This is a genomic window from Pseudomonas berkeleyensis (assembly GCF_014109765.1).
Classification (GTDB): Bacteria; Pseudomonadota; Gammaproteobacteria; order Pseudomonadales; family Pseudomonadaceae; genus Aquipseudomonas; species Aquipseudomonas berkeleyensis.
The window spans coordinates 1,084,232-1,140,950 of sequence record NZ_CP059139.1 but is presented as its reverse complement, the minus strand read 5'-3'; the positions used below and the strand labels follow the sequence as shown (position 1 = coordinate 1,140,950).

Here is a 56,719-nt window from a genome sequence, read left to right as displayed (position 1 = left end):
GGCCTGCAGACGCCGCGTATCGCCATTGGCGACAACCTGCTGCAGCGTCCCTTCGTCAGCGACCTGATGCGCCTGAACAAGAGCTTCATCGTGCACCGCTCGATCAGCGGACGCCGGGAAAAACTCGCGGCGTATCAACTGCTCTCGGCCTATATCAGCCATTCGATCCGCGAAGATGGTGAATCGATCTGGATCGCCCAGGCCGAAGGCCGGGCCAAGGACGGCGACGACCGCACCGATTCGGCCATCCTCAAGATGTTCCACATGAGCCGCAAGGACGAGCCGTTCGCCGAGGTGATCGACTCGCTCAACCTGATCCCGGTCTCGATCAGCTACGAATACGACCCCTGCGACCAGGCCAAGGCCCGCGAACTGAGCGTGCGCGCCGCCACCGGCAGCTACACCAAGGCACCAGGCGAGGACGACGCCAGCATCGCCCTGGGCATCACCGGCTACAAAGGGCGCGTGCACCTGCATTTCGGCCCACCGGTGGCCGGCCTGGAAGACACCAAGCAGCTCGCCCTGGAGATGGATCGCCATATCCTCGGCCAGTATCGCCTGTTCCCGGTGCACTACCTGGCCTATGCCATGTGGGAAGGACGCGAAGACGATCTCGGCGTACCAGCAGCCTCCGAGCTGTTCGCCGCAGCCGAATTGAGCAAGGCCGAAGCCGAATGGCGCAAGCGTCTGGCCGCCTGCAGTGCCGAGCAGAAACCCTACCTGATCCTGCAGTACGCCAACCCGGTACGAAACCAGTATCGAATCAAGGCAGGCCTGCCGCTCTGAGGGCGGAGAAACAAACGAAAACGGCAGCCCAATGGCTGCCGTTTTCGTTTAGCGCATGACCGTTACAAACGGGTGCTGAACCAGGACAGCACCAGCGCCGCACTCAGGCAGATCGCACCAAAGCGATAAAAGAAACGGTTGATGCGCAGAGTGCGCTCGTCAAACAGAGGAACCTCGTCGAGGCCATCCAGCTCGCCCTGGGCCAGCACCCGAGCCTGCACACGCTGCTCACGCAGACGCGTCATCAACCACAACCAGCCACCGGCCACAGCGAAGAACAGCGCCAGAGCATTCACTGCCACGCCTGGATGGGCAAGCAGCAGCGACCACAACACCTGCAGCGACATGCAACACCTCGAGTTCAGCATGGTGCAGGGCTGACGACACCGCACCAGAATGGGGATTACGGCTGAAAAACCACCTTGTTCAGCCCTCCAAAGTCGCCGCGCAGTGTACTGAAATCCCACTTTTATAAGGTTCGTTTCCGACGAACGCGGTTCGCTATCCCGAAATCGTCTGAAAACTGTCATATGCCTGGCCTAGGGTTTGTATCTCTCAGAGTGACCAAACAGTCACGACTGTTACTGGAGCCTCAACCCTCATGTCCTAGGAGGACTTGCCATGCTTAACCCTCAACCGCTGGATCGCGATTACCTGATCGACTCGCTGGATGAAGTGGACGCCGTGGTCGACGAACTTTCCTTCAATGTGCAGGATCAGCACTGGCTGGTTTACTGCGCCCTGGGCGGGCATGAGCACTATGACCTGCCGGACATCGACAACCGTACCGGCATGAGCCTGCCGGAACTCTACGAGCAGGCCGCCTGACCCCTTCAGAAACGAAAACGCCCCGAATGATTCGGGGCGTTTTCGTTTCACCAAGGCTCGTCGAGCGCTGGCGATCAGCCGCGAGCGGCCTTGATCACGTCGATATAGGGCTCGGCGTTGCGTTGATCCTGAATCAGCGCAACGAAGTCGTTGCCCTGGGCGTCGACAGCCGACAGGTCATGACCGGCCGCGACGAAGAAGCCGACGAAGCGCTCGAAGTCATCCACACGCAGGCCACGATAGGCCTTGACTAGCTTGTGCAGCGAAGGCGGCGTGGCATCGGCCGGCTCCACCGTGAGAAACAGCTTGATCGAGTCGTCGCTGATTTCTTCGCCAATCACCTGCTTCTTGTCTTTACGCATCGCCCGCTCCCGCCAAGCATTACAGAGGGCCGGCAGTGTAGCGCCGTCACAAGCGCGGCTCAACGCGCAGCAGAGCACGCTACCACGCAGCGAAAGTGCACGACAGCCGACCTAGGTCAAACCGCGAGACGTGCAGCGCGCCCTATAATGCGCCGAGCCGCTAGGGTCTGTTGACGTCTCCGCACAAGCCGCGTTGCTGCGAGAAATGGCTCCCGGTTAGGCGCAGGACGCCGGTAATGTGCAACAACAGCGGGAGTCATTTCCCGAGCACCCCGAAGAGCCAGTTTTAGCGCGGAACGTCGTTACTCGACGGCTCATTTGGACGACCACAAAAACGCCAGGAGCGTTTTTGCGCGCAAGCCCCGAAGGGGTAAAGCACATAGATGTCCTGAAAAACTCGCGTCTCGTGCCTAGCCCCGCGTAAAACAGGCTCCGGCGCGGTCGCGGCGAAACGTCAACGGCCCCTAGGGAGCCAGCATGTCACGTCAATCGCTGCCGCTGTTCACTGCCTGGCGCCAGACCCTGCGCGCCGGATACTCCTGGAAAGCCCTGCGCGGCGACCTTAGTGCCGGGCTGACGGTCGGTATCATCGCCATCCCGCTGGCCATGGCACTGGCCATCGCCGTCGGCGTGGCGCCGCAACATGGCCTGTACACGGTGCTGATCGCCGCCCCACTGATCGCCCTGTGCGGTGGCTCGCGCTTCAACATCTCCGGCCCCACCGCCGCCTTCGTGGTGATCCTCCTGCCGATCACCCAGCAGTACGGCCTGGGTGGCCTGCTGTTGTGCACACTGATGGCCGGGGTGATTCTGATTGTCCTCGGCCTGTTGCGCGCCGGGCGGCTGATCGAGTTCGTCCCTTACCCGGTCACGCTGGGTTTTACCGCTGGCATCGGTATCGTCATCGCCATCCTGCAGATCAAGGATCTGCTCGGCCTGGAACTGGCCGCCACGCCACAGCATTTTCTCGACAAACTGGCCATGCTCTCCGATGCACTGCCAAGCCTGCAGCTCGGCGATACGCTGGTCGCGGCCTGCAGCCTCGCGACGCTGCTGATCTGGCCACGACTGGTGCCCAAGGTGCCCGCCCATCTGGTGGCACTGGCCGTAGGTGCACTGCTGGCGCTCGGGCTGGAGCGCCTTGGATTGCCCGTCGCAACGCTGGGCGAGCGCTTCAGCTACACCCTCGATGGCATCGAATACCCCGGTATTCCACCGTTCCTGCCGGATCTGGCGTTGCCCTGGGCATTGCCAGGCCCCGATGGCCAACCGCTTGTATTGTCGTTCGAACTGATCCGCCAGTTGCTCGCCCCCGCCTTCGCCATCGCCATGCTGGGCGCCATCGAGTCACTGCTCTGCGCCGTGGTCGCCGATGGCATGACCGGCAGCAAGCATGACCCGAACGCCGAACTGATCGGCCAGGGTCTGGGCAACCTCGCTGCGCCATTCTTCGGCGGCATTACCGCCACCGCGGCGATCGCGCGCAGCGCCGCCAACGTGCGCGCCGGCGCATTCTCGCCGCTGGCCGCGATCATTCACGCCGGTGTGGTGCTGGCCGCCATCCTGCTGCTGGCGCCGCTGTTCAGCTACCTGCCGATGGCCGCCCTCGCCGCCCTGCTACTGATGGTGGCGTGGAACATGAGCGAGGCACGCCACGTCGTGCACACCCTGCGCATCGCCCCACGCGGCGACGTGCTGGTATTGCTGACCTGCCTGGTACTGACGGTGCTGTTCGACATGGTGCTGGCCGTCGGCGTCGGCCTGCTACTGGCAGCCGGCCTGTTCATCAAGCGCATGAGTGAACTGACCGACACCGCAGCGCCAAGCCGGCGCCAGCGTCTGGTTCTGCAGGACTTGCCGGAGCAGGTGCTGGTCTACGTGATACGCGGGCCGCTGTTCTTCGGCGCTGCGGAGAAAGCATTGAGCGTGCTGCGCCGCTTCAGCCCGGAGGTGAAAGTGGTGATCGTCGACATCAGCGCCGTGCCGCTGCTGGACATGACCGCCATCGCGGCGCTGGACAACGTACTGCGCGACTACCACAAGCAAGGCGTAGCGTTGATCCTCAGCGGCCCAAGCGCCCAGGTACGCCTGCAACTGCGCCGCGCCGGCATTCACCGCCAGCCCGGGCAACTGGCCTACGTGCATGACCTGCCGCAGGCACGGGAGAAGGCGCTGCGCTGGCTGGATGACACGCCGAAAGAGGCGCTCCTCGAGTAGGGTGCGCCATGCGCACCGGGAGCAACGCTAGGAAAAGCCGGTGCGCGCGGCGCACCCTACTCTCCTCGCACCTGCCGGGGCTTACAGCCCCTTGACCGCGAAGATGCCAGCAGCGTTGCGCCAGTAGCCCTTGTAGTCCATGCCGTAGCCGAAGATGTAGCGGTCGATGCACTGCAGGCCGACGTAGTCCGCTTTCAGATCCGGACGCGCCTTGCGCTGGTGATCCTTGTCGATCAGCACCGCGGTGTGCACCGCACGCGCGCCGGCATGGCGGCAGAAGTCGATGATCGCGCCCAGGGTATGGCCTTCGTCGAGGATGTCATCGACGATCAGAACGTCGCGGTCGATGAAGGAGACTTCCGGCTTGGCCTTCCAGAACAGTTCTCCGCCACTGGTCTCGTTGCGATAGCGCGTCGCATGCAGGTAGGACGCCTCCAGTGGAAAATTCAGCTTGGTCAGGAGCTTGCCGGAGAAGATCAGACCGCCGTTCATCACGCAGAAGACCACGGGGTTGCGCTCGGCCAACTCGGCATTGATGCGGCTGGCGACCTGATCGATAGCGGCCTCGACCTCGGCTTCGGTGAACAGGCAGTCGGCTTCCGCCATGACTTGGCGAATGTGCGCGAGATCGACGGACATGGTGGCGTTCTCTCTTGATCGGGGCGTTTATGAGTGACGGCAACAGCAGAAAGCTGATCGACTCGTCAAATAAAAGCGGGCAAAGGTACAGACCCATGCAGCACTTGCCAAGTGGCGGCTGACCGGCGTTATGCAAGCGCTTCACCTCACCTCGTGACCGATTAGTCACTCACCACTTGGCATAAGCAATGCTTTACTCTAACGCGATTTTTACCAGAGCCTGTTGGAGACCCCAGCTTATGCCCATCCGTGAGATCCGCCACCCGCTGATCCGCCACAAAATCGGCCTGATGCGCCGCGCCGACATCAGCACCAAGAACTTCCGTGAGCTGGCCCAGGAAGTGGGCGCGCTGCTGACCTACGAAGCGACCAACGACCTGCCGCTGGAGTCCTACGAGATCGACGGTTGGGCTGGCCCGGTACAGGTAGAGAAGATTGCCGGCAAGAAGATCACCGTGGTGCCGATCCTGCGCGCCGGCATCGGCATGCTCGATGGCGTGCTCAGCCTGATTCCCGGCGCCAAGGTCAGCGCCGTCGGCGTCGCGCGCAACGAGGAAACGCTGGAGGCACACACCTATCTGGAGAAGTTGGCCCTGGGTATCGACGAGCGCCTGGCGCTGATCATCGACCCGATGCTGGCCACCGGTGGCTCCATGGTCGCCACCATCGACCTGCTGAAGAAGGCCGGCTGCAAGGAAATCCGCGCCATGGTGCTGGTCGCGGCGCCTGAAGGCATCGCCGTGGTGGAGAAAGCGCACCCCGACGTGACCATCTTCACCGCCTCCATCGATCAGCGTCTGAACGAACACGGCTACATCATTCCGGGCCTGGGCGATGCCGGTGACAAGATCTTCGGCACCAAGCAGAAGGACGCCTGAGCATGAGCCAGCAGGAATTCAACGATCCGCTGTGGCGCCAGGGCATCTCCGGCGCGCAGATGCTCTTCGTGGCCTTCGGCGCCCTGGTGCTGATGCCACTGATCACCGGGATGGATCCCAACGTCGCGCTGTTCACCGCGGGTATCGGCACCCTGCTGTTCCAACTTGCCACAGGCCGCCAAGTGCCGGTTTTCCTGGCATCGAGCTTCGCTTTCATCGCGCCGATCCTGGTCGCCAAGGAACAATTCGGCTTGCCAGCCGTGCTCGGCGGTATCGTCGCCTCGGGCTTCGTCTACATGATTCTGTCGGCCGTGGTGAAGTTGAAAGGCCCCAGCTTCATCGACCGCCTGCTGCCTCCTGTGGTGATCGCGCCCGTGATCATCTCCATCGGCCTGGCGCTCTCCCCGGTCGCGGTGAACATGGCCATGGGCAAGGCCGGTGACGGCAGCGTGCAACTGGTGCCCTACACCACAGCGATGATGATCTCCATGCCGGCACTGGTCACCACCTTGCTGGTCGCCGTGCTGGGCCGTGGCATCTTCCGCCTGGTTCCCATTCTCGCGGGTATCGCCGTGGGTTGTGGCCTGGCCGGGTTCTTCGGGGTGATCGACACCAGCGGCATCGCCAATGCACCCTGGCTGGCCATGCCGGCCTTCGTCGCGCCGGAGCTGCACTGGGGCGCGATTCTGTACATGGTTCCGGTCGCCCTGGCGCCAGCCATCGAGCACATCGGCGGTGTCGTGGCCATCGGCAGCGTGACGGGCAAGAACTACGTGAAGAAGCCTGGTCTGCACCGCACCCTGCTCGGTGACGGCCTGGCCAGCTCGGCGGCCGGTCTGTTTGGTGGCCCGCCCAACACCACCTATGCGGAAGTCACCGGCGCGGTGATGCTGACCAAGAGCTACAACCCGAAGATCATGACCTGGGCAGCCGTGTTCGCCATTGCCCTGGCCTTCGTCGGCAAGTTCGGCGTGGCCCTGCAGAGCATTCCGGTACCGGTGATGGGCGGTATCCTCTGCCTGCTGTTCGGTTCCATCGCCGTGGTCGGCCTGAATACCCTGATCCGTCATCAGGTGGATCTGTCCGAGGCACGCAACCTGATCATCGTATCGGTGACCCTGGTATTCGGTATCGGCGGCATGGTGATCGGCGGCGATGAATTCGCCTTGTCGGGCATTTCCCTGTGCGCCATCGCCGCACTGCTGCTCAACCTTCTGCTGCCAGGCGGCGCCGGCTGGAAGAACAAGGCGCTGGACGAGCAACAAGAATCCTGATGTAGAGCGCGATCCTGCGCTTCAAAAACAAACGCCCCGAACCAGTCGGGGCGTTTGTTTTTGCGTAGGGTGCGCCATGCGCACCGATTGCCGATGATGGTGCGCACGGCGCACCCTACGGACAAATTACCAACCTACGCCAAAGCCCAGGGTGTAGCGGGTCTCGTCGAGATCGCCTTCGGCGCCGCTGACGATATCCTTCTCCGCCTTCATGTTCAGCGAGGCCCAGTCGGTGACCTTGTAGCGCAGGCCCACTTCGGCATCCAGGCTGTAATCGGCGGCGCCACTGAGCGGACGACCGACCTCACCGACGCTGAACAGCTCGACGGTCTTGCCAATCAGATAGCGGTTGTAATCCCACTTCACGCTCAGCGCGTAGAAGCGATCCTGCTCGCCGTTGCTGTAGCGATAGTCGCTGCGGTTGGCCAGGGTGGCGATGGAGAAGGCGCCCAGTTCGTCGTCCCAGAACTGATAACCCGGGCCGGTACCGATGGTGCGCTGGCGCTCGACCTCTTCGATACGGTCACGCTTGTACTCGAAGCGCCCCTGCCAGAACCACTTCTCGGTGATGAAGCGGTCAAGCGCGTATTCAGCGCTCCAGTTGTCGGTGCTGACCACATCGTTCTTCAGTTCACGGTTGTAGTCGGCAATCGCGTTGTGTCGCCACTGGCCATGACGCGCCTGGGTCTTGATATCCACGTCATAGTCATCGGAATCGCGCTCGCCACGCTTGTAGTCCAGACCGAGGTCGATATTGCCCTTCCAGGTGAAATCCTCCACCAGCGGTTTGGGCTTCATGATCTGCTCGATCTGCGCCAGTTCGATGGTCTTCGGCGCCTCACCGTTGGCCAGGGTGACCTTGCCAGGTTCTGCAGCCAGCAGCGATTTGGCCCGCTCGCCGTCGACCGGACCGAGCTTGACCAGCAGTTCGTGGTCACTCTCCAGGGTGGCGACTTTTTTCCAGTCCAGCGGAATGGAGCCACCGTAGTCGGTTTCCAGCAGCAGTTTGCTGCCATCGAAGAAACGGATGGTACCGGTGAGACGGTCTCCATTTTTCAACCAGACGGTATCGGCGAAAGAAGCGGAACTGCACAGAGCGATGCTCAGACCAAGCAGGGACAGCGATGTAGAGCGCGGCATAAGAGTAGGCAATGGCGTTGGTGGGCGAAAGCCGGGCATTATCCGCAACCCCGGCGCCAGAGCAACAGGTGACCGGGGCAAATCCGCAGAGTTCAGCTTTTTCCGCCCAATGGCTGTGAAATCGACTGAAGATCGGCGCACCACGGCGTCCGCGCAGCGCCTCACCAGCCCACGCCCACACCGATCAGATAGTGCCGATCAGAAACGGTCTGGCCCTGCCCACGCAGTTGATCGAGCTCGTACAGAAGCGACAAGCGCGCCCACTGGTTGAGTCGATAACGCAGACCAAATTCGCTGTCGAGCACGTAGTCGATCTCATCGATGTGTGGAATCTGCAGTTCGGCATTGGCGTAGAACTCCAGGCGCGTGCCCCATAGCAAGCGTTTGTAATCCAGCTCCAGGGACGTGGTATTGAACGCCAGGTCGGCGACATCCGACTCCAGACGCACGCGATTGAATTGCCCGATCAGATCGAAGCGGCCCAGTTCGTCGTCCCAGAAGCGGTAGCCTGGGCCCGTACCCGCGATGCGCTGACGGTCGATGGCTTCGAACTCATCCTCGCTCTGCTGCAAGCCAACCCGCCAGAACCATTGCTCGGTGAAGAAGCGGTCGAGGTCGTACTCCAGCTCCCAGTTATCCTCGACCTTTCTGTCGTTCTTGGTTTCACGCTCCAGCTCGCCATTCAACACATGACGCCAGCGCCCATGTTCGACGCGGGTATTGCCCTTGAGCTTCCACTCGTCGACATCGTTCTGATTGCGCTTCATGTCCAGCTTGGCGTCGAGGTTGCCCTCCCACAGTCGGTCTTCCAGCAACGGTCGCGGCGGTATCAGGCGCTTGATCTCGGCCAATGGCAGCACGTATTCGCGCTCGCTCTGCACCCGCACCATGCCGCTGCCAGCGGCAGCCAACCTTTCGCTGCGCTCGTTGTCGAAACCGCTGCGCCTCACCAGCAGAGGCTTGTCTGAACTCAGGGTGTCGATATCCTTCCAATCGATCAGCACCTGGCCGGCGTACTTGGTCTTGAGCGCCAGCTTGCCGCCATCGAGCAGAATGATCTCGCCTGAAAGCCGATCGCCATTGTCGAGCCAGACGGTATCGGCCCACGACGGCGCAGCCAGGGTATAAAGGACGCAGACGAGCAATAGACGCAGCAACATAGAAGGACGACCCACATGGGCAAGATGAACCCGGCAGAGTCTGCATGGCCGGCTTCGCCACCGGCAAGCGCCGAGGCGCGCCGTGAGGCGCTGTATCTGGTGCTGGCGCAGATCCCGGAGGGCAAGGTAGTGAGCTATGGCGAACTGGCCGAGATGGCCGGCCTTGGCCGCGCCGCACGCTGGGTCGGGCGAACCCTCAGCCAACTGCCTGATGGTTCGCGCCTGCCCTGGCATCGAGTGATTGCCGCCGGTGGCCGCCTGAGCCTGGCCGCAGGAACAGCCTCTGGCGCCGAACAACGCGCGCGTCTGCGCGCCGAGGGCGTCAGCATCCTGAACGAACGTGTGGATATGCGCCGCCATGGCTGGCGTCCACTGGAGCACAGGTAGTAGGGTCTGTTGTCGTTTCAGCGCGACCGTGCCGGAGCCTGTTTTAGCGCGAGACAAGGCACGAGGTGCGAAGTTTGGTCGCCCAAATGAGCCACCGAGTAACGCCGTATCGCGCTAAAACAGGCCCGGCCCTTCGGGTTGCGCGAAAAATCTCGCCATGCGTTGTTGTGGAACTTGGCAAGGGGACACCATTACCTGCGTTCCACGCCTAGCCTGGCGAGATTTTACGCAGCAACACGGCTTGCGCTGAAACGACAACAGACCCTAGAGTGCGCCCTACGAACCACCCCCACCTTAGATTCGAGCCAATGCCACGCAAATCCTGGCGAGAAGCCCTCGCTGCCTACGCCAGCCCCGCAACGCTGGCGCTGCTCCTGCTCGGTTTCGCTGCCGGCCTGCCCTACATGCTGGTGTTCTCCACCCTCTCCGTATGGCTGCGCGAAGCCGGCGTAGCGCGGGAGACCATCGGCTTCGCCAGCCTGATCGGCCTGGCTTACGCCTTCAAATGGGTGTGGGCACCGATGCTCGACCAATGGCGTTTGCCGTTGCTGGGCAAACTGGGGCGGCGCCGCTCCTGGCTGGTTCTGTCGCAGTGCCTGATCGCCATCGGCCTGCTGGGTATGGCCAACTACGACCCGCAGACCCAGCTCAGCAGCCTGATCGGTCTGGCGGTATTGGTAGCCTTCGCCTCGGCCACCCAGGATATCGCGGTGGACGCCTATCGCCTGGAGATCGCCGAAGACAATCGCCAGGCCGCACTGGCAGCCGCCTACATGGCCGGCTACCGGGTTGCCGCACTGCTTGCGACGGCCGGTGCCCTGTACCTGGCAGAGGGCTTCGGCTCGACCGCCAAGGAATATCAGTTCAGCGCCTGGACCGGCACCTACTTGGTCTTCGCCCTGCTGATGTTGCCAGGGCTGATCACCACCCTGTGGATGCGCGAACCCACGGCGCCTGTTCCAACCCGAGCGGCACCGCCCAAGCACGGTTTCCTGCTGCAATCGCTCGCATTGCTGGCGGTGATCACCCTGGTGATCTCCGTGCCGACCATGTTCATCCAGTTCTACCAGAGCGACCTGATGCTCATGCTACGGGGCGATCTCACCCCACACGATCTGCTCTACAACGACCGCGCCTTCCTGCGCGCCATGCTCTACACGACCCTGACCTGCATCTCCGTTTCCGGCCTGGCCTGGGGCGGCCTGGCGCCCGTGCTGAAGACGGCGACAGAACGCTACGGCTTCTTCCACCAACTGCTCTCGGTACTGCTGCTGATCATTCTGTTGATCTCGGTGCCGGCGATGTTCGCCCAGTTCTACGACAGCGATCTGCATCTGGTCTGGCAAGGCCAGCTCAGCCTGCAGGATCTGCTCTACTACGACCGCGCCTTCCTACGTGCATTGCTCTATAGCGTCCTCACCGCCCTGTCCATTTCCAGCCTGTTCTGGGGCGGCATGGCGCCAGTGCTGACCCCGGTCAACGACTTCATCGTGCGCTATCGCTGGCAGGCGCTGCTGCTACTGGCGCTGATCGCCACCTATCGCCTGTCCGACACGGTGATGGGGGTGATGGCCAACGTCTTCTACATCGACCAGGGCTTCACCAAGGAACAGATCGCCAGCGTCAGCAAACTGTTCGGCCTGGTCATGACGCTGCTCGGTGCCGGCGTCGGCGGGCTGTTGATCGTGCGCTTCGGCATCATGCCGATCCTGCTGATCGGCGCGGCCTCCTCGGCGGCGACCAACCTGCTGTTCATGCTGCTGGTGAACATGGGGCCGCATCTGCCAATGCTGACCCTGACCATCTCAGCCGATAACTTCAGTGCCGGTCTGGCCACTTCGGCGTTCGTCGCCTACCTCTCCAGCCTCACCAACCTGAAGTTCTCGGCCACCCAATACGCCCTGCTCAGTTCCATCATGCTGCTGCTGCCCCGTTTGATCGGCGGCTACTCGGGCGTGATGGTGGAAAAGCTCGGCTACGCCCAGTTCTTCCTCGCGACCGCGGTGATGGGCATACCGACCTTGATCCTCATCGTGATCCAATGGCGGCGCGACAAGCGTCAGGGCAACGGCGACACGCCAACGGCGGCGGCGCACCCCACAGCGGATGCCCTGAAGAGCTGACAGACAAAGGCCGCACTTTCTCTTCGAAAGCGCGACCTTGTCGATTACAACCAGAGCGCAGCCTGCTAACGCCCCTGTTGCACCACCTGAACCATACGCGGCGGCTGCGCCAGCTCTACGCCTTCGGCACGCAGACGATCACGCACGTTCTCGTTGAGCATGAAGATCACGCTCCAATAATCACTGGCGGCCGTCCACATGCGTAGCGACAGGTTGATCGAACTCTCGGTCAGACTGGCCACCACCACCACGGGCGCCGGCTGCTGTTGCACGCGCGAATCCTTGGACAGCTCCAGCAGAACCTGGCGCGCCTTGGCCAGATCGGCGTCGTAGTCGAGCTTCACGTCGTAGAGAATCTGCCGCGTCGCCTGGCGCGAGTGGTTGGTGATGATGCCGTTGGACAACGTCCCGTTGGGCACGATCACCGTCTTGTTGTCGCCCGTGCGCAAGACCGTGTGGAAGATCTGGATGTAATCGACCGAGCCGGAAATCCCCTGGGCCTCGATGAAGTCGCCCGCCTTGAATGGGCGAAACAGCATGATCAGCACGCCGCCGGCGAAATTCGCCAGGCTGCCCTGCAAGGCCAGGCCGATGGCCAACCCGGCGGCACCGATCATGGCGATGAAGGAAGTGGTTTCCACACCGATCATCGACGCCACGCTGATCACCAGCAGGATCTTCAGCACGATGCCGATCAGGCTGTCGATGAAGCTGCTCAGGGCGCGATCGACTCGACGCCCTTCGAGCAAGCGCCCGACACTTGCGGTCAGTCGGCCAATCAGCCACCAGCCGATAACCAGCGTGACCAAGGCCAGCATCAGCTTGCCGCTATATTGCAACACCACTGGCAGCCAGGCCTCGGACAGCCTGACCAGTTCATCGACATTCATATCCATAGGACACTCCTTCTGCGCACGAAACAGAACCGCCACGGCAAGCCATGGCGGTCAGGGCAACAGAAGAGTCGACGCGAGCGAGGGGGTCTAGGTTCCCTCAGGGCGTGAATCAGTCGCGGAAGTTGTTGTACTGCAGCGGCATGCCGAACTCGTGGCTGCGCAGCGCCGCGATGGCCTCTTGCAGGTCATCACGCTTCTTGCCAGTAACCCGTACCTGCTCGCCCTGAATGGCGGCCTGAACCTTGAGTTTGGCCTCCTTGATGTGCGCGACGATCTTCTTCGCCAGCTCCTTGTCGATGCCTTCGCGGAAAGTGACTTCCTGCTTCATCACCTTGCCCGAGGCATAGGGCTCCTTGGTTTCCATGCACTGGCAGTCGATCTTGCGTTTGATCAGGCTGCTGCGCACGATATCGAGCATCTGCTCGAGCATGAACTCGGCTTCCGCGGTCAAGGTCAGCGCCTTGTCCTTGCTCTCGATGCTGCACTTGCCGCGCAGATCGAAACGGCGATCCAGTTCCTTGATGGCGTTGTCGACCGCATTGGTCAGTTCGTGTTTGTCCAGTTCCGACACCACGTCGAACGAAGGCATGAGCTTGCTCCTGATGGACGGCGCGATACTCTTCACGGAGTGAGCGCGCCTGACTTGACGATAACTATGGCGAGCCCATTATAACCAGTCTCATACACGCCGTTTGGCGTCCTTCCTATCTGCCTGCGAGCCCGCCCCATGCCCAACCCCCATCTCAGCATCCTGGTGGTGGACGATGCCAAGTTCTCCAGCGCCATGATCGGTCGCGCTCTGAGTCAGGCCGGCTATCAGGACGTACGCTTCGCCAGCAGCGCGGCCGAAGCGCTGCAGTTGCTCGAACAACGCCCCGCCAGCGTGCTTCTGGCCGACTGGCTGATGCCCGAGATGGATGGCCTGGAGCTGACTACGCGCGTACGCCAGCTGGACGAAACCGCCGACCACTACACCTACGTCATCCTGCTGACCGGCAAGGAGGGCGAGAACGTGCTGAGCGAGGCCTTCGACCGTGGCGTCGACGACTTCATCAGCAAAGCGGCGATGAACGAGCAACTGGTGCCGCGTGTGTTCGCCGCCGACCGCCTGTGCAACACCCTGCAGCGCCTGCTCCACGAAAATCGCATGCTCACGCAGAACATCGCCAGCCTGGAGCGACGCAACCTGGTCGACCCGCTCACCGGCCTGGGCAACCCGCGCTACCTGCGGCAGAAGCTGACCGACAGCCTGCGCCAGATCGAGTCACGCGGCGGTGCCGTGTGCTACCTGCTGATCGGTTTGCAGGACGCTGGCCAGTTGCGCAATCAGTACGGTGATCGTTTCTACAATGAGCTGCTGCACAGCGCCGCGCGCAGGCTGCAGCAACTGGTGCGTCCCCTGGACGTGCTGACCCGCCTGGATGATGACCACTTCGGCCTGATCACCCTGCTCGAAGACCTTCACGAGTGCTCGCCGAGCAGCTTCAAGCGCCTGCACGAGGGCCTCAATCTCAAGGCGTTCAAGACCAGCGAAGGCTTCATCACGCTCAAGGCCGGCATCAGCCTGGTCGGGCTGGACGCCAAGGCGCTGCCGGCCACCCCCGAGCAACTGATCCAGCACGCGGAAAACCTGCTGGCAGAGTCCTACGCCAGCGGCCGCGTAGCCGCCATGCGCCTGCCGCTACCATGACCTGGCACATTCTCGGTGCCGGCAGCCTGGGCACGCTCTGGGCTGCCCGTCTGGCCCGCGCAGGCGTACCGGTAAGATTGATCCTGCGCAACCATGAGCGCCTGGCTGCCTATCAGGCCGCTGGTGGCCTGACCTTGATCGAAGGCGACCAAGCCAGCCAATACGCCATCCCCGCCGAATTACCGCAGACTAAGGCGCCCATCCAGCGCCTGCTGCTGGCCTGCAAGGCCTATGACGCCGAAAACGCCGTGGCCGAGCTGGCGCCACGCCTGGCCGAAGGCGCCGAACTGCTGCTGCTGCAGAACGGCCTGGGCAGCCAGCAGGCCGTCGCCCAACGCCTGCCCGGGCGACGCTGCCTGTTCGCCTCCAGCACGGAAGGTGCGTTTCGCCAGGCTGACTTCCAGGTGGTGTTCGCCGGCAACGGTCATACCTGGCTGGGCGACCCCGAGAATCCGCAAGCCCCCCTCTGGCTGGAAGAACTGCAACATGCCGGTATCGCTCACCAATGGAGCCCGGACATTCTTATGCGGCTCTGGCGCAAGCTGGCGCTGAACTGTGCGATCAATCCGCTGACCGTGCTCTACGGCTGCCGTAATGGTGACTTGCGCGAGCACCCGGCCGAGGTCGCCACACTCTGCGCCGAACTCAGCGAGCTGTTGCAACGCTGTGGCCAACCTGCCGCGGCTGACAACCTACACGACGAGGTGCTACGCGTGATCGTCGCGACAGCGGCCAACTACTCCTCGATGCATCAGGACGTCGCCCAGGGCCGACGCACCGAAATCACCTACCTGCTCGGCTATGCCTGTGCCGCCGCCCAGCGTCACGACCTGCACCTGCCGCATCTGCATCATCTGCAACAGCGACTACTGGATCACCTGCGCGAGCGCGGCCTGCCTCTGAATTGAGTAGATGGGCAGGTGCCGCATTGACGTGGCAATGACCAGACAGCCGCGCTAACCTGCCGCTTCCACCCATCGTCACGACAGCCCGATGAAACTGCGCCAGCACCTCGAAAATCTTCCCGTCGGCCGCAAGTTGCTCGCGGCCCTGCTGGTGCTGGTCGCCGCCGTGCTGCTGATCGCCAACCTGACCTTTATCAGCGCGGCCTACTGGATCACCCAGCAGAGTATGGCGCCCCAGGCCCTGCATACGCTTGGCCGCCTGATCGCCAGCCCGGCGCTGAGCAAGGAAGCCTTATACTCGCCCGCCTCGGCCGAAGCCCTGCTCAAGCGCCTGGATGATTACGCGCCACTGCGCGCAGCGGTGATCTACGACAGCAACGGCGTCAGCCTGGCGCAGCTGCAACGCGGTGAAAAACTGCGCCTGCCTCAGCAGCTGAGCGAATTGGATAGCTGGCGGGAAACGGCCTTCCGTACCAATCTGTTGGTGGAGTTGCCCCACCCCAGCGGGCGCTCCGGGTCACTGCTGCTGGTCGCCTCCAGCGAGCTGCCGGGCGCGTTCTATACCGGCACCCTGACTGCCAGCCTGGTGATCCTGGCCTTGAGCGTACTGCTCTGGCTGCTGGTCGCCCGGCAGATCAAACGCCTGGTGACACGCCCGATCCGCCGCCTGGAGGAGCTCTCGCGCCAGGTCACGCGTGAGGAGAACTACGCCCTGCGCGCCGCCCGTGGCAACCGCGACGAGATCGGCGGCCTGGCCGATGCCTTCAACACCATGCTGATGCGCATGGAGGCCCGTGAACAGCAGCTCAAACGCGCTCGCGACGATGCCCAGCAAGCCTTCGACCAGGCGCAGAACCTGGCCGAGGAAACCCGTCACTCCAACCGCAAACTGGAACTGGAGGTGCAGGTTCGCAGCAAGATCGAGAAGAAGCTCACCGGCTTCCAAAACTACCTCAACAGCATCATCGACTCCATGCCCTCGGCGCTGATCGCCCTCGATGAACAGCTCTACGTCACCCAGTGGAACCAGGAGGCCAGCGTCCTCTCCGGCACGCGCCTGGATGAAGCGCTGAACCAGCCGGTGTTCCTCGCCTTCCCGCCACTCAAACCCTTTCTCGCCAAGCTCAAGCGCACGGCCGAGCAGCATCGGGTAGAGAAGATCGAGCGCGTTACCTGGCACAAGAACGAAGAACCACGGCACTACGCCCTGACGTTCTACCCACTGATGGGCGGCACCGGGCGCGGTGTGGTGATCCGTATCGACGACATCACCCAGCGCCTCTCGCTGGAGGAAATGATGGTGCAATCGGAGAAGATGCTTTCCGTCGGCGGTCTCGCGGCCGGCATGGCTCACGAGATCAACAACCCGCTCGGCGCCATCCTGCATAACGTGCAGAACATTCGCCGACGCCTCTCCCCCGAGCTGGAGAAGAACCTGGAACAGGCCGAGCAGGCTGGCGTGAGCCTGCAGGCCATCGAACAGTACATGGAAGGGCGCGAGATACCGCGTCTGCTCGATGGTATCCAACAGGCCGGTCAGCGCGCCGCCAAGATCGTCACCCACATGCTCAGTTTCAGCCGCCGCAGCGACCGTCAACTGGCGCCCTGCGACCTGCCGGCGTTGATCGATCAGGCGCTGGAAATCGCCGGCAACGACTTCGACCTGGCCGACAGCTTCGATTTCAAGGCCTTGCAGATAGTCCGAGACTTCGACCCCAATCTCGGGCCTGTGGCCGCGACCGCCAACGAGCTCGAACAGGTGCTGCTCAACCTGCTGAAAAATGCCGCGCAGGCCATTCACCAACGCGACGATGACCAGGAGCCTGGACGCATCACCCTGCGCACGCGCCTGGCGGGCAACTGGGCGGAGATTCAGGTGGAGGACAATGGCACCGGCATGAGCGAAGCCGTCCGCAAACGCATCTTCGAGCCGTTCTTCACCACCAAGGAAGTAGGCCAGGGCACCGGCCTAGGCCTGGCCGTTTCCTATTTCATCGTCACCAACAACCACAAGGGACAGATGGAAGTGCAATCCACCGCCGGCCAGGGCACCTGCTTTACTCTGCGATTGCCGATGAACGCCACTTTCGACACCAGTACAGGGCACTGAACCATGGGTTACCGTCTTTCCAAGATCTATACGCGTACCGGCGACAGAGGCGAGACCGGCCTGGCCGATGGCCGCCGGGTAGGCAAGGATCATCCGCGCATCGAGGCCATCGGCGAGGTCGATACGCTGAACAGCCAGCTGGGCCTGCTCCTGGCCGACCTGCAGGAAGCACTGGGCCAATGGCCGGGGCTCGCTGAGATCGTCGAGGTGTTGGCCCCTTGTCAGCACCGCCTGTTCGACCTCGGTGGCGAGCTGGCCATGCCCGATTACCAGGCGTTGCAGAGCGGCGAAATCGAACGCCTGGAAGCAGCCATCGATCTCTGGAACGACGAGGTCGGCCCGCTGCAGAACTTCATCCTGCCCGGTGGCTCGCGCCTGATCGCACAAGCCCATGTCTGCCGCAGCTTCGCCCGCAATGCTGAACGCCATTGCCAGCACCTCAACGCCGTAGAACCGCTACGCGCCGAAGGCCTGGCCTACGTCAACCGCCTGTCAGACCTGCTGTTCGTCGCCGCCCGCCTGATCGCCAAACGCCAGGGCATCGCCGAAGTGCTGTGGAAGGCAGCGGACAAGCCGTAGGGAGTCGCGGGGCCGCTGTCCACATATCAGCAGTTGGGTAGGGTGCGCCGTGCACACCGGGAATACCGCGGTGCTTGCTTGGTGCGCACGGCGCACCCTACACCGGCCAGAACGCGCGGATACCGGCGACACCTTGCGCCCCTGCCTGCCAGGCACGCTCGGCATCACCCGGCCCGACACCACCGAGCAGATAAGCCGGGATGTTGCAGCCGACCAGCAATTCGCGGGCAACGTCCCAGCCCAGCGGCTGCGCCTCGGGATGAGTCGCCGTCGCCTGCACTGGCGACAGCGTGACGAAGTCCACGCCCATCTGCGCAGCCAGGGCCAGTTCTTCGGCACTGTGGCAGGACGCCGCCAACCAGCGGTGCTCAGGGAACGGACGACCACTGCTGACGTACTTGCGCAGTTGCTCGGCGGTCAGGTGCCAACCAGCGGCCGGGAAATCGCCCAACCACTCCAGCGGCCCCTTGAGCATCAGTTGCGCCTTGCCGGCGCACAGGCCCTGTATGTCCACGGCCAGATCGCGGTACTGCGGGTCGAACATCTTCGGCGCCCGCAGCTGGATCAAACGAGCACCCTGCGCCAATGCCGCACGCACGCCAGCCATCAACTCAGCAGGCTCCAGCCCCTCCGGGGTAATCAGATACTCAGTGGGCAGCCTTGCGGCGGCGACAATAGGCCTATTGGCCGCAGGGAATTCATAGTCGAGCAGTTCCCGCTGGGTCACCCACGCCAGCGGCTGGCCCTCCGCACCATGCGGCTCACCGGAGAAAGCCGACACCTCCCAGACATCCAACAGTACCTGCTTGTCCGGATAGTCATGGCGCACCTGGATCAGCGGCCGCGCCGCCGTGGGCTGGATACCCAACTCTTCTTCCAGCTCACGTGCGAGGGCGACGCGCACATCCTCGCCCTCTTCCACCTTGCCCCCCGGAAACTCCCAGAGGCCGCCCTGGTGCTTGTCGTCCGGACGTTTGGCAATGAGGATGCGGCCGTCCTCAGCCAGGATGACCGCCGCGGCCACATGAACACGTTTCATCCACGATTCTCCTGCAGAGCAGCCTGATACCAGCGCTCAAAGGCCGGCCAACGATAGAGACTTTCGACGTAGGCAGCCGCCACCTCCGGCAGCTCCACTCGATAACTGCGCAGGCGCGCCGCCACCGGAGCATAGAAGGCATCGGCGATGCTCAACTGGCCGAACAGGAACTCACCACCGCTGCCAAAACGGCCACGGCAATCGCTCCATAGCGCGCAGATACGAGCGATGTCCGCAGCCGCATCAGCGGGGATCTCGGCCAGCGCCTGGTCGCGTGCCAGATCCATCGGCAGATGGCTGCGCAGAGCGATGAAGCCGCTGTGCATCTCGGCGCAGACACTGCGCGCCACAGCGCGGGCATAGCCGTCGCGTGGCCACAGTTGCGCGTCTGGATAGGTTTCAGCCAGGTATTCGACAATGGCCAGCGAATCCCAGATCGGCCCCTGCTCGGTGACCAGCACCGGCACCTTGCCAGTCGGCGAATAACGTAACAGGCGGGCGCGACTATCAGGCTGAAAGAGACGTACCAGCACCTCATCACAGGCAGCGCCGCTCAGGTCGACCGCCAATGCCGCACGCAGCGACCACGACGAATAATTCTTGTTACCTACCACCAGTTGCAGAGCCATCTGAGCGTTCCTTTCATCGACCATTCAATTGTCAGGGACGTTAAAAGCCCAACCCCAAAAACGCAAATTCCCGCTGGTCATAGGGGCATGAGCAGCGGGAATGAGCTTCTGAACAGCTTGGATCAGGTGCGGTATTCGGCGTTGATCTTCACGTATTCGTGAGACAGGTCGGTCGTCCAGATGGTTTCGCTGCAGGTGCCGCGGCCCAACTCGATACGGATGGTGATTTCTTCGCGCGCCATGACTGCAGCGCCCTGCTCTTCGGTGTAGGTGGTCGCACGGCAACCCTTGCTGGCAATACAGACTTCACCGAGGAATACGTCGATCTTGCTCACGTCCAACTGCGGCACGCCGGCATAACCAACGGCAGCGAGGATACGGCCCCAGTTCGGATCGGAGGCGAACAGCGCGGTCTTGATCAGCGGCGAATGGGCCACGGCGTATGCCACGTCGAGGCATTCCTGATGGGTACCACCACCGTTGACCTGCACGGTGACGAACTTGGTCGCACCTTCGCCATCACGGACGATGGCCTGCGCCACCTCCATGAACACCTCGAAAACCGCCTGCTTGAGCTTGGCGAACAACTCGCCAGCGGCCTCGGTGATTTCCGGCAGGGCCGCCTGGCCGGTGGCGATCAGCATGCAGCAGTCGTTGGTGGACGTATCACCGTCGATGGTGATGCGGTTGAAGGACTTGTTCGCCGCATCGCGCACCAGATCCTGCAACACGCCCTTGGCGACCTTGGCGTCGGTGGCGATGTAGCCGAGCATGGTAGCCATGTTCGGACGGATCATCCCGGCGCCCTTGCTGATACCGGTGACGGTAACGGTAACGCCATCGTGCTGGAACTGACGACTGGCACCCTTGGGCAGGGTATCGGTGGTCATGATGCCAGTGGCAGCGGCTTCCCAATTGTCAGCCTTGAGGTCATCCAGCGCGGCCTGCAGGGCAGATTCGATTTTCTCTACTGGCAACGGCTCGCCGATCACACCGGTGGAAAACGGCAGTACGGCGCTCTCCGCCACCCCAGTCAGTTCCGCCAGACGCGCGCAGGAACGACGGGCGCGTGCCAGGCCATCAGCACCGGTGCCGGCGTTGGCATTGCCGGTATTGGTCAGCAGATAACGCACTTCGCCACCGAGGCGCTCACGGGTAATCAGTACCGGCGCGGCGCAGAAGGCATTGGTCGTGGTCACCCCGGCGATACGCGAGCCCTCGGCGCAGCGCATCACCACCACATCCTTGCGCCCGGGGCGCTTGATGCCGGCCGAAGCGATGCCCAGTTCGAAACCAGGAACAGGGTGCAGGGTAGACAGCGGGCCAAGACCAACAGCCATGAGGTGCGCTCCTTCAAGTGTGCGGTGGCCGCCTCAGCGACCGAATGAGATGGTAAAACGCCGCGAGCGGCTGAGCCGTTCGCGGCGTTGTCAGGGCGGCGACAGCATAGCCGAAGCGCCCTCTACTGCAAGCAGGTGTCTGCGATCAGCCGATCTGGCCGTGGCAGTGCTTGTACTTCTTGCCAGAACCACAGGGGCACGGCTCATTGCGGCCGACCTTCTGCTCGGCACGCACTGGCGCACTGGCAACGGCCACGTCACCTTCCTCGCCATCGTTCTGCTCAGCCGCCAGTGCCGAAGCATCGGCATGCTGGAACTGCATGCGCTCGGCCATGGCCTCGGCTTCGCGACGCAGGCGGGCTTCTTCTTCGGCCGGATCTTCGCGGCGTACCTGAACATGGCTCAGCACACGGATGGCGTCGCGCTTGATCGACTCCAGCAACTCCTGGAACAGAGCGAAGGACTCGCGCTTGTATTCCTGCTTGGGGTTCTTCTGTGCGTAACCACGCAGGTGAATACCGTGACGCAGGTGATCCATGGTCGACAGGTGATCCTTCCACAGGTCATCCAGCACACGCAGCAGGATCTGCTTCTCGAAGGTACGCAGTGCCTCGGCGCTGGCCTGGGCTTCCTTCTCGTTGTAGGCAGCCAGCAGCTCGGCGAGGATGCGCTCGCGCAGAGTCTCTTCGTAGAGCTTGTCGTCTTCGTCCAGCCACTGCTGAATCGGCAGCTTGAGGGCGAAGTCGCTGTACAGCACGGACTCCAGACCAGCGACGTCCCACTGCTCGGCCATCGACTGCGGAGGAATGTGGCTGTTGATCGCAGCGGTCAGCACTTCTTCGCGGAACTCGGCAATGGTATCGCCAACGCTCTCGGCAGCCAGCAGGCTGTTGCGCATGTGGTAGATAACCTTGCGCTGCTCGTTGGCCACGTCGTCGAATTCGAGCAGTTGCTTACGCATGTCGAAGTTACGACCCTCGACCTTGCGCTGGGCCTTCTCGATGGCGTTGGTGACCATGCGATGCTCGATGGCCTCGCCGGACTGCATGCCCAGGGCCTTCATGAAGTTCTTCACCCGATCCGAGGCGAAGATACGCATCAGGTTATCTTCCAGCGACAGGTAGAAACGGCTGGAACCCGGGTCACCCTGACGACCGGCACGACCGCGCAACTGGTTGTCGATACGACGCGACTCGTGACGCTCGGAGGCGATCACATGCAGGCCGCCGGCCTCGATCACCTGCTGGTGACGCTTCTGCCACTCGGCCTTGATCTGCGCGACCTGCTCGTCGGTAGGGTTTTCCAGGGCCGCGACTTCCACTTCCCAGTTGCCGCCCAGCAGGATGTCGGTACCACGACCGGCCATGTTGGTGGCAATGGTCAGCGCGCCCGGACGACCGGCCTGCGCGATGATCTCGGCTTCCTTGTCGTGGAACTTGGCGTTGAGCACCTTGTGCTCGATGCCTTCCTTCTCAAGCAGCCTCGATACGTACTCGGAGGTCTCGATGGTCGCTGTGCCGACCAGGATTGGCCGGCCCTGGGCCTGGCATTCCTTGATGTCGGCGATGATCGCCTGGTACTTCTCTTCCTGGGTCAGATAGACCAGGTCGTTGAAGTCCTTACGCGCGATTGGTTTGTTGGTCGGAATCACCATCACGTCCAGACCGTAGATCTGGCGGAACTCGAAGGCCTCGGTATCGGCGGTGCCGGTCATGCCCGAGAGCTTGTTGTAGAGGCGGAAATAGTTCTGGAAGGTGGTCGAAGCCAGGGTCTGGCTTTCGGCCTGGATGTTCACCCCTTCCTTGGCCTCGATCGCCTGGTGCAGGCCTTCGGACAGACGACGGCCCTGCATGGTACGGCCGGTGTGCTCATCGATCAGGATGACCTGGCCGCTCTGCACGATGTACTCGACGTTGCGATGGAACAGGGTGTGGGCGCGCAGGCCCGCATAGACGTGGGTCAGCAGGCCCAGGTTGTGCGCGGAATAGAGGCTCTCGCCTTCGGCCAGCATACCGGCCGCGGTGAGCATCTCTTCGACGTACTGGTGGCCGGCTTCGTTGAGTTCGACCTGGCGGGTCTTCTCGTCGACCTTGTAATGACCTTCCTGGGTGACGACGCCTTCCTCCTCCTCGATATGCTGCTTGAGGCGAGGGATCAGCTTGTTGATCTCGATGTACAGCTTGGAGCTGTCTTCAGCCTGACCGGAAATGATCAGCGGGGTACGGGCTTCGTCGATCAGGATCGAGTCGACTTCGTCGATCACGGCGAAATTCAGCTCACGCTGGAACTTGTCTTCCATGCTGAAAGCCATGTTGTCGCGCAGGTAATCGAAACCGAATTCGTTGTTGGTGCCGTAGGTGATATCGGCAGCATAGGCGGCGCGCTTTTCTTCCGGCGGCTGGAACGGGGTGACGATGCCCACCGTCAGGCCGAGGAATTCATACAGCGGGCGCATCCAGTTGGCATCGCGACGTGCTAGGTATTCGTTGACGGTCACCACGTGCACGCCCTTGCCGGACAGTGCGTTGAGGTAAACGGCCAGGGTACCCACCAGGGTTTTACCCTCACCGGTACGCATCTCGGCGATCTTGCCTTCGTGCAGGGTCATACCACCGATCAACTGCACGTCGAAGTGACGCATGCCCATCACGCGCTTGCCGGCTTCACGGGCCACGGCAAAGGCTTCGGGAAGCAACTGGTCGAGGGTTTCGCCCTTGGCCAGACGGGCCTTGAACTCTTCGGTCTTGCCACGCAGCTGCTCGTCCGAGAGGGCGATCATCTGTTCTTCGAGGACGTTGACGGACTGCACCGCCTTGAGCATGCGTTTGACTTCACGCTCATTCTTGCTTCCGAAAAGTTTTTTCAACAGAGGCGCAAACATATCGACAGGATCTTCCGGCGAATGGATGGAGGTCGGCGCAAACCGCGACCAGGCAGCCAGCATGGCTGCAGGCGAAGGGGGCATTCTACCCGGAAACGCCGGGGATGAAAGTGACGTTGTCAGCCCATTGCTACCGCATGATGGCGCACACCGCACCAGCCTCGGGGGAAACCGAGACGCGGCATGCCGAAATAGATGGGGACGATTGAATGGAATTCAAGGGTCGCTACGCGCGCCCCTCATTCAGCCCCATTGCTGCGTGCGATATACAGCGCCGGATTGACCTGACGGCCACCCTTGCTGACTTCGAAATGCACGTGATAACCGGTGGAGCGACCACTACGGCCGACCTTGGCGATGGTCTGACCGCGCTGCACCAGATCACCGATCTGCACCGTGTTGCTCTGGTTGTGCGCGTAGAGGGTGACATAGCCATCGGCATGGCTGATTTCCACCGTATTGCCATAGCCGCTTTTCTTGCCGGAGAAAGTCACCACACCGGCGGCGACCGACACCACGTCGCTACCTGGCTTGGCAGCGAAGTCGATGCCCTTGTGCACGCTGGCACGACCGGTGAGCGGGTGTACGCGACGACCGAACGGCGAGGATACATAGCCTTGCAAAACCGGACGTCCCGAGAGCGTTTCCGCTTCGTTCAGGCGGCGCTCGCCGAGCAACTGCTCCAGCACTTCCAGCTGATGCTCGCGACTCTCGACGCGCAGCGCCAGATCGTCCAGAGCATTCATGAATGGCGGGGGCGCATAGGCGGAGGCGCCGAGCGCATCTTCCGCACCGCCCTGACCGACACTGAGGGAGAAATCGAACTCGCCCGCATCCAGCTCCGCCAGTTCGGTGAGCCGTTCACCGAGGGCATCGAGACGGGTCAGCCGCGCCTGCAATTCGGCGACATGGACGGCGAAGGCATCCAGTTGGCGCTGGGCATCCTGTCGCACCACACCGACTTGCTCACGCTGCTGATCGAGCGCTTCTGCCAGGCGGTTGTCGACCACTGGCTCGGCCGTCAGCCACTTGGCACCCACGGCCGCACCTGCGCCCAAGCTCGAGATCAAGAGAAGAAACGCAACCAACAACAACCAGCGCAGATCGAGATTGATCGTTCGTGCGCAGCCGTGTCGACTATTTAAAAGAATGATTTGCATGGCTTCCCCTTACTGGCAGAACACAGACCGGCAGCAGGCTCTGCTACCATGATGGTTCTGCAATCTAAGGCCTCCTGCCATGTCGTTCCGTCCCTTGCCGGCCCAGGCACCCGCTGCGCTGTTACGCGAAGCCAAGCCCCTGAAAGCGCTGTTCGGTCAGGCGCAACGCCTGACCAACCTGCAGCGTCTTGTCGAAAGCCAGCTACAACCTGCCGCCCGGGAACACTGTCATGTAGCGTCCTGGAACAACGGCTGTTTGCTATTGATAGTGACCGATGGCCACTGGGCAACACGCCTGCGTTATCAGCAAAGAAGACTGCAACGACAACTACAGACACTCGAAGAATTCGCGACCTTAACGAAAATCCTGTTCAAGGTGCAACCTCAAGTCGGACCGAATCGTGGAACCGGTCGCACCCTGCACCTGTCCAATAGCGCTGCCCAAAGTATCCAGGCAGGTGCTGAAGGCATCCGCGATCCCAGGCTGCGCGCCGCGCTCGAGCGGCTGGCCAGCCACACGCAGAAAGACCAATAACGCCCTTTTTCCGTTCGTCGGTAAATCCGTAGCAGACCAGGTGGCGCGCACCAATTGCTATGGGGGATCGGTGCGCACGGCCTGGCCGGCCCCGCGACACCCTACAAAAAAAAGAGGCCACCCGAAGGTGGCCTCAAATTGAAGCTGGAAAGAGAGTTGGTTTACACGGCCGCTACTGGGCGCATGTAAGAGATCGGTGCGAGTTTGGCGTCCTCGAAGGTCACCATTTCCCAGGCGTCGGTCTGTTCGATCAGGGTACGCAGCAAACGGTTGTTCAGTGCGTGACCGGACTTGAAGCCCTTGAACTCGCCAATCAGGCTGTTACCCAACAGGTACAGGTCGCCGATGGCATCGAGAATCTTGTGTTTGACGAACTCGTCCTCGTAACGCAGGCCGTCTTCGTTGAGCACGCGATGCTCGTCGACCACGATGGCGTTCTCCACGCTACCGCCGAGTGCCAGGTTCTGTGAACGCAGGAACTCGATGTCACGCATGAAACCGAAAGTGCGGGCTCGGCTGACTTCCTTGACGAAAGACGTGCTGGAGAAATCCACACTGGCGCTCTGCGTACGATTGCGGAACACGGGGTGATCGAAGTCGATCTCGAAGCTCACCTTGAACCCGTCGAAAGGTACGAAGGTGGCGCGCTTGTCGCCCTCCACCACCGTCACTTCGCGCAGGATGCGGATGAACTTCTTCGGCGCTTCCTGCTCCTGCAGGCCAGCGGATTGAATCAGGAATACAAAGGGACCGGCGCTGCCATCCATGATCGGCACTTCGGACGCGGAGAGCTCGACGTAGGCGTTATCGATGCCCAGGCCTGCCATGGCCGAAAGCAGATGCTCTACCGTATCCACCTTGACGTCACCATTGATCAACGTGGTCGACATGGTGGTTTCACCGACATTCCCGGCCAGCGCGCGGATTTCCACCACGGGGTCGAGGTCAGTGCGACGGAACACGATACCGGTATCCACCGGTGCCGGCTTCAGGGTCAGGTAAACCTTCTCCCCCGAATGCAGGCCAACGCCGGTGGCACGGATGATGTTCTTCAGGGTGCGTTGTCTGATCATGGCTTGGCCGCTATATCGCTAGTTGCGAACTGTTTTCAACAATGGTCGGGAATGATAGCAGAACCGACCTTTGCTGAACACCAATCACCTTTATACTCCTGATACATTCCATCAATCAGCCTGACGACGCAGGAAAGCCGGAATATCCAGGTAATCGAGATCATCCTGGGTATTGAGCTTGGCTGCAGTCGCCGCGCCACCGTGGCTCTGACGCTGTACGGTCGGACGCTCGTAGTCCTTGTAGTTGACCGACTGCTCGCTGCGCGCAGGCGCGGCGGGCTGCTGGGCAACCGGCTGGCTGACAGCGACCTGCACGGTGTTGTCGATCACCTTGACCGGCTTCTCCATGCGCGCGCCGAGGCCAGTGGCGACCACGGTAACGTGCAGTTCGTCGCGCATGTCGGCGTCGATCACGGTGCCGACCTTGACGGTGGCTTGCTCGGAAGCGAATTGTTCGATGATGTTACCCACGTCGGAGTATTCACCCAGGGACAGATCCGGACCGGCAGTGATGTTGACCAGGATGCCACGCGCGCCCTGCAGGTTGACGTCTTCCAGCAGCGGGTTGCGGATAGCGGCCTCGGTGGCTTCACGAGCACGGTTCGGACCGCTGGCGCAGCCGGTGCCCATCATCGCCATGCCCATCTCGCTCATCACGGTCTTCACGTCTGCGAAGTCGACGTTGATCATGCCCGGACGCTTGATGATGTCGGAGATACCGCGTACGGCACCGGCCAGCACGTCATCTGCCTTGGCAAAAGCCGACAGCAGGCTGGCGTCCTTACCGAGAATGGTCAGCAGTTTTTCGTTCGGGATGGTGATCAGCGAGTCGACGCTCTCGGCCAGCGCGCGGATGCCTTCATCGGCGATGACCATGCGCTTCTTGCCCTCGAACGGGAACGGACGAGTCACCACCGCAACGGTGAGGATGCCCATTTCCTTGGCCACCTCGGCGATCACCGGGGCAGCGCCGGTACCGGTACCACCACCCATGCCGGTGGTGATGAACACCATGTCGGTGCCCTGCAGCACTTCAGCAATGCGCTCGCGGTCTTCCAGCGCGGCCTGACGACCGACTTCCGGATTGGCGCCAGCACCCAGGCCCTTGGTCACGCCTGGGCCGAGCTGCAGCACGGTGCGCGCACCGATGTTCTTCAGCGCCTGCGCATCGGTGTTGGCGCAGATGAACTCGACGCCCTCGATGTTGCTGACCGCCATGTGATTGACCGCGTTACCGCCGCCACCACCGACACCGATGACCTTGATCACCGCACTTTGTGGAATGTTGTCTACTAGTTCGAACATGATCCCTCTCCTTCCTTTCTAGTTGTAACGCCTACTGCAAATTTAGAAATTACCTTGCACCCAGCGCTTGATGCGCTCGAGTACCGGGGTCTTGGTTTCGTCCTGATAAGGACTGCCCACCGAAATGGAGATGCCGTCGTTCTGCTTCTGCAGTCCGTACAGGAGCAGCCCCACACCGGTGGAATAAATCGGGTTGCGCACCACATCGGCCATGCCCTTGACGCTGTGCGGCACGCCAAGTCGTACGGGCATGTGGAAGATTTCCTCAGCCAGTTCGACCGCCCCTTCCATCTTCGCCGTGCCGCCAGTCATGACGATGCCGGCGGGAATCAGATCCTCGTAGCCACTACGACGCAGCTCGGCCTGGATCAGGGTGAACAGTTCGTCGTAACGCGGCTCGACCACCTCGGCCAGCGACTGGCGCGACAGGTCACGCGGCGGACGATCACCGACGCTCGGTACCTTGATGGTTTCGCCGGCACCGGCCAGCTTGGCCAGGGCACAGGCGTAACGGATCTTGATTTCCTCGGCGTACTGGGTCGGCGTGCGCAGCGCCATGGCGATGTCGTTGGTGACCTGATCGCCAGCGATCGGAATCACCGCGGTATGACGGATCGCACCTTCGGTGAAGATGGCGATATCGGTGGTGCCACCGCCGATGTCCACCAGACACACGCCCAGCTCCTTCTCGTCTTCGGTCAGTACCGAATAGGCCGATGCGAGCTGCTCGAGGATGATGTCGTCGACTTCCAGACCGCAGCGACGCACGCACTTCTCGATATTCTGCGAGGCATTCACGGCGCAGGTGACCACATGCACCTTGGCCTCCAGACGCACACCGGACATACCCAGTGGCTCGCGCACGCCTTCCTGGTTGTCGATCACATAATCCTGCGCCAGGGTGTGCAGCACGCGCTGATCCGCCGGAATGGCAACGGCCTGAGCGGCATCGAGTACACGTTCGATATCCGCCGGGCTGACTTCGCGGTCGCGGATGGCGACGATGCCATGGCTGTTCAGGCTACGGATGTGATTGCCGGCCACACCGACGAACGCCGAGTGGATACGGCAACCGGCCATCAGTTGAGCCTCCTCCACCGCACGCTGGATCGAGGCCACGGTGGACTCGATATTGACCACCACGCCCTTCTTCAGCCCGCGCGACGGATGCGTGCCGATGCCGACGATTTCCAGCTGGCCGTCGGCCGTCACCTCACCCACCAGCGCCACCACCTTGGAGGTGCCGATGTCCAGGCCAACGATCATCTTGCCGCTCTGCGCGCTACTCATTAGTCCTGCCTCTCCTCAATTCACTTTCTGCTCGGCCGCAGCCGGCTCCACCGGCTCACGCCAGGCCACGGCCAGGCCGTTGGCATAACGCAGGTCGATGCGCGCGATATTCGCGCTCTGTTCTTTCAGTTCCCGCTCGTAAATGGCGGCGAACCGACGCATTTTTTCCACCACGTGATCACGTCCCAGCAGGATGTCGATGCGCTGGCCGCTGGCGTTCTCGGTCGCCGAGAGGAACCAGCTACCGCGCTCGCGCAACTGCAGTCCCACCACGGTAAAACCCATGGGGCGCAACAACTGGCTGAGCATCTGGTACTGCTGCATCACCTTCGGTTGCGCGCGCTTCGGGCCAGACAGCTGCGGCAGATGCTGGTAGTTATCCAGCTCCTGCGGCGCGAACGCCTGGCCCTGGTTATTGAGCAGCGCCTCATCGCCCCAACGGGCGATTGGCAATTGCTCTTCCAGACGCACGTCGATCTGATCCGGCCATACACGGCGCACCTCGGCATGGGCGATCCAGGGCATGCGCTCCAGTTCTTCACGCATGCCGCGCAGGTCGACACTGAAGAAGCTCGCCTCGATGAATGGCGCGATCCGACGCTGCACCGCCTGCTGACTGATATAAGCCAGGTCGCCCTGCACGCTGATACGCGCAATCGGGCGGTCGGCATAAGGCAGCAGACGCTGGGCGCCCTCGTAGGCGCCGAAACCCAGACCGACCAGCAGCAACGGCCAGAGCAAACGGCCCACCCAGGAAAAATCCGGCTTGGGCAAACGCAGGCGCATCGGCTCCTTGGCCACCAGACGGCTGGCGCCACGCGGCGCGGGCTTGCCGCGTTGCGGAGCCCTCAGCGAGTCCTGATGACGCAGAGCGATGCTCATCGCTTAACCCCTCGCCTCGACGCTGTCAGCCAGGATCGCCAGCACCAACTGCTGGAAATCCAGACCGGCAGCACGCGCGGCCATCGGCACCAGGCTGTGATCGGTCATGCCCGGTACGGTATTCACTTCCAGCAGCCAGAACTGGCCACTGGCATCCTGCATCACATCGGCACGCGCCCAGCCCTGGGTGCCCACGGCCTCGCAGGCGCGTGCGGTCAGTTCCTTGAGCTCGGCTTCCTTATCGGCAGACAGGCCACAGGGAATGCGGTACTGGGTGTCATCGGCCAGGTACTTGGCGTCGTAGTCGTAGAAGGTATGCGGCGTCCCCAGGCCAATCGGTGGCAGCACCTGGCCACGCAACACGGCGATGGTGTACTCGGGGCCGGCAATCCACTGCTCGACCAGTACCTGGCTATCGTAGCGGGCAGCATCCTGCCAGGCAGCGATCAGCGCCTCGACGCTGCCCACCTTGGCCATACCGATACTGGAGCCTTCATGGGCCGGCTTGACGATCAGCGGGAAGCCCAGTTCGGCAGCAGCGGCCTCGCAATCGGCTTGCGAAGTCAGCACGGCATGACGCGGGGTCGGCAGGCCGAGGCTGTGCCAGACCTGCTTGGTACGCAGCTTGTCCATGGCCAGCGCAGAGGCGAGGATGCCGCTGCCGGTGTAGGGGATGCCGGCGCACTCGAGCAGCCCCTGCATGGAGCCGTCCTCGCCACCACGGCCGTGCAGCACGATGAAGGCGCGGTCGATCTTCTCGCGGTTCAGGCGAGCCAGGAAATCATCGCCCACGTCGATGCCGAAGGCGTCCACACCACCCGCCTGCAGGGCGCTGAGTACGGCATTGCCGGATTTCAGCGACACCTCACGCTCGGCGCTCTTGCCACCAAACAGCACGGCGACGCGGCCAAAAGCCTTGGGATCGAGGGTACTGTGCAAACTCATTTCGACTCCCCCACGAACAGCGGGTGCTTGATCAGTTGCGGCGCTACCGCGCCGATATCGCCAGCGCCCTGGCACAGCAGGATGTCACCGGCACGCAGCAGCGGCTTGAGCAGCGGTGCCAGGTCGGCGCCACGCTCGACGTAAATCGGGTCGAGCTGACCGCGCTGACGAATGCTGTGGCACATCTGCCGGCTGTCGGCGCCAGGAATTGGTTCTTCGCCTGCCGGGTAGACCTCGACCAGCAGCAGCACATTGGCTTCGCTCAGCACCTGCACGAAATCGTCGTACAGGTCGCGAGTACGGCTGTAGCGGTGCGGCTGGTAAACCATCACCAGGCGCCGCTCGGGCCAGCCACCGCGCACGGCCTTGATCACCGCAGCCACTTCACGCGGGTGATGGCCGTAGTCGTCCACCAGCATCACGCTGCCGCCGTTGACCGGTAGCTCGCCATAGACCTGGAAGCGCCGACCGACGCCCTGGAAGCCCGACAAACCGGCAACGATAGCGCTGTCGTCGATGCCCTCGTCAGTGGCGATGGCGATGGTCGCCAGCGCGTTGAGCACGTTGTGATTGCCGGGCATGTTGACCGACACGTCGAGCGGCTCGCAGTCCGGCCGCAGCACGGTGAAGTAAGTGCGCATGCCATCCTGACGCACATTGATGGCGCGCACGTCGGCATCTTCCGAGAAACCGTAGGTGACGGTCGGGCGGCCGATCTGCGGCAGCAGCTCACGCACTACCGGGTCATCCACGCAAAGCACCGCCAAGCCGTAGAACGGCAGGTTGTGCAGGAATTCGATGAAGGTCTTCTTCAGTACATTGAAGTCGCCACCATAGGTGCTCATATGGTCGGCATCGATATTGGTGACCACCGAGACCATCGGTTGCAGATGCAGGAAGCTGGCGTCGCTCTCGTCCGCCTCGGCGATCAGGAAACGGCTGGAACCAAGCTGGGCATTGGTACCCGCTGCATTCAGACGGCCACCGATAACGAAGGTCGGATCCAGGCCGCCAGCGGCGAATACCGAAGCCAGCAAGCTGGTGGTAGTAGTCTTGCCGTGAGTACCGGCCACCGCGATACCGTGGCGGTAGCGCATCAGCTCGGCGAGCATTTCGGCACGCGGCACCACCGGGATACGACGCTCCAGCGCGGTAGCGACTTCCGGGTTGCTGGTATTGACGGCGCTGGAAACCACCAGCACGTCGGCCTGCTCGGCATTCTCCGCAGCATGGCCGATGAAGATCTGTGCACCGAAGGTCTTCAGGCGCTCGGTAACGGCCGACGCCTTGAGGTCGGAACCGGAGACTTCGTAACCCAGGTTGAGCAGCACTTCGGCGATGCCGCACATACCGACACCACCGATACCGACGAAGTGGATACGGCGGATACGACGCATGCGCCGGACTTCAGCCTTGACGGCGGCGGGAGATTTAGCCACGAGCCACCTCCTGGCAGATGTCGACGACCGTGCGGGTAGCATCGGGTTTGGCCAGACGACGCGCGGTAGCGCCCATGGCGGTGAGTTTTTCCAGGTGCATCAGAACCTCGGTGAGCTGCGCGGCAAGCTTGGCCGCGTCAGTGGCATGTTGCGGAAGAAGAACGGCAGCGCCCTCCTTCGCCAGGTATTCGGCATTGCGGCTCTGGTGATCGTCGATGGCATGCGGCAAGGGCACCAGCATCGACGGCAGACCCGCGGCGGCCAGTTCGCTGACGGTCAGTGCGCCGGCGCGGCAAACCACCAGGTCGGCCCAGCCATAAGCGCGGGCCATGTCCTTGATGAAAGGCGCGACCTCGGCTTCGACCGCGGCATCTCGATAACGCTCCGCAGTGATTTCGGCATGCTGCTTGCCCGCCTGATGGAACACCTGCGGACGCAGTTCGGCAGGCAGTTTCTCCAACGCGGCGGGCAGCAGCTTGTTCAGTGGTTCGGCGCCCAGGCTGCCACCCAGCACCAGCAGTTTCGGCTGGCGACCGGCCAGCGGCTCACGCGGCGTTTCCAGGAACAGCTCTTCACGCACGGGGTTACCGGTGGTGCGCCGCTTGTCGGACGCCGCGAAGGTGTTCGGGAAGGCCTCGCAGATACGATTGGCGATACGCGACAACAGGCGATTGGCGGTACCGGCGACGGCGTTCTGCTCATGAATGATCAGGGGCACGCCTGCCAGGCGCGCAGCGAGCCCACCAGGGCCGGTGACGTAACCGCCCATGCCGAGCACGCACACTGGCTGCAACTCGCGCACGATGCGCCGAGCCTGCAGCAGCGAACGCAGCAACTGGAATGGCGCCTTGAGCAGGGAGAGCTTGCCCTTGCCACGCAGGCCGCTGACGTTGATCAGGTGCAGCGGCAAGCCCGCCTGTGGCACCAGCTCGTTCTCGATGCCACGCGGCGTACCCAGCCAATGCACGCTATAGCCACGAGTCTGGAATTCACGTGCGCAAGCCAGCGCCGGGAACACGTGGCCACCTGTGCCACCGGCCATGATCAGGACGTTACCGCGCATGGGCCACCTCCTGCTCCGGCTCGGCGAAATCCGCTTCGCTGAACTCCACGTCCTCGTTGCCCAGCACGTTGCGCCGCTCCCACTCGATGCGCAGCAGCACCGCCAGGCTGACGCAGCAGATCACCAGCGACGAGCCGCCATAACTGAGGAACGGCAGGGTCAACCCCTTGGTCGGCAGCAGGCCGGTATTCACGCCGATATTGATCAGGAACTGGCCGATCCACAGGAAGGACAGCCCATAGGCCACGTAGGCCGAGAAGAACTGCTTGGCCTTCTCCGCCCATAGGCCGATGTACAGGCCACGTACGCAGACGAAGACGAACAGCGCCAGCGTTGCCATTGCACCGACGAAACCCAGCTCCTCGGCCAATACCGAGAAGACGAAGTCGGTATGCGCTTCCGGCAGGTAGAACTGCTTCTGGATGCTGTTGCCCAGGCCGACGCCGAACCATTCGCCACGACCGAAGGCGATCAGCGCCTGGGTCAACTGGTAACCGGAACCGTATTGATCGGCCCAGGGGTCGGTGAAGGTGATCAGTCGCTGCAGGCGATATTCCTGAGTCTGCACCAGGACGAACACGGCGCCGACGGCCAGTGCCACCATCAGACCGAAGCGCAGCATGCCGACACCGCCAAGAAACAACATGGCCATGGCCGAGCCCATCATCACCACGGTGGCGCCGAAATCCGGCTCCAGCAGCAGCAGGCCAGCCATCGGCAGCAGCACGACGAAAGGCTTGAAGAAACCCATCCAGCTTTCGCGCACCTCTTCCTGGCGGCGTACCAGATAGCCGGCCAGGTAGACGACCACGAATACTTTGGCGATTTCCGAAGGCTGCACGTTGAAGGCGCCAAAACCGATCCAGCGCCGTGCACCGTTGACCTCGCGGCCAATACCCGGAATCAACACCAGCACCAACAGACCGAAGGCTGCCAGCAGCATCATCCAGCCGTAGCGCTGCCAGAAACTCATCGGAATCATCAACACGATGCCGGCAGTCCCCAGGCCGATGACCAGGTAAACCAGATGACGAATCATGTGGTACAGCGGATTGCCAGACAGCGCCGCCGCCACTTCCGAAGAAGCCGAAGTGATCATCACCAGGCCCAGCCCCAACAGTCCAAGGCAGCCGGCCAGCATCGGGAAGTCGACGTCCAGGCCGCGACCGAACAGCGGCGAGGGGCGGATGTGCAGGAAGGCCAGCATCAGGACAGCCCCTCCACAGCCTGGGCGAACAGACGCCCGCGCTCTTCGAAGTTCTTGAACATGTCCAGACTGGCGCAAGCCGGCGACAGCAGCACGGCATCGCCCGCTTCGGCCAGCTCACTGCAACGCTGCACAGCCTCATCGAGGGTTTTCACCCGCACCAGCGGCGCAGCATCGCCCAGCGCCTCGGCGATTCGCTCGGCATCGCGGCCCAGCAGCACCACAGCGCGGCAGAAACGCGCGACCGGGGTCTTGAGCGCGGAGAAGTCGGCGCCCTTGCCATCGCCACCGGCGATCAGCACCAGCTTGCCGGCGATATCGGCGCCCAGGCCTTCGATGGCCGCCAGCGCCGCACCGACGTTGGTGGCCTTGGAATCGTCGTAATAACTCACGTCGCCGCGCTCACGCAGCCACTGGCAACGGTGCGGCAGACCAGCGAACTGGCGCAGGGTGGTCAGCATGGCCTCCATCGGCAGGCCTACGGCATTGCCAAGCGCCAGCGCCGCCAGCGCATTGGACTGATTGTGCGCGCCACGGATCTTCAGCTCGGCGGTCGGCAGCAACGCCTCGAAACGGAAAGCCAGGTACTTCTCGCCCTGCTCTTCCAGCAGGCCGAAACGCTTGAAGTCCGGCTTGCCCAGGCCGAATTCCCAGCAAGTAACCTGGTCAGCGATCAGCGGACGCGACAGCGCATCATCGCGGTTTACCACCACCTGACGCGCGCCACGGAAAATGCGGTGCTTGGCCAGGTGATAAGCCGGCAGGCCGCTGTAGCGATCCATATGGTCTTCGCTGACGTTCAGGCAGGTGGCCACTTCAGCGTTCAACTGCTCGGTGGTTTCCAGCTGGAAGCTGGACAGCTCCAGCACGTACAGCTCGATATCGTCACTGAGCAGGTCGAGCGCCGGCATTCCCAGGTTGCCGCCGACCGCGACACGCTTGCCCGCCGCGGCCGCCATGTCGCCGACCAGCGTGGTCACGGTGCTCTTGGCGTTGGAGCCGGTGATGGCAACGATTGGTGCCTTGGCATGACGAGCGAACAGATCGATGTCACCAGACAGCTTCACCCCACGCGCAGCCGCTTCCGCCAACGCCGGCGTGGCCACGGCCAGACCGGGACTCACGTACAGCTCCGAGGCGCGGCAAAGGAAGTCCACGTCCAGCTCACCGCAGCGCACTTCCACCTGAGGGTAGTCGCGCTTGAGCGTTTCCAGCTCCGGCGGATTCGCGCGCGTATCGGCCACGGCAAAGCGCACACCCTGACGCGCCAGGAAGCGCACCAGGGACATGCCGCTCTTGCCGAGGCCGACAACGATGCGGAATTGGTCGGAAGCGATCAACGACACGCTCTATTACCTCAGCTTCAGGGTGGCCAGGCCGATCAACACGAGAATCACGGTGATGATCCAGAAGCGGACGATCACGCGTGGCTCGGGCCAGCCCTTGAGTTCAAAGTGGTGGTGAATCGGCGCCATGCGGAACACGCGCTTGCCGGTCAGCTTGAAGCTGGCGACCTGGATGATCACCGACAGGGTTTCCATCACGAACACGCCGCCCATGATGAACAGCACGATTTCCTGGCGGACGATCACGGCAATGGTGCCCAGCGCGGCGCCGAGCGCCAGCGCGCCGACATCGCCCATGAACACTTGCGCCGGGTAGGTGTTGAACCACAAAAAGCCCAGGCCGGCGCCGACCAGTGCGGCGCAGAACACGATCAGCTCACCGGAGCCCGGAACGTAAGGGATCAGCAGGTACTCGGCGAAATTCACGTTGCCCGACAGGTAGCAGAAGATGCCCAGGGCCCCACCAACCATCACGGTCGGTAGGATGGCCAGACCGTCGAGGCCGTCGGTGAGGTTCACCGCATTGCTGGTGCCGACGATGACGAAGTAGGTCAAGACCACGAAGCCGATGCCCAGGGGAATGGCGACATCCTTCAACAGCGGCAGGATCAGGGTGGTCTCCACCGGGCTCTGCGCGGTCATATAAAGGAAGACAGCCGCAGCCAGACCGAACACCGACTGCCAGAAATACTTCCAGCGACTTGGCAGGCCACGCGAGTTCTTCTCGATCACCTTGCGGTAGTCGTCGACCCAGCCAATGGCACCGAACGCCAAAGTCACGGCCAGCACCACCCACACGTAGCGGTTGGACAGGTCAGCCCAGAGCAGGGTGCTGACAGCGATGGCGGTAAGGATCAGCGCGCCGCCCATGGTCGGCGTGCCTTTCTTCGACAGATGCGACTGCGGGCCATCGTTGCGCACGGACTGGCCGATCTGACGCACCTGCAGGGTGCGGATCATCCACGGGCCGAGCCACAGCGACAGCGCCAGGGCGGTGAGCACGCCGAGGATGCCGCGCAGGGTAAGGTACTGAAAGACCGCGAAACCCTTGTGGAACTGTTGCAGGTACTCCGCCAGCAGCAGCAGCATTTAGTGAATCTCCCCAGATACGCCACACAGCGCCGCCACGACCTTGTCCATGGCAGCGCTGCGTGAACCCTTGATTAGTAGTGTGCTGCCGGCCCGCTCGGCGCGAAGCGCTTCGATCAGCTCGGCCTGATCGACGAAGTGGCGGCCTTTTGAGCCAAACTCCTCGACCGCATGACGCATCAGTGGGCCGACGGCATACAGCGCATCGACCTTGCCTGCAGCATGGCGGCCGACATCGCGATGGCCCTGTTCGGCCCACTCGCCCAGCTCGCCCATGTCTCCCAGCACCAGGACGGTGCGACCGGAGAAGCCGGCGAGTATATCCACCGCCGCGCACATCGACACGGGGTTGGCGTTGTAGCTGTCGTCGATCACCCGCACGCCATTCGGCGCCAACTGCGCTACGGCGCGGCCCTTGACCGGTTGCAGATTTTTCAACCCCTCAGCCATCGCGACCAACGGCATACCCAGGGCATGAGCGGCGGCACAGGCAGCCAGTGCATTGGCCACATTGTGTTCACCGAGCAGGTTGAGCTGGATGCGTGCGCTGCCAGCAGGACTGCGCAAGGTGAAACCCTGGCAACCACGCTCATCACGGGCCAGATCGCTGCCGTGGAAGTCGGCGCGGGTATCACGCAGGGCAAAGCTCAGCACGTTGCGCGCGGCAGCGCGGCGCTGCCAGGTGACGAAGGCCTTGTCATCCAGATTGAGCACGGCCACGCCATCGCTCGGCAGGCCTTCGAGGATTTCCCCCTTGGCCTCGACGATCTTTTCCGGGCCACCGAATTCGCCGACATGGGCATTGCCAGCGTTGGTGATGATCGCCACCTGCGGCCGCGTCAGGCTGACGGTGTAGGCAATCTCGCCGACATGGTTGGCGCCCAGTTCGATCACCCCGGCGCGATGTTCCGGCGCCAACTCCAGCAGCGTCAGCGGCGCACCGAGATCATTGTTGAGGTTGCCGCGGGTAGCCAGCACGGCGCCATCCAGACCCGCACGCAGGATCGCAGCAAGCATCTCCTTGACGCTGGTCTTGCCGCTGGAACCGGTCACTGCGGCCAGCGGGCCGGCGAACGCCTGGCGATTCAACGCACCCAGCTGGCCGAGCGCCAAACGGGTATCAGCTACCAGCAACTGCGGCAGCGGCGCATTCGCCACTTCACGCTCGACCAGCGCGGCAACGGCGCCCTTGGCGGCCACGTTAGCCAGATAATCATGGCCGTCGAAACGTGGGCCGGTGAGCGCTACGAACAACTGGCCAGCGGCAATGCTGCGGCTGTCGGTGCCAACAGCAGAGAAGGCCGCATCGGCACCAATGACGCGTGCATTCAGGTCGGCAGCGACTTCACTGAGCAACCAGGGCTTAAGCATGGGCTGCCTCCCAGGCCGCCAGGGCCTTGCTCGCTTCGGTCAGGTCGGAGAACGGCTGACGCACGCCCATGATCTCCTGATAATCCTCATGGCCCTTACCGGCCAGCACCAACACATCGGCAGCCTCGGACTGAGCGACCAAGCGCGCGATGGCATCGCCGCGACCGTGAATGAAGTGCACCGCCTCCGGCGCGACGAAGCCGGCGCGGATGTCGGCGGCGATCTGCGCCGGGTCTTCGGTACGCGGATTGTCGTCGGTCACCCAAACCACATCGGCCAGGCGCTCGGCCGCTGCCGCCATCAATGGACGCTTGCCGCGATCACGATCACCACCACAGCCGAACAGGCAGATCAGACGCCCATCGACATGCGGACGCATGGCTTCGAGCACTTTCTCCAGGGCATCCGGCGTGTGCGCGTAATCGACCACCACCAACGGCTTGTCGCCGCCACCCAGTCGCTGCATGCGGCCGGCCGGCCCCTGCAGCTTCGGCAGTACCTTGAGCACTTCGTCGAGGGCGTAGTCCATGCCGAGCAAGGCGCCGACCACAGCCAGCAGGTTGCTCAGGTTGAAGCGGCCCAGCAGATTGCTGCGCAGCACACCTTCGCCACGTGGCGTAACCAGGCGCGCACGTACGCCGTGATCATCAAAATGCGCTTCGCTGCAATAAAGGAAGGCGCTGGCGTCGTTCAGGCTGTAACCAATCAGGCGGGACTCGTGGCCCTTGGCAGCCAGCTCACGACCAAAGGCATCATCGAGGTTGATCACTCGGCAACGCAGGTTCGGCCAGGCGAACAGCTTGGCCTTGGCGGCGCCGTACGCCTCCATGCTGCCGTGATAATCGAGGTGATCACGCGACAGGTTGGTGAACACCGCCACGTCGAACTCCAGCGCGGCAACCCGGCCCTGATCGAGACCATGGGAAGACACCTCCATGGCGACTGCGCGTGCACCGGCCTGCTTCAGCCCGGCCAGGGTCGCCTGCACGCCAACCGGGTCAGGCGTGGTGTGCTTGCCCTGCTCCAGCGCGCCGTGGAAACCGTTGCCCAGCGTACCGACGATGCCACAAGGCTCGCCCAGCAGATCCAAGGCCTGAGCCAACAATTGACTGACGCTGGTCTTGCCGTTGGTGCCGGTGATGCCAAGCAGGTGCAAACCACGGCTCGGCTCGCCATAGAAACGCCCGGCGATGGCCGAAAGTTGCCCAGCCAGGCCCTTGACCGGCACTAGCACAGCACTCTCTGCATGCATCGGCGCTGCGCCCTGAGCCTCGAAGGCCACGGCAGCCGCGCCACGTGCGATGGCATCGGCGATATGCACGCGACCATCCTGCTGCGTACCGGGCACGGCCAGAAACAGATCGCCCGGACGCACCTTGCGGCTGTCCAGGGTCAGTTCACGAATCAGCACCGAGCTCTCGGCGGCCGGCAGCAATTGATTGAGTGGCATGGGCATCAGAGGCGCCCTCCCTGACCGATGGCTGCCGTCTTCTGCTCAGGCGCAGGCAGGTTGTCCGGTGCGATATTCATCAAGCGCAGCGACCCAGCCATGACGCGACTGAATACCGGAGCGGAAATGAGGCCGCCGTAATAGGCGCCCTTGCCGGGTTCATCGATGACCACGACCAGAGCGATGCGCGGATCCTGCGCGGGAGCGAACCCCGCGAACAGAGAGCGATAGGAATTGGTCTGGTAGCCCTTGGCGCCGGCATTGGTTTTGCGGGCGGTGCCGCTCTTGCCGGCAACGTGGTAGCCAGGCACCTGCGCACGGAACACACCACGCGGCGCTTCGACCACCTGCTGCAGCATGCCCTGCAGGGTCTTGGCCACTTCGGTCGGCACCACCTGCATCGCGTTCGGCTTGCGATCCACACGAATCATCGACAGCGGCACCATGCCACCGCCGTTACCCAGTGCCGCGTAGGCATGCGCCAGTTGCACCGCGGTCACCGACAAGCCATAGCCATAGGAAAGGGTCGCGGTTTCCGCCTGGCGCCATTGCCGATGGTTCGGCAGGTTACCGACGCGCTCGCCTGGGAAGCCCAGGCCAGTGTCTCGACCGAAGCCCAGATTGCTCATGACCTGATAGAGATTTTCGCCACCCACGTCGAAAGCGACCTTGCTCATGCCGACGTTGCTGGAGTTGATCAGGATGCCGGTCAGATCCAGCGCAGGCCCTTGGGTACGGGACACGTCACGAATGGTGTAGCGACCGATCTGCAAGCTGCCATTGCCCACCTGCACCACATCGCTGGGTTTCCAGCGACCGGTTTCCAGGGCAGCGGCCATCGACAGTGGCTTGATGGTCGAGCCTGGCTCGAACACATCGATCATCGCGCGGTTACGCATCGCTGCCGGGGTCAGGCTGCGGCGATTGTTGGGGTTGTAGGTCGGATGGTTGACCATGGCCAGCACTTCGCCGGTCTTCACGTCGACCATCACCAGGCTGCCAGCCTTGGCGTCGTTTTCCAGCAGTGCGTTACGCAACTCGCGGTGCGCCAGGTACTGCAGGCGCAGGTCGATGGACAACGCCAAGGCCTTGCCGGCCTTGGCGTTCTGCGCAACCTGTACATCCTTGATCAACTTGCCGCGCCGATCCTTGAGTACCTGGCGCTTGCCCGGAATGCCGGCCAGCCACTCCTCATAGGCCAGCTCCATGCCCTCGCGGCCACGGTCGTCGATATCGGTGAAGCCAACCACATGGGCCGCCACCTCACCTGCCGGGTAGAAACGGCGAAACTCTTCGATGGCGTAAACGCCAGGCACTTTCAGATCCAGCACGCTCTGCCCCTTCTCGGGAGTCAGGCCACGCACCAGGTACATGAACTCGCGCTCCTTGTTCTGCTCCAGACGCGCCGCGAAGCTGCCCGGCTCCTGACCCAGAGCGGCTGCCAGTGCAGGCCACTGCTCGCGCCCGGCCTGCAGCTCCTTGCCATTGGCCCACAGCGTGGTGACCGGCGTACTGACGGCCAGTGGCTCGCCGTTGCGATCGGTGATCAGGCCGCGGTGTGCAGGAATAGGAATGTGGCGCACGCTGCGCGCATCGCCATGCGCCTTGAGGAAGTCGTGGTCGAGCACCTGCAGGTCGAGCATGCGCCAGGCAATGGCGCCGACCATCAGGGCGAGCAGCGCCAGCACCAGGCGGAAACGCCAGGGGTAGAGCGCGCCTTCGAGGCCGATCATGGCTGCACCATGCGCACGGCGGCAGGATCGGGGATGTGCATCTTCAACTGCTCGGTGGCCAGCGCCTCGATGCGGTTATGCGCAGTCCAGGTGCTCTGCTCGAGAATCAGCCGGCCCCATTCAGCCTGCGCCTTGTCGCGCACGCTGAGCTCGCCATACAGCTCGTTGAGCAACTGACGGTTCCAGTGAGCGCTGTAGGACACCGCCAACGCAGAAAGCAGAATGGCGATGAACAACAGCAGCATCAGAAAGCTGCCACTGGGCATGGAGCGAACCAGACGGCGGCTCACCGCAACTTCTCCGCAATGCGCATCACCGCACTCCGCGAGCGCGGATTGGCCTTGAGCTCGGCATCGCCGGCATAGACCGGCTTGCCAATCAGCTTCAGACGCGGCTCGAATGCCTTGGGAATGATCGGCAGGTCGCGCGGCAACTTGTCTGCCTCGCCCTTGGCCTGACGCTTCATGAACTGTTTGACGATGCGATCTTCCAGCGAATGGAAGCTGATCACCACCAGGCGCCCACCCACCTCCAGTGCTTCCAGCGCTGCGTCCAGGCCACGTTCGAGATCGCCCAGTTCGTTGTTGACGTGGATGCGGATACCCTGGAACGCACGCGTTGCTGGGTTCTTGCCCTTTTCCCAGGCCGGATTGGCAACGGTGAGCACTTGCGCCAGATCAGCTGTGCGGGTGAACGGCTGCTCAGCGCGGCGCTGCACCACGGCACGCGCCATACGCTTGGCGAAGCGCTCTTCGCCGTAATCCTTGAGCACGCGCGCGATTTCGTCTTCGTCCGCCATGGCGATCCAGTCAGCGGCACTCACCCCGGCATCCGGATTCATGCGCATGTCCAGCGGGCCGTCATTGAGAAAACTGAAACCGCGCTCGGGATCATCCAGCTGTGGCGAAGAGACGCCCAGGTCGAGCAGGATGCCCGAGACAGAGCCGGCCAGGCCGCGGACAACGGACTCCTCGCCAAGTTCCGCAAAACTGCGCTGCACAACGACAAAGCGGCCGTCTTCGGCCGCCAATGCTTCCCCGGTGGCTATCGCCAGGGGATCTTTGTCGAACCCCAAGAGCCGCCCACCTGGGCCAAGCTTCTGCAAGATCAACCGACTGTGCCCGCCACGCCCGAAGGTGCCATCGATATAGCAACCGTCCGCGCGCACAGCGAGGCCCTCGACGGCCTCGTCGAGCAGCACAGTAATATGGCGGAAGCTGCTATCGGTCATGGTCACAGGATCAAGTCACGCAAATCATCGGAAAGGGCACCCGGCTGCTTGATGGCGGCCAGGTCGGCTTCGGCTACGGCATTCCAGGTATCTTCATCCCAGAGTTGAAACTTGTTCAGTTGGCCGACGAGCATCGCGCGCTTATCCAGCTTGGCGTACTCGCGCAGACGCGGCGGCACTAGGAAGCGGCCACTGGCATCAAGCTCCAGATCGACGGCATTACCGATCAACAAGCGCTGCAGGCGGCGGTTCTCTTCACGAAAGGAAGCCAGCTCGCGCAGCTTGTTCTCGATCAGCTCCCATTCGGCCAACGGATAGACACAGAGACAGGGGTCGACAGCATCAATGGTGACGATGAGCTGGCCTGCACAACGCGAAACGAGCTCGTCACGATACCGACTCGGCATCGCGAGGCGCCCTTTGGCGTCGAGACTGATGGCGTTAGCTCCGCGAAACACGGCTGCGCTTCCCCTGTAATTAGCTTTCCATGCCCATAAAAACCCACTTCATGCCACTTTTTACCACTCGCGCACACTATAGGAACGCGTACGCCCCACCGTCAAGGCGCGTCAGAAGGGAAAAATCCTTACAGGACGGAGATTTAGCGAACAAAAGCGAGGAGAAAAACGATGCCAGGAGGGAAAAACGACACGCAAAATCCAGCCATTCCAGCGAGCTGAAAATCAAACTTAAAGTAGTTTCTTAAGAGTAAGATTTTTTCGGTATCAGACGGGCGGGGATTTAGAAGTGCACAACGAGGAGAAGAAAGGTGGAGAGTCGATCTGTAAGCCGGGTTCTGTCGAGGACAGCCATTCCTCTACGACGTACATCACTGCACGTCTTTAGCAACCTACCCGGTTCCAGCGCGGGCCACGCCAATGGAACCCTATTTGGTCTTGCTCCGAGTGGGGTTTACCTGGCCACGGACTGTTGCCAGCCGTGCGGTGCGCTCTTACCGCACCTTTTCACCCTTACCGGCGCCGAAGCGCTTAGGCGGTTATTTTCTGTGGCACTTTCCGTAGGCTCACGCCTCCCAGGCGTTACCTGGCACTCCGCCCTATGGAGCCCGGACTTTCCTCCCCCCCGCTTCGCGGAACGAAACAAGGCAGCGACTGTCCGATCGACTCTCCGCCGGCAAGGGTACCGGGGGTGATGGCAAGCTGCAAGCCAGACCGACGGCTTACACCTAACCCTTGCGTTCCAGCGCGACCTGATAGAGCACATTCTTGCGCACCCCGGTGATCTCCGCCGCCAACGCGGCTGCGCGCTTGAGCGGCATTTCCGCCAGCAGCAGGTCAAGCACCCGCAACGCCTCGGCGCTCACCGCTTCATCACCTTCCGGCGCCTGCCAACCAGCCACCAGCACCACGCACTCGCCCCGCTGCTGATTACTGTCAGCGGCAACCCAGGCGCACAATTCATCCAGCGGCAATCCCTTCAGCGTCTCGAAAGTCTTGGTCAGCTCGCGGGCAAGCAAGGCCTGTCGCTCACCCCCGAAAACCGCGCGCATATCCTCCAGGCATTCAAGAATGCGATGCGGCGCCTCGTAGAAGATCAATGTGCGCGGCTCTTCACGCACTTGCTCCAGCCGCGAACGACGCCCCGCTGCCTTGGCCGGCAGAAAACCTTCGAAGATGAAACGATCCGATGGCAGACCAGCAGCCGAAAGCGCAGCGATCAATGCGCAAGCACCTGGCACCGGCACCACCGGAAAACCAGCAGCGCGTACCTGACGAACCAGATGGAAACCCGGATCGGAAATCAACGGCGTCCCCGCATCGGAGATCAACGCCACATCCTCGCCAGCCTCCAGCCGGGCAATGAAACGACCGCCCTGCTCACGCTCATTGTGCTCATGACAGGCAGCCAAGGGCGTCGCAATGCCGAAATGCTGCATCAAGCGGGCGGAGTGACGGGTATCCTCGGCAGCGATCAGCGCCACCTCCCGCAGAATCCGTAACGCCCGGGCACTGATGTCGTCCAGATTGCCGATTGGTGTGGCGACCACATATAAGGTGCCGGGCTGAACACTGGCGACAGCGGGCTGAGTCACAAGAAACACCTCGTTAATTGAAAGACCGCTCATTCTAGCCGGTTAAGTCCCGGCGGCATCGCATGGATCTCGACCCTTGGGTACAATCGCCGCTCGTTTTGCTCAAGTATCAGGATGACCCGATGATCGCTAGCCTGCGCCCTCTTTCTGCTCTCGTTCTGGCAGGCCTGCTCGCCGCCTGCGCCAGCTCGCCCTCCAACAACCTGGGCCAGCTGCCGCGCACCCCGCAGGCCAGTATCGAGCAGATGCTCCAGCAAGCCGACGCCAGCAAGCCGGAGCAAGCCGCCCTGCTGCGCCTGTCCGCCGCCGACCAGGCCTACCAGCAGAAAGACGTAGCGCGCGCCGCACGCATTCTGGAACAGATCGACATCGCCAGCCTGCAACCCGCGCAACAGATCTTCGCCAGTACGCTGAAGGCCGAGCTGGCTCTGGAGCGCAAGCAGGCCAAGAGCGCTTTGAAGGCACTGCAACACCCTAGCCTGGAACGCCTGGGCGAACTGCCGGTGGAACAGCAGATCCGCACTCAGCTGGTTCGCGCCCGCGCACTGGAGGCCGATGGCCAGACCCTGGCCGCTGCCCGCGAACGCGTGTTCATTGCCCCACTGCTGAGCGGCCAAGCCGCCCGCGACAACCACGAGAACATCTGGGCACTGGTCTCCAACCTGCCACCCCAGACATCCGCAGGTGCCGACAGCGACCTGGCCGGCTGGCTGGAACTGGCTCGCGCCACCAAAAGTGGCGCCACACTGGAACAGCAGCAAGCCGCCATCGACCAGTGGGTCGCCCAGAACCCGCAACACCCGGCAGCCGAACAACTGCCAGAGGCACTGAGCAAACTGCGCGAACTGGCCAGCCAACCACTGACCCGCATCGCCCTGCTACTGCCCCAGGAAGGCCAATTGGCCAGCGTCGCACGCGCCCTGCGTGACGGCTTCCTCGCCGCTCATTACGAAGCGCAGCAGGCCGGTCAAAACCCGCCGGACATCAAACTCTACGACAGCGCCCGCATCGGCTCGCTGGACGCCTTCTACCAACAGGCACAGGCCGACGGCGTGCAACTGGTGGTTGGCCCACTGGAGAAGCCTCTGGTCAAACAGCTGAGTGACCGCGAACAACTGCCTATCACCACCCTGGCACTGAACTACAGCGACTCCAGCCAGGAAGGCCCAGCGCAGTTATTCCAGTTCGGCCTGGCCGCCGAAGACGAAGCCCGCGAAGTCGCTCGTCGTGCCTGGAACGACGGCATGCGCCGCGCCGTGGCCCTGGTGCCTCGCGGCGAATGGGGTGACCGCGTACTCGATGCCTTCCGCCAGAGCTGGCAAGCCCAGGGCGGCACCCTGATCGCTGCCGAGCACGTCGACCAACCAGTGGAACTGGCCCGGCAGATCGCCGACCTGTTCCAACTGCGCGAGAGTGAAGCACGCGCCCGCCGCCTGCAGAACACCCTGGGCACCAGCCTGGATGCGCAGCCCGCACGTCGCCAGGACGTCGATTTCATCTTCCTGGCAGCGACCCCGCAACAGGCGCAACAGATCAAGCCGACCCTGGCCTTCCAGTACGCAGGCGACGTACCGGTCTACGCCACCTCGCACCTGTTCACTGGCGCCCACAGCCAGGCGCAGTACCAGGATCTGGAGGGCATCCGCTTCTGCGAAACCCCATGGCTGCTGGACGCCCACGCACCGCTGCGCCAGGAAGTCAGCAACCAGTGGCCGCAAGCCGGTGGCAGCCTCGGCCGCCTCTACGCCATGGGCGTCGACGCCTATCGCCTGGCACCACGCCTGGGACAACTCAAGGCACTGCCGGAGTCGCGTATCGATGGCCTGTCCGGCAGCCTCAGCCTGAACCCGGCACAACGCATCGAGCGCCAACTGCCGTGGGCCGAGTTCCGTGGCGGTCAGGTTCAGCGACTCCCCGACAGCATCAATTGAGCACCCACAACGATCTGGGCCGTGCCGCCGAGCAGGCGGCACGTCAGCATCTGGAACGGAACGGCTTGCGCCTGATCGAACAGAACTGGAGATGTCGTCAGGGCGAGCTCGATCTGGTCATGCTTGATGGCGATACAGTAGTATTCGTCGAAGTCCGCGCCCGCCGTCACAGCGCCTGGGGCGGCGCCCTGGAGAGTGTCGATGCGCGCAAGCGTGGCAAGTTGATCATGGCCGCCGAGCTCTTCCTCCAGCAGCAGTCTCGCTGGGCACGCCACCCCTGCCGCTTCGACGTGGTCGCCATCAGCACTGGCGGCGCCACACATCTCGACTGGATCAAGAACGCCTTCGACGCCTGAAGACCGCACACTCAAGGTTTATCCGATGGACATGCAATCCCGAATCCTCCAGCTCTTCCAAGCCAGTATCGACACCAAGCAACAGGCCATGGAAGTCCTGACTCCCTACATCGAGCACGCCAGCATGGTGATGGTTCAGGCGCTGCTCAACGAGGGCAAGATTCTTACCTGCGGCAATGGTGGCTCAGCGGGCGACGCCCAGCACTTTTCCTCCGAACTGCTCAACCGCTTCGAGCGCGAGCGCCCGAGCCTGCCGGCCATCGCCCTGACCACCGACAGCTCGACCATCACCTCGATCGCCAACGATTACAGCTACAACGAGATTTTCTCCAAGCAGATTCGCGCACTCGGCCAACCTGGCGACGTGCTGCTGGCCATTTCCACCAGCGGCAACTCGGCAAATGTCATCCAGGCCATTCAAGCTGCACATGATCGCGAGATGACCGTTGTAGCCCTCACCGGACGCGATGGCGGCGGTATGGCCTCGCTACTCTTACCCGAGGACGTGGAAATCCGCGTTCCGGCCAAAGTCACCGCACGTATCCAGGAAGTCCACCTGCTGGTCATCCACTGCCTGTGCGACCTGATCGATAGTCAATTGTTTGGGAGTGAAGAATGAAACGTTCCGCACTGATCATTGCCGCCCTGGCCTTTTCACTGGTGCTCGCGGGCTGCGGCAGCCGCAGCATCGGCAACAAGATCGACGACCAGTTCCTCGGCCCGGATGTGGCATCGCAGATCAGCAACGCTCACGCCGACCTGTCCACCCCCACGTCGCGCATCGTCGTCACCAGCTACAACGGTGTGATCCTGCTCGCCGGCCAGACGCCACGCAGCGAACTGAAGGATCTGGCCGCCCAGACTGCGCGTCGCGTACAAGGCGTGAAGAAGGTTTACAACGAACTGCAAGTACAACACCCTGCATCGCTGCTGGCACGCAGCAATGACTCGCTGCTGACCACCAAGATCAAGGCCCAGATGCTCGGCGACGCCAGTGTGCCGAGCACACGCGTCAAAGTGGTCACCGAGAACGGCATCGTCTACATGCTCGGCCTGGTTACCCGCGAAGAGGCCAACGCCTCCACGCGAGTCGTACAGAGCGTATCGGGCGTGCAGAAAGTGGTGCGACTGTTCGAGTACACCAACTGAGTCGCTCAAGTACAGCAAACAAAACGGGGCGCCACTGGCGCCCCGTTTTCATTGGTACACGTCTTACTTGACCACTTTGAGGCTCGGCCGACCACTGGGGCGTGGCGGCTCGCCACCACCGTCAGGCCCGTCATCGTCCGGGCCCGACTCTTCCGGACCACCGGCAACCGGCGGTTCCACGTCGAAGACCATGCCCTGACCATTCTCACGCGCATAGATCGCCAATATCGCTGGTACGGGGATATACAGCGTATGAGCCACACCGCCAAAGCGCCCTTCGAAACTCACCGCCTGATTGTCCATGTGCAGCTGACGAACCGCGCTGGGCGACGCATTCAACACGATCTGACCATCACTAGCGAAACCCGACGGAACCTGCACGCCGGTGTATTCGGCATTGACCAGCAGATGCGGCGTGCAGTCGTTATCGACTATCCACTCGTAAAGCGCACGAACCAGGTAAGGACGGCTGGAATTCATGGTTTTCCTCCTAAGTCTCAGCGCATTGCGCGCTCGGCAGCGGAAAGACTGGCCTGAAAGGTATCACGAGCGAACTGACGCTCCATGTAGTCAAGCAAAGGCTTGGCCGGGCGCGGCAACTCGATTCCCAATAGCGGCAAGCGCCAGAGAATCGGCAGCAGACAGCAATCCACCAGACTCAGCTCCTCACTGAGAAAGAACGGCTTGTCAGCGAACAGCGGCGAGACACCCGTCAGGCTCTCACGGAGCTCCTTGCGCGCCAGCTGGCGTTCGACCTCCTTGGTGCGCTTGTCGAGAATACGGTCGACCAGCGCGCACCAGTCACGCTGGATACGATGCATCAGCAGGCGACTATTGGCACGCGCCACCGGATAGACCGGCAACAACGGCGGATGCGGATAGCGCTCGTCCAGATACTCCATCACCACGGACGACTCGTACAACGCCAGGTCACGATCGACCAGGGTCGGCACGCTGCCGTAGGGGTTCACTTCAGCCAGCTTGGGTGGGCAACGGCCCAGCTCGACATCGACGATCTCGACGCTGACACCTTTCTCGGCGAGCACCAGACGCACGCGATGGGAATAGTGATCGGCGGGGTCGGAGTAGCAGGTCAACCTATTGGTCACCGCCATGGCGATCCTCCTCGCTTTTTTGGTTTTCCAGAAACACGAAAAATTGCCGTGAGCAATTTCTGACGTCGCAGGCGACGGACTCACAAGGAAACCGTCAGGTATGGAAGGCATAAAAACCTGCGCGCCCATGAAGGGCGCGCAGGTTTGCTTGTCACAGGTCGAACGACTTAGTGCACGTCCTTCCAGTACTCACGCTTGAGCAGGTAGGCGAACACGAAGAAGAACGCCAGGTACAGCAGCACATAGGTGCCGATGCGCTGGGACTCCAGCTTGACCGGGTTGGCCGAGTAGGCCAGGAAGGTCACCAGGTTCTTCACCTTTTCGTCGAACTCGGCTTCGCTCAGCTTGCCGGTGTTCGGCTCGACGGTCAGTTGATCGCAGGCCTCGTGGGTGATCGGCGTACCGGTCAACGGGTCGAACTGCTTCTTGCCGTTATCCACTACCTGAACCTGCTTGCAACCAATGACCTGATTGCCCTGCAGGCTGACCAGCACGTTGGGCATACCCACGTTCGGGAACACCTTGTTATTGGCGCCCAACGGACGAGTCGGGTCAGCGTAGAAGGTACGCAGGTAGGTATACAGCCAATCGGTACCACGCACACGAGCGACCAGAGTCAGATCGGGCGGTGCCGCGCCGAACCATGCCTTGGCATCGGCCGGCTTCATGCCGATCTTCATGTGGTCACCAATCTTGGCGTCGTTGAACACCAGATTCTCCAGCATGACTTCGTGCGGGATACCGAGGTCATCGGCAACACGCTCGTAGCGCTGATACTGGGCCGAGTGGCAACCCATGCAGTAGTTGGCGAAAGTACGCGCGCCATCCTGCATGGCAGCCTTGTCGCGCAGGTCGATATCCACCTTGTCCAGCGGATAGTTGCTGGCAGCGCCCATGGCCAGGGCCGGCAGCGCAGCGAAAACAAATGCAGCGAAGAGCTTTTTCATCAGCCAGTCACCCTTTCCGGAACCGGTTTGGTCTTCTCCATCCTGGTGTAGAACGGCATCAGGATGAAGTACGCGAAGTACAGGAACGTGCAGATCTGCGACAGCAGGGTACGACCCGGGGTCGGAGCCAACACACCCAGTACGCCGAGGATGACGAAGGAGATGCAGAAGATCACCAGCCAGATCTTGCTCAGCCACCCCTTGTAACGCATGGACTTGACCGGGCTACGATCCAGCCATGGCAGGACGAACAGCACAGCGATTGCAGCGCCCATGGCGATAACGCCCAGGAGCTTGTCCGGCACCGCACGCAGGATCGCGTAGAACGGCGTGAAGTACCAAACCGGAGCGATGTGATCAGGCGTCTTGAACGGGTTGGCCGCTTCGAAGTTCGGCTTCTCGAGGAAGTAGCCACCCATTTCCGGGAAGAAGAACACCACGAAGCAGAACACGAAGAGGAAGACCACAACACCGACGATGTCTTTCACGGTGTAGTAAGGGTGGAACGCGATGCCATCGAGCGGCACACCGTTCTCGTCCTTGAACTTCTTGATGTCGACGCCATCAGGGTTGTTCGAACCAACTTCGTGCAGCGCCAGAATGTGCAGCACGACCAGGCCGAGCAGAACGATCGGCAGCGCGATCACGTGCAGGGCGAAGAAGCGGTTCAGGGTGATGCCGGAAATCAGGTAGTCGCCACGGATCCACTGAGTCAGGTCATCGCCGATTACCGGGATGGCACCGAACAGCGAGATGATCACCTGGGCACCCCAGTAGGACATCTGGCCCCACGGCAGCAGGTAGCCCATGAAGGCTTCGGCCATCAGCACCAGGTAGATCAGCATGCCGAAGATCCACACCAGCTCGCGCGGCTTCTGATAGGAGCCGTAGAGCAGGCCGCGGAACATGTGCAGGTAGACCACCACGAAGAACGCCGAAGCGCCGGTGGAGTGCAGGTAGCGCAGGATCCAGCCGTACTCGACATCACGCATGATGTATTCGACGGAGGCGAAAGCTTCCTCGGCGGACGGCGTGAAGCTCATGGTCAGCCAGATACCGGTAACGATCTGGTTGACCAGCACCAGCAGTGCCAGCGAGCCAAAGAAGTAGAAGAAGTTGAAGTTCTTCGGTGCGTAGTATTTGGAGAGATGGTCTTCCCACATCTTGGTGGCGGGGAAGCGCGCATCCACCCATTCCATGAATTTGCTCATCAGGCCTTCTCCTGGTCCACACCGATGATGATCACATCATCCGTCTCGTAGCTGTAGGGCGGCACCGGCAGGTTCAGCGGAGCCGGCTGCGCCTTGTAGACACGCCCAGCGAGGTCGTAACGAGAACCATGGCAGGGGCAGAAGTAACCGCCGACCCACTCGGCGCCCAGATCGGCCGGAGCCACTTCCGGACGGAAGGACGGCGAGCAACCCAGGTGAGTGCACAGACCGACCAGCACCAGCAGTTCGGGCTTGATCGAGCGAGTCTTCTTGTCGACGTACTCCGGCTGCACGGAAGCAGCGGATTCAGGGTCAGCTACGCTGCCTTCGATCTTGGTCAGGTTAGCCAGGATCTCCTCGGTACGGCGCACGATGAACACCGGCTGACCGCGCCACTCAGCAACCATCTGCTGACCCGCCTCGATCTTGCTGACGTTCACCTTCACCGGTGCACCGGCCGCCTTGGCCTTGGCACTGGGGAACCATGACCCCACGAACGGAGTCGCAGCACCTACCGCTCCTGCAGCACCCACCACGGAGGTGGCTGCAACCAGGAAGCGACGCCGGCCTGCATTCACGCCGTCATTGCTCATTCAGTCGTCTCCCATCAGCTTTGTGGCCTGTTGTTCAGGCCTCTACTAAGTAAAAATCGGGCCGCGCAAAAAATTCGCCAAATGGTAAAGAAAAGCCCCTTTTCTGACAAGGTAATTACCCGCCAAGAGGCTGACGAAAGCCTTGTCGCGCGCGGCCTGCGCGCGTGCGGCACGTTGTCGCATCATTTCGCCACGCCCATAAAAAACGCCCAGCTCCGTAAGGAAACTGGGCGCTTTTGCAAGCGTAGACGCGATTAACGCTTCGAGTACTGCGGACGCTTACGCGCTTTACGCAGACCGACTTTCTTACGCTCAACTTCACGGGCGTCACGAGTGACGTAACCGGCTTTACGCAGCGGGCTGCGCAGGGTCTCGTCGTACTCGATCAGAGCGCGGGTGATACCGTGACGGATCGCACCAGCCTGACCGCTGACACCACCACCAGCAACGGTGACGAAGATGTCGAACTTCTCGACGGTCTCGGTCAGCTCCAGCGGCTGACGCACGACCATGCGAGCGGTTTCACGACCGAAGAAGGTATCCAGGGCGCGGTTGTTGATCGAGATGTTACCAGTACCCGGACGCAGGAAAACGCGCGCGGTTGCGGTCTTGCGACGGCCAGTGCCGTAATTTTGAGTCGCCGACATAATGAACTATTCCGTTAAATCTTCAGTTCTTGGGGCTGCTGAGCGGTGTGCGGGTGAACTGCACCCTTGTACACCTTCAGCTTACGATACATGTCGCGACCCAGCGGGTTCTTCGGCAGCATGCCTTTGACCGCGGTCTCGATCACGCGCTCAGGAGCACGAGCGATCAGCTTCTCGAAGTTGATCTCTTTGATGCCGCCCGGGAAGCCGGAGTGGGAGTAGTACATTTTGTCGCTGGTCTTGGCACCAGTCACACGTACCTGCTCGGCATTGATCACGACGATGTAGTCGCCAGTGTCAACGTGAGGAGTGTACTCAGGCTTGTGCTTGCCACGCAGACGGCTCGCGATTTCGGTGGCCAGACGACCCAGGGTCTTGCCAGCAGCATCAACGACGAACCAGTCGCGTTTTACTGTTTCCGGTTTAGCAGTAAAAGTTTTCATTCTTTATAGCCTCAGGGGCCGCCCAGCAAAAATAGACGGCGGATCTTACTGAATAGTGCGTACTTTGACAAGTCAAAGGCAGCCGCATACGGACGCTATCGGGGGCTCGGGTCAGCGCGTCCACAGTACGGCAAGATTCTTCGGCAGGCGGCGCATCACTTCCACCGCAGAAAGAGGTGGCGGATTATCCTGATTGCGAAAAAAATTTCAACCTGCTTGTATGGCTCTTTTGCCAAGGGAACACCTCATGGAATACCGCAAGCTAGGCCGAACCGATCTCGATGTCAGCGCCCTGTGCCTGGGCAGCATGACCTGGGGCGAGCAGAACAGCGAAGCCGAAGGCTTTGCCCAGATCGAGCGAGCCAAGGCCGGCGGCGTCAACTTCATCGATACCGCCGAGATGTATCCGGTGCCGCCGCGCGCCGAGACCTACAGCAAGACCGAACAGATCATCGGCAACTACTTCAAGCAGCACGGCGACCGCGCCGACTGGATTCTGGCCAGCAAGATCGCCGGCCCCGGCAATGGCATCAGCCATATCCGTGACGGCCAGTTGAAGTTCAACCGCGCGCACATCGTCACCGCGCTAGACGCCAGCCTGAAACGCCTGCAGACCGACTGGATCGACCTGTACCAGCTGCACTGGCCAGAGCGCCCGACCAACTTCTTCGGCCAGCTCGGCTATCGCCACCAGGACGTCGATTTCACGCCACTAGAAGAAACCCTGGAAGTGCTCGACGAGCAGGTGAAAGCCGGCAAGATCCGCCATATCGGCCTGTCCAACGAGACGCCGTGGGGGGCAATGAAATTCCTGCAACTGGCCGAACAACGTGGCTGGCCGCGCGCAGTCTCGATCCAGAACCCCTACAACCTGCTCAACCGCAGCTTCGAGGTGGGCCTGGCGGAAGTGGCGATTCGCGAACAATGCGGTCTGCTGGCCTACTCGCCGCTGGCATTCGGCATGCTCAGCGGCAAGTACGAAGGTGGCGCACGCCCGCAAGGCGCACGCATCAGCCTGTTCAGCCGCTTCGCCCGCTACACCAACCCGCAGTCGGAAGCGGCCTGTTCACGCTACGTCGCCCTGGCGCGTGAGCATGGCCTGGATCCGGCACAGATGGCCCTGGCCTTCGTTACCGCACAGCCCTTCGTGACCAGCAACATCATCGGCGCAACCAGCCTGGAGCAACTGGACAGCAACCTGGCCAGCGCCGAGCTGAAGCTCTCCGAGGAGGTGCTTGCCGGTATCGAGGCGATCCACAAGGCGCAGCCTAACCCGGCCCCCTGACTCAGAGCGCAACGAAAAAGCCCGGCATTGCCGGGCTTTTTCTTGCCATCAACCCGCCTCAGACCAACGAGCGGGCGATGATCTCCTTCATGATCTCGTTGGTGCCGGCATAGATGCGTTGCACCCGCGCATCGGCCCAGGCACGCGCCACCGGGTATTCCCACATGAAGCCGTAGCCGCCGTGCAGCTGCACGCATTCGTCGAGCACCTTGCACTGCAGATCGGTGCCCCAGTACTTGAGCATCGCGGCAGTCGGCACGTCGAGCTTGCGATTCAAGTGCAGTTCCAGGCATCGATCGACGAACACCCGACCGACCTGTATCTCGGTGGCCATCTCGGCCAGCTTGAAGCGCGTATTCTGGAAGTCCGATACCGACTTGCCGAAGGCCTTGCGCTCACGGGTGTAGTCCAGCGTCCACTGCAGTGCCGCCTCGGCTGAGGCCAGAGCACCGATACCCACGGTCAGGCGTTCCTGTGGCAATTCCTGCATCAGGTAGGCGAAGCCCATGCCCGGTTGCCCCAGCAGATTCTCCTTGGGCACACGTACATCCTGGAAGAACAGCTCGGAGGTGTCCTGCGCCTTCATGCCGACCTTTTCCAGGCGCTTGCCCTTGGAGAAACCCGGCGTATTGGTCTCGACCAGGAACAGGCTGGTGCCCTTGGCACCAGCTTTCGGGTCAGTCTTGGCGACGACGATCACCAGATCGGCCAGCCAGCCATTGGTGATGAAGGTCTTCGAGCCATTGATCACGTACTCGTCGCCGTCGAGCACGGCAGTGGTCTTCACGCCCTGCAGGTCGGAACCGGCGCCCGGTTCGGTCATGGCGATGGCGGTGACCATCTCACCACTCACCAGCTTGGGCAGGTAATGCTGCTTCTGCGCCTCGCTACCGTAATGCAGGATGTAGGGCGCAACGATGTCCGAGTGCAGGGAGAAACCGATGCCGGTCAGACCCAGACGACCGATCTCCTCGATCACCACGGTGCTGTATAGGAAGTCGGCCGCCATGCCACCGTACTCCTCAGGGATATGCGAGCAGAGCATGCCGGCCTCCCCAGCCTTGTTCCACAACGCACGGTCGATGTGCCCATCCTTCTCCCACTGATGGTGATAAGGCACCGCTTCCTGTTCGAGAAACTTGCGCACGCTGTCGCGGAACAGTTCATGGTCGGAGCTGAAGAGCGTTCTGGGGATCATGGCACTACCTGTGTCTGAGGCGGACAAAAAGCATGGCCTCGACTTTAGCCAAGCAAACGCTTGGTCGCACTGGACACAAGCGCCAAAAAATAAGACGATCCAGCCGCTGCATGACCACTTAGCCTTGAACAAGAATAAATACCCATGGTTATCCCACAGCCGCGCGTAGCCCTACGCCGTGTCAGCATTCTCGCCACCGATGGCGTATTCGCCTCCACCCTGATGCAGGCCAAGGACTTCTTCCACATGGCCGGCATTCGTTATGCCAAGCAGCAGGGGCTAGGCTTTGAGCCGCCGTTCGAAATCCATCTGGTCAGCCCGGATGGCCTCCCCGTGAACAGCTTCAGCAATGTACGCCTGCCGGTGGACGGCGGCCTCGATACCTGCGATGTGATCATCCTGCCCGCCTTCTGGGACGACTTCGACGCCCTGTGCAAACGCTACCCGCAGGTACTGGACTGGCTACGTAGCCGCCATGCCGCAGGTACGGCGATCTGCGGCGAAGCCACCGGCGTGTTCTGGATGGCCGAGGCCGGCCTGCTCGACGGCAAGGAAGCGACCACCTACTGGCGCTTCTTTCGCGAATTCACCGAGCGCTTCCCCAAGGTGCAGTTGAATCCGGACAAGCACCTGTCCGACGCCGACAACCTGTATTGCGCCGGCGGCGTCACCTCGGCCTGCGACCTCTACATCTACATGATCGAGCGTTACTGCGGAGCCGGCGTGGCCCAGGGCGTGGCACGCGACATCCTCTACGAGGTGCAACGCAGCTATACGCCAGGGCGCATCGGCTTCGGTGGGCAGAAGCT

At 62.3% G+C, this 56,719-nt stretch carries 54 protein-coding genes, 1 other RNA gene and 1 pseudogene (2 of these 56 cut by a window edge); 18 read left to right on the top strand and 38 right to left on the bottom strand.

What is annotated here, in order from left to right:
* Nucleotides 1-786: the 3' portion of a 1-acyl-sn-glycerol-3-phosphate acyltransferase gene (locus HS968_RS05265; protein ID WP_182370457.1), read on the top strand. It extends 378 nt beyond the left edge of the window; 786 of the gene's 1,164 nt are visible here — the last part of the coding sequence; its start codon lies beyond the left edge, outside the window; the stop codon is at nt 784-786.
* A 62-nt stretch (nt 787-848) separates the two neighbouring features.
* Here the strand turns inward: HS968_RS05265 and HS968_RS05260 are convergent, their stop codons facing one another.
* The gene (locus HS968_RS05260) at nt 849-1,133 is read right to left on the bottom strand and encodes a hypothetical protein (protein ID WP_182370456.1); all 285 of its coding nucleotides are present in this window, start codon (nt 1,131-1,133) and stop codon (nt 849-851) included.
* A 274-nt stretch (nt 1,134-1,407) separates the two neighbouring features.
* Here HS968_RS05260 and HS968_RS05255 point away from each other — a divergent pair, with 274 nt between their 5' ends.
* Nucleotides 1,408-1,614 carry a hypothetical protein gene (locus HS968_RS05255; protein WP_106738952.1) on the top strand — a complete coding sequence of 69 codons (207 nt, stop codon included), beginning with the start codon at nt 1,408-1,410 and terminating at the stop codon, nt 1,612-1,614.
* A 74-nt stretch (nt 1,615-1,688) separates the two neighbouring features.
* On the opposite strand, the gene HS968_RS05250 is transcribed toward HS968_RS05255, so the two are convergent.
* Entirely contained in the window at nt 1,689-1,976 is a 288-nt protein-coding gene (locus tag HS968_RS05250) for a PA4642 family protein (RefSeq protein ID WP_182370455.1), read from the bottom strand.
* A gap of 477 nt (nt 1,977-2,453) precedes the next feature.
* Here HS968_RS05250 and dauA point away from each other — a divergent pair, with 477 nt between their 5' ends.
* On the top strand, nt 2,454-4,193 hold the full coding sequence (gene dauA / locus HS968_RS05245; RefSeq protein ID WP_182370454.1) for a C4-dicarboxylic acid transporter DauA: 1,740 nt from the start codon (nt 2,454-2,456) through the stop codon (nt 4,191-4,193).
* An 81-nt stretch (nt 4,194-4,274) separates the two neighbouring features.
* Here the strand turns inward: dauA and HS968_RS05240 are convergent, their stop codons facing one another.
* A complete protein-coding gene (locus HS968_RS05240) occupies nt 4,275-4,832 on the bottom strand; it encodes a hypoxanthine-guanine phosphoribosyltransferase (RefSeq protein ID WP_182370453.1) in 558 nt (185 codons plus the stop codon).
* Nucleotides 4,833-5,071: 239 nt separating this feature from the next.
* Between HS968_RS05240 and upp the strand changes: the two genes are divergently transcribed.
* Nucleotides 5,072-5,710 (top strand): uracil phosphoribosyltransferase, encoded by a 639-nt coding sequence (gene upp, locus HS968_RS05235; protein ID WP_119694782.1) that lies wholly within the window; start codon nt 5,072-5,074, stop codon nt 5,708-5,710.
* Between the two features lie 2 nt (nt 5,711-5,712).
* Nucleotides 5,713-6,984 carry a uracil-xanthine permease family protein gene (locus tag HS968_RS05230; protein WP_179623958.1) on the top strand — a complete coding sequence of 424 codons (1,272 nt, stop codon included), beginning with the start codon at nt 5,713-5,715 and terminating at the stop codon, nt 6,982-6,984.
* A gap of 126 nt (nt 6,985-7,110) precedes the next feature.
* Here HS968_RS05230 and HS968_RS05225 read toward each other — a convergent pair whose 3' ends face one another.
* Together HS968_RS05225 and HS968_RS05220 are read right to left on the bottom strand one after the other, a co-directional pair.
* Nucleotides 7,111-8,124 carry a DUF481 domain-containing protein gene (locus HS968_RS05225; protein WP_182370452.1) on the bottom strand — a complete coding sequence of 338 codons (1,014 nt, stop codon included), beginning with the start codon at nt 8,122-8,124 and terminating at the stop codon, nt 7,111-7,113.
* A 161-nt stretch (nt 8,125-8,285) separates the two neighbouring features.
* On the bottom strand, nt 8,286-9,284 hold the full coding sequence (locus tag HS968_RS05220) for a DUF481 domain-containing protein (protein ID WP_182370451.1): 999 nt from the start codon (nt 9,282-9,284) through the stop codon (nt 8,286-8,288).
* 15 nt (nt 9,285-9,299) lie between these two features.
* Between HS968_RS05220 and HS968_RS05215 the strand changes: the two genes are divergently transcribed.
* Nucleotides 9,300-9,671, top strand: a complete 372-nt coding sequence (locus tag HS968_RS05215; protein WP_182370449.1) for an MGMT family protein — start codon at nt 9,300-9,302, stop codon at nt 9,669-9,671.
* A 308-nt stretch (nt 9,672-9,979) separates the two neighbouring features.
* Entirely contained in the window at nt 9,980-11,794 is a 1,815-nt protein-coding gene (locus tag HS968_RS05210) for an AmpG family muropeptide MFS transporter (RefSeq protein WP_182370448.1), read from the top strand.
* A 65-nt stretch (nt 11,795-11,859) separates the two neighbouring features.
* Here the strand turns inward: HS968_RS05210 and HS968_RS05205 are convergent, their stop codons facing one another.
* On the bottom strand, nt 11,860-12,690 hold the full coding sequence (locus HS968_RS05205; protein WP_182370447.1) for a mechanosensitive ion channel family protein: 831 nt from the start codon (nt 12,688-12,690) through the stop codon (nt 11,860-11,862).
* A 109-nt stretch (nt 12,691-12,799) separates the two neighbouring features.
* Nucleotides 12,800-13,279, bottom strand: a complete 480-nt coding sequence (locus tag HS968_RS05200; RefSeq protein WP_119694788.1) for a YajQ family cyclic di-GMP-binding protein — start codon at nt 13,277-13,279, stop codon at nt 12,800-12,802.
* A 135-nt stretch (nt 13,280-13,414) separates the two neighbouring features.
* Here HS968_RS05200 and HS968_RS05195 point away from each other — a divergent pair.
* From HS968_RS05195 to HS968_RS05180, 4 genes and pseudogenes are all read left to right on the top strand, one after another.
* Nucleotides 13,415-14,380 (top strand): annotated as a pseudogene (locus HS968_RS05195) (response regulator); the annotation flags it as partial.
* The gene (locus HS968_RS05190) at nt 14,377-15,288 is read left to right on the top strand and encodes a putative 2-dehydropantoate 2-reductase (RefSeq protein ID WP_182370446.1); all 912 of its coding nucleotides are present in this window, start codon (nt 14,377-14,379) and stop codon (nt 15,286-15,288) included. The pseudogene HS968_RS05195 and the gene HS968_RS05190, both read left to right, overlap by 4 nt.
* An 85-nt stretch (nt 15,289-15,373) precedes the next feature.
* On the top strand, nt 15,374-17,395 hold the full coding sequence (locus HS968_RS05185; protein ID WP_182370445.1) for a HAMP domain-containing sensor histidine kinase: 2,022 nt from the start codon (nt 15,374-15,376) through the stop codon (nt 17,393-17,395).
* Nucleotides 17,396-17,398: 3 nt separating this feature from the next.
* Complete coding sequence (locus HS968_RS05180) at nt 17,399-17,974, top strand: cob(I)yrinic acid a,c-diamide adenosyltransferase (RefSeq protein WP_119694791.1); 576 nt, start codon at nt 17,399-17,401, stop codon at nt 17,972-17,974.
* Nucleotides 17,975-18,071: 97 nt separating this feature from the next.
* Here HS968_RS05180 and HS968_RS05175 read toward each other — a convergent pair whose 3' ends face one another.
* From HS968_RS05175 to HS968_RS05155, 5 genes are all read right to left on the bottom strand, one after another.
* Nucleotides 18,072-19,013 carry a Nudix family hydrolase gene (locus HS968_RS05175; protein WP_119694792.1) on the bottom strand — a complete coding sequence of 314 codons (942 nt, stop codon included), beginning with the start codon at nt 19,011-19,013 and terminating at the stop codon, nt 18,072-18,074.
* Nucleotides 19,010-19,642: a glutathione S-transferase family protein gene (locus HS968_RS05170; RefSeq protein ID WP_182370444.1), complete on the bottom strand. Its 633-nt coding sequence runs from the start codon at nt 19,640-19,642 to the stop codon at nt 19,010-19,012. Before HS968_RS05170 ends, HS968_RS05175 begins: the two co-directional genes overlap by 4 nt.
* A 122-nt stretch (nt 19,643-19,764) precedes the next feature.
* Nucleotides 19,765-20,982 carry a bifunctional glutamate N-acetyltransferase/amino-acid acetyltransferase ArgJ gene (gene argJ, locus HS968_RS05165; RefSeq protein WP_106738935.1) on the bottom strand — a complete coding sequence of 406 codons (1,218 nt, stop codon included), beginning with the start codon at nt 20,980-20,982 and terminating at the stop codon, nt 19,765-19,767.
* A 145-nt stretch (nt 20,983-21,127) separates the two neighbouring features.
* Complete coding sequence (gene secA, locus HS968_RS05160) at nt 21,128-23,863, bottom strand: preprotein translocase subunit SecA (protein WP_182370443.1); 2,736 nt, start codon at nt 23,861-23,863, stop codon at nt 21,128-21,130.
* A 239-nt stretch (nt 23,864-24,102) separates the two neighbouring features.
* The gene (locus HS968_RS05155; RefSeq protein WP_119694795.1) at nt 24,103-25,023 is read right to left on the bottom strand and encodes a M23 family metallopeptidase; all 921 of its coding nucleotides are present in this window, start codon (nt 25,021-25,023) and stop codon (nt 24,103-24,105) included.
* Nucleotides 25,024-25,102: 79 nt separating this feature from the next.
* Between HS968_RS05155 and HS968_RS05150 the strand changes: the two genes are divergently transcribed.
* Entirely contained in the window at nt 25,103-25,558 is a 456-nt protein-coding gene (locus HS968_RS05150) for a DciA family protein (protein WP_119694796.1), read from the top strand.
* 161 nt (nt 25,559-25,719) lie between these two features.
* Here the strand turns inward: HS968_RS05150 and lpxC are convergent, their stop codons facing one another.
* The 18 genes from lpxC to rsmI form a co-directional block, all read right to left on the bottom strand.
* Nucleotides 25,720-26,631 carry a UDP-3-O-acyl-N-acetylglucosamine deacetylase gene (gene lpxC, locus HS968_RS05145; protein ID WP_179623945.1) on the bottom strand — a complete coding sequence of 304 codons (912 nt, stop codon included), beginning with the start codon at nt 26,629-26,631 and terminating at the stop codon, nt 25,720-25,722.
* Between the two features lie 111 nt (nt 26,632-26,742).
* On the bottom strand, nt 26,743-27,936 hold the full coding sequence (ftsZ, locus tag HS968_RS05140) for a cell division protein FtsZ (RefSeq protein WP_106738931.1): 1,194 nt from the start codon (nt 27,934-27,936) through the stop codon (nt 26,743-26,745).
* Between the two features lie 42 nt (nt 27,937-27,978).
* Nucleotides 27,979-29,226 (bottom strand): cell division protein FtsA, encoded by a 1,248-nt coding sequence (gene ftsA / locus HS968_RS05135; protein WP_106738930.1) that lies wholly within the window; start codon nt 29,224-29,226, stop codon nt 27,979-27,981.
* Between the two features lie 15 nt (nt 29,227-29,241).
* Nucleotides 29,242-30,108 (bottom strand): cell division protein FtsQ/DivIB, encoded by an 867-nt coding sequence (locus HS968_RS05130; RefSeq protein ID WP_106738929.1) that lies wholly within the window; start codon nt 30,106-30,108, stop codon nt 29,242-29,244.
* Nucleotides 30,109-30,111: 3 nt separating this feature from the next.
* Complete coding sequence (locus tag HS968_RS05125) at nt 30,112-31,053, bottom strand: D-alanine--D-alanine ligase (RefSeq protein WP_182370441.1); 942 nt, start codon at nt 31,051-31,053, stop codon at nt 30,112-30,114.
* The gene (gene murC, locus HS968_RS05120; protein WP_218886870.1) at nt 31,050-32,450 is read right to left on the bottom strand and encodes a UDP-N-acetylmuramate--L-alanine ligase; all 1,401 of its coding nucleotides are present in this window, start codon (nt 32,448-32,450) and stop codon (nt 31,050-31,052) included. Before murC ends, HS968_RS05125 begins: the two co-directional genes overlap by 4 nt.
* 34 nt (nt 32,451-32,484) lie before the next feature.
* On the bottom strand, nt 32,485-33,555 hold the full coding sequence (gene murG / locus HS968_RS05115; protein WP_182370439.1) for an undecaprenyldiphospho-muramoylpentapeptide beta-N-acetylglucosaminyltransferase: 1,071 nt from the start codon (nt 33,553-33,555) through the stop codon (nt 32,485-32,487).
* Nucleotides 33,545-34,762 (bottom strand): putative lipid II flippase FtsW, encoded by a 1,218-nt coding sequence (gene ftsW / locus HS968_RS05110; protein ID WP_182370437.1) that lies wholly within the window; start codon nt 34,760-34,762, stop codon nt 33,545-33,547. The genes murG and ftsW overlap by 11 nt, the downstream gene beginning before the upstream one ends.
* Complete coding sequence (gene murD, locus HS968_RS05105; protein ID WP_182370436.1) at nt 34,762-36,108, bottom strand: UDP-N-acetylmuramoyl-L-alanine--D-glutamate ligase; 1,347 nt, start codon at nt 36,106-36,108, stop codon at nt 34,762-34,764. Before murD ends, ftsW begins: the two co-directional genes overlap by 1 nt.
* Before the next feature lie 6 nt (nt 36,109-36,114).
* Complete coding sequence (gene mraY / locus HS968_RS05100; RefSeq protein ID WP_119694803.1) at nt 36,115-37,197, bottom strand: phospho-N-acetylmuramoyl-pentapeptide-transferase; 1,083 nt, start codon at nt 37,195-37,197, stop codon at nt 36,115-36,117.
* Nucleotides 37,198-38,568 carry a UDP-N-acetylmuramoyl-tripeptide--D-alanyl-D-alanine ligase gene (locus HS968_RS05095; RefSeq protein WP_182370435.1) on the bottom strand — a complete coding sequence of 457 codons (1,371 nt, stop codon included), beginning with the start codon at nt 38,566-38,568 and terminating at the stop codon, nt 37,198-37,200.
* Nucleotides 38,561-40,024, bottom strand: coding sequence for a UDP-N-acetylmuramoyl-L-alanyl-D-glutamate--2,6-diaminopimelate ligase (locus HS968_RS05090; protein ID WP_182370434.1), 1,464 nt, complete (start codon nt 40,022-40,024; stop codon nt 38,561-38,563). Before HS968_RS05090 ends, HS968_RS05095 begins: the two co-directional genes overlap by 8 nt.
* Complete coding sequence (locus HS968_RS05085; protein ID WP_119694806.1) at nt 40,024-41,751, bottom strand: peptidoglycan D,D-transpeptidase FtsI family protein; 1,728 nt, start codon at nt 41,749-41,751, stop codon at nt 40,024-40,026. Before HS968_RS05085 ends, HS968_RS05090 begins: the two co-directional genes overlap by 1 nt.
* Nucleotides 41,748-42,017 carry a cell division protein FtsL gene (gene ftsL / locus HS968_RS05080; RefSeq protein WP_218886868.1) on the bottom strand — a complete coding sequence of 90 codons (270 nt, stop codon included), beginning with the start codon at nt 42,015-42,017 and terminating at the stop codon, nt 41,748-41,750. The genes HS968_RS05085 and ftsL overlap by 4 nt, the downstream gene beginning before the upstream one ends.
* A gap of 20 nt (nt 42,018-42,037) precedes the next feature.
* A complete protein-coding gene (gene rsmH, locus HS968_RS05075; RefSeq protein ID WP_182370433.1) occupies nt 42,038-42,982 on the bottom strand; it encodes a 16S rRNA (cytosine(1402)-N(4))-methyltransferase RsmH in 945 nt (314 codons plus the stop codon).
* A 2-nt stretch (nt 42,983-42,984) separates the two neighbouring features.
* On the bottom strand, nt 42,985-43,440 hold the full coding sequence (gene mraZ / locus HS968_RS05070; protein ID WP_031303041.1) for a division/cell wall cluster transcriptional repressor MraZ: 456 nt from the start codon (nt 43,438-43,440) through the stop codon (nt 42,985-42,987).
* 311 nt (nt 43,441-43,751) lie between these two features.
* Nucleotides 43,752-44,110, bottom strand: an RNA gene (rnpB, locus tag HS968_RS05065) — RNase P RNA component class A.
* Nucleotides 44,111-44,168: 58 nt separating this feature from the next.
* Nucleotides 44,169-45,068 carry a 16S rRNA (cytidine(1402)-2'-O)-methyltransferase gene (gene rsmI, locus HS968_RS05060; RefSeq protein ID WP_182370432.1) on the bottom strand — a complete coding sequence of 300 codons (900 nt, stop codon included), beginning with the start codon at nt 45,066-45,068 and terminating at the stop codon, nt 44,169-44,171.
* Between the two features lie 89 nt (nt 45,069-45,157).
* Here rsmI and HS968_RS05055 point away from each other — a divergent pair, with 89 nt between their 5' ends.
* The 4 genes from HS968_RS05055 to HS968_RS05040 are packed head-to-tail and all read left to right on the top strand — an operon-like array spanning nt 45,158 to nt 48,471.
* Nucleotides 45,158-46,966, top strand: a complete 1,809-nt coding sequence (locus tag HS968_RS05055; RefSeq protein ID WP_182370430.1) for a penicillin-binding protein activator — start codon at nt 45,158-45,160, stop codon at nt 46,964-46,966.
* Entirely contained in the window at nt 46,963-47,322 is a 360-nt protein-coding gene (locus HS968_RS05050) for a YraN family protein (protein ID WP_182370429.1), read from the top strand. The genes HS968_RS05055 and HS968_RS05050 overlap by 4 nt, the downstream gene beginning before the upstream one ends.
* 25 nt (nt 47,323-47,347) lie before the next feature.
* Nucleotides 47,348-47,941, top strand: a complete 594-nt coding sequence (locus HS968_RS05045; RefSeq protein ID WP_119694812.1) for a phosphoheptose isomerase — start codon at nt 47,348-47,350, stop codon at nt 47,939-47,941.
* Entirely contained in the window at nt 47,938-48,471 is a 534-nt protein-coding gene (locus HS968_RS05040) for a BON domain-containing protein (protein WP_182370427.1), read from the top strand. Before HS968_RS05045 ends, HS968_RS05040 begins: the two co-directional genes overlap by 4 nt.
* A gap of 63 nt (nt 48,472-48,534) precedes the next feature.
* Here HS968_RS05040 and HS968_RS05035 read toward each other — a convergent pair whose 3' ends face one another.
* From HS968_RS05035 to rplM, 7 genes are all read right to left on the bottom strand, one after another.
* Nucleotides 48,535-48,951 (bottom strand): ClpXP protease specificity-enhancing factor, encoded by a 417-nt coding sequence (locus tag HS968_RS05035; protein ID WP_182370426.1) that lies wholly within the window; start codon nt 48,949-48,951, stop codon nt 48,535-48,537.
* 17 nt (nt 48,952-48,968) lie between these two features.
* Nucleotides 48,969-49,586, bottom strand: a complete 618-nt coding sequence (locus HS968_RS05030; protein ID WP_182370425.1) for a glutathione S-transferase N-terminal domain-containing protein — start codon at nt 49,584-49,586, stop codon at nt 48,969-48,971.
* A gap of 167 nt (nt 49,587-49,753) precedes the next feature.
* Entirely contained in the window at nt 49,754-50,533 is a 780-nt protein-coding gene (locus HS968_RS05025) for a cytochrome c1 (RefSeq protein WP_179623932.1), read from the bottom strand.
* On the bottom strand, nt 50,533-51,744 hold the full coding sequence (locus HS968_RS05020) for a cytochrome b (RefSeq protein ID WP_179623931.1): 1,212 nt from the start codon (nt 51,742-51,744) through the stop codon (nt 50,533-50,535). Before HS968_RS05020 ends, HS968_RS05025 begins: the two co-directional genes overlap by 1 nt.
* A complete protein-coding gene (gene petA / locus HS968_RS05015) occupies nt 51,744-52,337 on the bottom strand; it encodes a ubiquinol-cytochrome c reductase iron-sulfur subunit (protein WP_106738908.1) in 594 nt (197 codons plus the stop codon). Before petA ends, HS968_RS05020 begins: the two co-directional genes overlap by 1 nt.
* 254 nt (nt 52,338-52,591) lie before the next feature.
* A complete protein-coding gene (gene rpsI / locus HS968_RS05010; protein ID WP_106738907.1) occupies nt 52,592-52,984 on the bottom strand; it encodes a 30S ribosomal protein S9 in 393 nt (130 codons plus the stop codon).
* Nucleotides 52,985-52,998: 14 nt separating this feature from the next.
* Nucleotides 52,999-53,427: a 50S ribosomal protein L13 gene (rplM, locus tag HS968_RS05005; protein ID WP_037004174.1), complete on the bottom strand. Its 429-nt coding sequence runs from the start codon at nt 53,425-53,427 to the stop codon at nt 52,999-53,001.
* Between the two features lie 247 nt (nt 53,428-53,674).
* Here rplM and HS968_RS05000 point away from each other — a divergent pair, with 247 nt between their 5' ends.
* Nucleotides 53,675-54,712 carry an NADP(H)-dependent aldo-keto reductase gene (locus tag HS968_RS05000; protein ID WP_182370424.1) on the top strand — a complete coding sequence of 346 codons (1,038 nt, stop codon included), beginning with the start codon at nt 53,675-53,677 and terminating at the stop codon, nt 54,710-54,712.
* 58 nt (nt 54,713-54,770) lie between these two features.
* On the opposite strand, the gene HS968_RS04995 is transcribed toward HS968_RS05000, so the two are convergent.
* Entirely contained in the window at nt 54,771-55,910 is a 1,140-nt protein-coding gene (locus tag HS968_RS04995; RefSeq protein ID WP_182370423.1) for an acyl-CoA dehydrogenase family protein, read from the bottom strand.
* Nucleotides 55,911-56,156: 246 nt separating this feature from the next.
* Between HS968_RS04995 and HS968_RS04990 the strand changes: the two genes are divergently transcribed.
* Nucleotides 56,157-56,719 carry the 5' portion of a GlxA family transcriptional regulator gene (locus tag HS968_RS04990; protein ID WP_182371577.1) on the top strand. 343 nt of this gene lie beyond the right edge of the window, so only the first 563 of its 906 coding nucleotides appear in the window; it begins with the start codon at nt 56,157-56,159; its stop codon lies off the right edge, out of view.

Coding starts and splice junctions, on each gene's coding strand:
- HS968_RS05260 (WP_182370456.1), bottom strand. CDS start 1,133: ATGTCGCTGCAGGTGTTGTGGTCGCTGCTGCTTGCCCATCCAGGCGTG.
- HS968_RS05255 (WP_106738952.1), top strand. CDS start 1,408: ATGCTTAACCCTCAACCGCTGGATCGCGATTACCTGATCGACTCGCTG.
- HS968_RS05250 (WP_182370455.1), bottom strand. CDS start 1,976: ATGCGTAAAGACAAGAAGCAGGTGATTGGCGAAGAAATCAGCGACGAC.
- dauA (WP_182370454.1), top strand. CDS start 2,454: ATGTCACGTCAATCGCTGCCGCTGTTCACTGCCTGGCGCCAGACCCTG.
- HS968_RS05240 (WP_182370453.1), bottom strand. CDS start 4,832: ATGTCCGTCGATCTCGCGCACATTCGCCAAGTCATGGCGGAAGCCGAC.
- upp (WP_119694782.1), top strand. CDS start 5,072: ATGCCCATCCGTGAGATCCGCCACCCGCTGATCCGCCACAAAATCGGC.
- HS968_RS05230 (WP_179623958.1), top strand. CDS start 5,713: ATGAGCCAGCAGGAATTCAACGATCCGCTGTGGCGCCAGGGCATCTCC.
- HS968_RS05225 (WP_182370452.1), bottom strand. CDS start 8,124: ATGCCGCGCTCTACATCGCTGTCCCTGCTTGGTCTGAGCATCGCTCTG.
- HS968_RS05220 (WP_182370451.1), bottom strand. CDS start 9,284: ATGTTGCTGCGTCTATTGCTCGTCTGCGTCCTTTATACCCTGGCTGCG.
- HS968_RS05215 (WP_182370449.1), top strand. CDS start 9,300: ATGGGCAAGATGAACCCGGCAGAGTCTGCATGGCCGGCTTCGCCACCG.
- HS968_RS05210 (WP_182370448.1), top strand. CDS start 9,980: ATGCCACGCAAATCCTGGCGAGAAGCCCTCGCTGCCTACGCCAGCCCC.
- HS968_RS05205 (WP_182370447.1), bottom strand. CDS start 12,690: ATGGATATGAATGTCGATGAACTGGTCAGGCTGTCCGAGGCCTGGCTG.
- HS968_RS05200 (WP_119694788.1), bottom strand. CDS start 13,279: ATGCCTTCGTTCGACGTGGTGTCGGAACTGGACAAACACGAACTGACC.
- HS968_RS05190 (WP_182370446.1), top strand. CDS start 14,377: ATGACCTGGCACATTCTCGGTGCCGGCAGCCTGGGCACGCTCTGGGCT.
- HS968_RS05185 (WP_182370445.1), top strand. CDS start 15,374: ATGAAACTGCGCCAGCACCTCGAAAATCTTCCCGTCGGCCGCAAGTTG.
- HS968_RS05180 (WP_119694791.1), top strand. CDS start 17,399: ATGGGTTACCGTCTTTCCAAGATCTATACGCGTACCGGCGACAGAGGC.
- HS968_RS05175 (WP_119694792.1), bottom strand. CDS start 19,013: ATGAAACGTGTTCATGTGGCCGCGGCGGTCATCCTGGCTGAGGACGGC.
- HS968_RS05170 (WP_182370444.1), bottom strand. CDS start 19,642: ATGGCTCTGCAACTGGTGGTAGGTAACAAGAATTATTCGTCGTGGTCG.
- argJ (WP_106738935.1), bottom strand. CDS start 20,982: ATGGCTGTTGGTCTTGGCCCGCTGTCTACCCTGCACCCTGTTCCTGGT.
- secA (WP_182370443.1), bottom strand. CDS start 23,863: ATGTTTGCGCCTCTGTTGAAAAAACTTTTCGGAAGCAAGAATGAGCGT.
- HS968_RS05155 (WP_119694795.1), bottom strand. CDS start 25,023: ATGCAAATCATTCTTTTAAATAGTCGACACGGCTGCGCACGAACGATC.
- HS968_RS05150 (WP_119694796.1), top strand. CDS start 25,103: ATGTCGTTCCGTCCCTTGCCGGCCCAGGCACCCGCTGCGCTGTTACGC.
- lpxC (WP_179623945.1), bottom strand. CDS start 26,631: ATGATCAGACAACGCACCCTGAAGAACATCATCCGTGCCACCGGCGTT.
- ftsZ (WP_106738931.1), bottom strand. CDS start 27,936: ATGTTCGAACTAGTAGACAACATTCCACAAAGTGCGGTGATCAAGGTC.
- ftsA (WP_106738930.1), bottom strand. CDS start 29,226: ATGAGTAGCGCGCAGAGCGGCAAGATGATCGTTGGCCTGGACATCGGC.
- HS968_RS05130 (WP_106738929.1), bottom strand. CDS start 30,108: ATGAGCATCGCTCTGCGTCATCAGGACTCGCTGAGGGCTCCGCAACGC.
- HS968_RS05125 (WP_182370441.1), bottom strand. CDS start 31,053: ATGAGTTTGCACAGTACCCTCGATCCCAAGGCTTTTGGCCGCGTCGCC.
- murC (WP_218886870.1), bottom strand. CDS start 32,450: ATGCGTCGTATCCGCCGTATCCACTTCGTCGGTATCGGTGGTGTCGGT.
- murG (WP_182370439.1), bottom strand. CDS start 33,555: ATGCGCGGTAACGTCCTGATCATGGCCGGTGGCACAGGTGGCCACGTG.
- ftsW (WP_182370437.1), bottom strand. CDS start 34,762: ATGCTGGCCTTCCTGCACATCCGCCCCTCGCCGCTGTTCGGTCGCGGC.
- mraY (WP_119694803.1), bottom strand. CDS start 37,197: ATGCTGCTGCTGCTGGCGGAGTACCTGCAACAGTTCCACAAGGGTTTC.
- HS968_RS05095 (WP_182370435.1), bottom strand. CDS start 38,568: ATGCTTAAGCCCTGGTTGCTCAGTGAAGTCGCTGCCGACCTGAATGCA.
- HS968_RS05090 (WP_182370434.1), bottom strand. CDS start 40,024: ATGCCCATGCCACTCAATCAATTGCTGCCGGCCGCCGAGAGCTCGGTG.
- HS968_RS05085 (WP_119694806.1), bottom strand. CDS start 41,751: ATGATCGGCCTCGAAGGCGCGCTCTACCCCTGGCGTTTCCGCCTGGTG.
- ftsL (WP_218886868.1), bottom strand. CDS start 42,017: ATGCCCAGTGGCAGCTTTCTGATGCTGCTGTTGTTCATCGCCATTCTG.
- rsmH (WP_182370433.1), bottom strand. CDS start 42,982: ATGACCGATAGCAGCTTCCGCCATATTACTGTGCTGCTCGACGAGGCC.
- rsmI (WP_182370432.1), bottom strand. CDS start 45,068: ATGAGCGGTCTTTCAATTAACGAGGTGTTTCTTGTGACTCAGCCCGCT.
- HS968_RS05055 (WP_182370430.1), top strand. CDS start 45,158: ATGATCGCTAGCCTGCGCCCTCTTTCTGCTCTCGTTCTGGCAGGCCTG.
- HS968_RS05045 (WP_119694812.1), top strand. CDS start 47,348: ATGGACATGCAATCCCGAATCCTCCAGCTCTTCCAAGCCAGTATCGAC.
- HS968_RS05040 (WP_182370427.1), top strand. CDS start 47,938: ATGAAACGTTCCGCACTGATCATTGCCGCCCTGGCCTTTTCACTGGTG.
- HS968_RS05035 (WP_182370426.1), bottom strand. CDS start 48,951: ATGAATTCCAGCCGTCCTTACCTGGTTCGTGCGCTTTACGAGTGGATA.
- HS968_RS05030 (WP_182370425.1), bottom strand. CDS start 49,586: ATGGCGGTGACCAATAGGTTGACCTGCTACTCCGACCCCGCCGATCAC.
- HS968_RS05025 (WP_179623932.1), bottom strand. CDS start 50,533: ATGAAAAAGCTCTTCGCTGCATTTGTTTTCGCTGCGCTGCCGGCCCTG.
- HS968_RS05020 (WP_179623931.1), bottom strand. CDS start 51,744: ATGAGCAAATTCATGGAATGGGTGGATGCGCGCTTCCCCGCCACCAAG.
- petA (WP_106738908.1), bottom strand. CDS start 52,337: ATGAGCAATGACGGCGTGAATGCAGGCCGGCGTCGCTTCCTGGTTGCA.
- rpsI (WP_106738907.1), bottom strand. CDS start 52,984: ATGTCGGCGACTCAAAATTACGGCACTGGCCGTCGCAAGACCGCAACC.
- rplM (WP_037004174.1), bottom strand. CDS start 53,427: ATGAAAACTTTTACTGCTAAACCGGAAACAGTAAAACGCGACTGGTTC.
- HS968_RS05000 (WP_182370424.1), top strand. CDS start 53,675: ATGGAATACCGCAAGCTAGGCCGAACCGATCTCGATGTCAGCGCCCTG.
- HS968_RS04995 (WP_182370423.1), bottom strand. CDS start 55,910: ATGATCCCCAGAACGCTCTTCAGCTCCGACCATGAACTGTTCCGCGAC.